The 57,671-nt window shown below is 35.6% G+C and carries 59 protein-coding genes (1 of these 59 only partly in view); 41 read left to right on the top strand and 18 right to left on the bottom strand.

Going from position 1 to position 57,671, the window contains the following annotated elements:
• Positions 1 to 312 carry the 3' portion of a TetR/AcrR family transcriptional regulator gene (locus ACQKNC_RS08815; protein ID WP_427424482.1) on the top strand. 270 nt of this gene lie to the left of the window's left edge, so the window shows 312 of its 582 coding nt (coding positions 271–582); its start codon lies off the left edge, out of view; its stop codon occupies positions 310 to 312.
• A 338-nt stretch (positions 313 to 650) separates the two neighbouring features.
• Here ACQKNC_RS08815 and ACQKNC_RS08810 read toward each other — a convergent pair whose 3' ends face one another.
• Positions 651 to 1,832 (bottom strand): pyridoxal-phosphate-dependent aminotransferase family protein, encoded by a 1,182-nt coding sequence (locus tag ACQKNC_RS08810; RefSeq protein WP_427424481.1) that lies wholly within the window; start codon positions 1,830 to 1,832, stop codon positions 651 to 653.
• A gap of 305 nt (positions 1,833 to 2,137) precedes the next feature.
• Between ACQKNC_RS08810 and ACQKNC_RS08805 the strand changes: the two genes are divergently transcribed.
• Complete coding sequence (locus tag ACQKNC_RS08805; RefSeq protein WP_427424671.1) at positions 2,138 to 2,263, top strand: hypothetical protein; 126 nt, start codon at positions 2,138 to 2,140, stop codon at positions 2,261 to 2,263.
• 59 nt (positions 2,264 to 2,322) lie between these two features.
• Here the strand turns inward: ACQKNC_RS08805 and ACQKNC_RS08800 are convergent, their stop codons facing one another.
• Positions 2,323 to 2,811: a hypothetical protein gene (locus ACQKNC_RS08800; protein WP_427424480.1), complete on the bottom strand. Its 489-nt coding sequence runs from the start codon at positions 2,809 to 2,811 to the stop codon at positions 2,323 to 2,325.
• Between the two features lie 931 nt (positions 2,812 to 3,742).
• Between ACQKNC_RS08800 and ACQKNC_RS08795 the strand changes: the two genes are divergently transcribed.
• The 4 genes from ACQKNC_RS08795 to ACQKNC_RS08780 all read left to right on the top strand — a co-directional run bounded on the left by ACQKNC_RS08795 (position 3,743) and on the right by ACQKNC_RS08780 (position 8,008).
• Positions 3,743 to 5,359, top strand: coding sequence for an amidohydrolase (locus ACQKNC_RS08795; protein WP_427424479.1), 1,617 nt, complete (start codon positions 3,743 to 3,745; stop codon positions 5,357 to 5,359).
• Between the two features lie 19 nt (positions 5,360 to 5,378).
• Positions 5,379 to 6,230: a nitrilase-related carbon-nitrogen hydrolase gene (locus ACQKNC_RS08790; RefSeq protein WP_427424478.1), complete on the top strand. Its 852-nt coding sequence runs from the start codon at positions 5,379 to 5,381 to the stop codon at positions 6,228 to 6,230.
• Positions 6,231 to 6,329: 99 nt separating this feature from the next.
• Positions 6,330 to 6,527: a DUF3311 domain-containing protein gene (locus ACQKNC_RS08785; protein WP_427424477.1), complete on the top strand. Its 198-nt coding sequence runs from the start codon at positions 6,330 to 6,332 to the stop codon at positions 6,525 to 6,527.
• The gene (locus tag ACQKNC_RS08780; RefSeq protein ID WP_427424476.1) at positions 6,527 to 8,008 is read left to right on the top strand and encodes a sodium:solute symporter family protein; all 1,482 of its coding nucleotides are present in this window, start codon (positions 6,527 to 6,529) and stop codon (positions 8,006 to 8,008) included. The genes ACQKNC_RS08785 and ACQKNC_RS08780 overlap by 1 nt, the downstream gene beginning before the upstream one ends.
• A gap of 138 nt (positions 8,009 to 8,146) precedes the next feature.
• Here ACQKNC_RS08780 and ACQKNC_RS08775 read toward each other — a convergent pair whose 3' ends face one another.
• Complete coding sequence (locus tag ACQKNC_RS08775) at positions 8,147 to 8,632, bottom strand: hypothetical protein (protein WP_427424475.1); 486 nt, start codon at positions 8,630 to 8,632, stop codon at positions 8,147 to 8,149.
• Positions 8,633 to 9,181: 549 nt separating this feature from the next.
• Between ACQKNC_RS08775 and ACQKNC_RS08770 the strand changes: the two genes are divergently transcribed.
• From ACQKNC_RS08770 to ACQKNC_RS08735, 8 genes are all read left to right on the top strand, one after another.
• Entirely contained in the window at positions 9,182 to 9,505 is a 324-nt protein-coding gene (locus ACQKNC_RS08770) for a nucleoside triphosphate pyrophosphohydrolase (RefSeq protein WP_427424474.1), read from the top strand.
• An 11-nt stretch (positions 9,506 to 9,516) separates the two neighbouring features.
• Positions 9,517 to 10,518: an HNH endonuclease gene (locus ACQKNC_RS08765; RefSeq protein ID WP_427424473.1), complete on the top strand. Its 1,002-nt coding sequence runs from the start codon at positions 9,517 to 9,519 to the stop codon at positions 10,516 to 10,518.
• A 157-nt stretch (positions 10,519 to 10,675) separates the two neighbouring features.
• Positions 10,676 to 10,903 (top strand): YdbC family protein, encoded by a 228-nt coding sequence (locus ACQKNC_RS08760; protein ID WP_427424472.1) that lies wholly within the window; start codon positions 10,676 to 10,678, stop codon positions 10,901 to 10,903.
• A 523-nt stretch (positions 10,904 to 11,426) separates the two neighbouring features.
• On the top strand, positions 11,427 to 11,789 hold the full coding sequence (locus ACQKNC_RS08755; RefSeq protein ID WP_427424471.1) for a hypothetical protein: 363 nt from the start codon (positions 11,427 to 11,429) through the stop codon (positions 11,787 to 11,789).
• Positions 11,782 to 11,946, top strand: a complete 165-nt coding sequence (locus tag ACQKNC_RS08750; protein WP_427424470.1) for a hypothetical protein — start codon at positions 11,782 to 11,784, stop codon at positions 11,944 to 11,946. The genes ACQKNC_RS08755 and ACQKNC_RS08750 overlap by 8 nt, the downstream gene beginning before the upstream one ends.
• 186 nt (positions 11,947 to 12,132) lie before the next feature.
• Entirely contained in the window at positions 12,133 to 12,594 is a 462-nt protein-coding gene (locus ACQKNC_RS08745) for an NUDIX hydrolase (protein WP_427424469.1), read from the top strand.
• 165 nt (positions 12,595 to 12,759) lie between these two features.
• Positions 12,760 to 13,614: a phosphotransferase gene (locus ACQKNC_RS08740; RefSeq protein ID WP_386831002.1), complete on the top strand. Its 855-nt coding sequence runs from the start codon at positions 12,760 to 12,762 to the stop codon at positions 13,612 to 13,614.
• Between the two features lie 322 nt (positions 13,615 to 13,936).
• Positions 13,937 to 14,044 (top strand): putative holin-like toxin, encoded by a 108-nt coding sequence (locus ACQKNC_RS08735; protein ID WP_427424468.1) that lies wholly within the window; start codon positions 13,937 to 13,939, stop codon positions 14,042 to 14,044.
• Between the two features lie 175 nt (positions 14,045 to 14,219).
• On the opposite strand, the gene ACQKNC_RS08730 is transcribed toward ACQKNC_RS08735, so the two are convergent.
• Together ACQKNC_RS08730 and ACQKNC_RS08725 are read right to left on the bottom strand one after the other, a co-directional pair.
• On the bottom strand, positions 14,220 to 14,846 hold the full coding sequence (locus ACQKNC_RS08730) for a nitroreductase family protein (RefSeq protein WP_427424467.1): 627 nt from the start codon (positions 14,844 to 14,846) through the stop codon (positions 14,220 to 14,222).
• Positions 14,847 to 14,973: 127 nt separating this feature from the next.
• The gene (locus tag ACQKNC_RS08725; RefSeq protein WP_427424466.1) at positions 14,974 to 16,218 is read right to left on the bottom strand and encodes a ferredoxin reductase family protein; all 1,245 of its coding nucleotides are present in this window, start codon (positions 16,216 to 16,218) and stop codon (positions 14,974 to 14,976) included.
• Positions 16,219 to 16,476: 258 nt separating this feature from the next.
• Between ACQKNC_RS08725 and ACQKNC_RS08720 the strand changes: the two genes are divergently transcribed.
• From ACQKNC_RS08720 to ACQKNC_RS08695, 6 genes are all read left to right on the top strand, one after another.
• Positions 16,477 to 16,965, top strand: coding sequence for a metal-dependent hydrolase (locus ACQKNC_RS08720; protein ID WP_427424465.1), 489 nt, complete (start codon positions 16,477 to 16,479; stop codon positions 16,963 to 16,965).
• A 378-nt stretch (positions 16,966 to 17,343) separates the two neighbouring features.
• Positions 17,344 to 18,741, top strand: a complete 1,398-nt coding sequence (locus ACQKNC_RS08715; RefSeq protein WP_427424464.1) for an APC family permease — start codon at positions 17,344 to 17,346, stop codon at positions 18,739 to 18,741.
• Between the two features lie 297 nt (positions 18,742 to 19,038).
• A complete protein-coding gene (locus tag ACQKNC_RS08710) occupies positions 19,039 to 20,511 on the top strand; it encodes an aldehyde dehydrogenase family protein (protein ID WP_427424670.1) in 1,473 nt (490 codons plus the stop codon).
• Between the two features lie 60 nt (positions 20,512 to 20,571).
• On the top strand, positions 20,572 to 21,750 hold the full coding sequence (locus tag ACQKNC_RS08705) for an iron-containing alcohol dehydrogenase (RefSeq protein ID WP_427424463.1): 1,179 nt from the start codon (positions 20,572 to 20,574) through the stop codon (positions 21,748 to 21,750).
• A 70-nt stretch (positions 21,751 to 21,820) separates the two neighbouring features.
• Positions 21,821 to 22,831: an agmatinase gene (gene speB, locus ACQKNC_RS08700; protein ID WP_427424462.1), complete on the top strand. Its 1,011-nt coding sequence runs from the start codon at positions 21,821 to 21,823 to the stop codon at positions 22,829 to 22,831.
• 359 nt (positions 22,832 to 23,190) lie between these two features.
• Positions 23,191 to 24,021, top strand: coding sequence for a MerR family transcriptional regulator (locus tag ACQKNC_RS08695; protein WP_427424461.1), 831 nt, complete (start codon positions 23,191 to 23,193; stop codon positions 24,019 to 24,021).
• A gap of 210 nt (positions 24,022 to 24,231) precedes the next feature.
• Here ACQKNC_RS08695 and ACQKNC_RS08690 read toward each other — a convergent pair whose 3' ends face one another.
• Positions 24,232 to 25,053, bottom strand: a complete 822-nt coding sequence (locus ACQKNC_RS08690) for a squalene/phytoene synthase family protein (protein WP_427424460.1) — start codon at positions 25,051 to 25,053, stop codon at positions 24,232 to 24,234.
• Between the two features lie 653 nt (positions 25,054 to 25,706).
• Between ACQKNC_RS08690 and coaW the strand changes: the two genes are divergently transcribed.
• The 4 genes from coaW (at position 25,707) to ACQKNC_RS08670 (ending at position 27,507) form a co-directional block, all read left to right on the top strand.
• On the top strand, positions 25,707 to 26,543 hold the full coding sequence (coaW, locus tag ACQKNC_RS08685) for a type II pantothenate kinase (protein WP_427424459.1): 837 nt from the start codon (positions 25,707 to 25,709) through the stop codon (positions 26,541 to 26,543).
• Between the two features lie 135 nt (positions 26,544 to 26,678).
• The gene (locus tag ACQKNC_RS08680; protein ID WP_427424458.1) at positions 26,679 to 26,915 is read left to right on the top strand and encodes a hypothetical protein; all 237 of its coding nucleotides are present in this window, start codon (positions 26,679 to 26,681) and stop codon (positions 26,913 to 26,915) included.
• 23 nt (positions 26,916 to 26,938) lie between these two features.
• Complete coding sequence (locus ACQKNC_RS08675; RefSeq protein ID WP_376071703.1) at positions 26,939 to 27,082, top strand: hypothetical protein; 144 nt, start codon at positions 26,939 to 26,941, stop codon at positions 27,080 to 27,082.
• Positions 27,083 to 27,183: 101 nt separating this feature from the next.
• Positions 27,184 to 27,507 (top strand): DUF3889 domain-containing protein, encoded by a 324-nt coding sequence (locus ACQKNC_RS08670; RefSeq protein ID WP_427424457.1) that lies wholly within the window; start codon positions 27,184 to 27,186, stop codon positions 27,505 to 27,507.
• A gap of 37 nt (positions 27,508 to 27,544) precedes the next feature.
• Here the strand turns inward: ACQKNC_RS08670 and ACQKNC_RS08665 are convergent, their stop codons facing one another.
• The gene (locus ACQKNC_RS08665; protein ID WP_427424456.1) at positions 27,545 to 27,991 is read right to left on the bottom strand and encodes a DJ-1/PfpI family protein; all 447 of its coding nucleotides are present in this window, start codon (positions 27,989 to 27,991) and stop codon (positions 27,545 to 27,547) included.
• Between the two features lie 89 nt (positions 27,992 to 28,080).
• Between ACQKNC_RS08665 and ACQKNC_RS08660 the strand changes: the two genes are divergently transcribed.
• A complete protein-coding gene (locus ACQKNC_RS08660) occupies positions 28,081 to 28,479 on the top strand; it encodes a MarR family winged helix-turn-helix transcriptional regulator (RefSeq protein WP_427424455.1) in 399 nt (132 codons plus the stop codon).
• A 5-nt stretch (positions 28,480 to 28,484) separates the two neighbouring features.
• Positions 28,485 to 29,675, top strand: coding sequence for an MFS transporter (locus ACQKNC_RS08655; RefSeq protein WP_427424454.1), 1,191 nt, complete (start codon positions 28,485 to 28,487; stop codon positions 29,673 to 29,675).
• A gap of 44 nt (positions 29,676 to 29,719) precedes the next feature.
• Here ACQKNC_RS08655 and ACQKNC_RS08650 read toward each other — a convergent pair whose 3' ends face one another.
• Complete coding sequence (locus ACQKNC_RS08650) at positions 29,720 to 30,334, bottom strand: NlpC/P60 family protein (protein WP_427424453.1); 615 nt, start codon at positions 30,332 to 30,334, stop codon at positions 29,720 to 29,722.
• Positions 30,335 to 30,735: 401 nt separating this feature from the next.
• Positions 30,736 to 31,128 (bottom strand): ribonuclease HI family protein, encoded by a 393-nt coding sequence (locus ACQKNC_RS08645; protein ID WP_427424452.1) that lies wholly within the window; start codon positions 31,126 to 31,128, stop codon positions 30,736 to 30,738.
• 433 nt (positions 31,129 to 31,561) lie between these two features.
• Here ACQKNC_RS08645 and ACQKNC_RS08640 point away from each other — a divergent pair, with 433 nt between their 5' ends.
• The gene (locus ACQKNC_RS08640) at positions 31,562 to 31,753 is read left to right on the top strand and encodes a zinc-finger domain-containing protein (protein ID WP_053482386.1); all 192 of its coding nucleotides are present in this window, start codon (positions 31,562 to 31,564) and stop codon (positions 31,751 to 31,753) included.
• 304 nt (positions 31,754 to 32,057) lie between these two features.
• Here ACQKNC_RS08640 and ACQKNC_RS08635 read toward each other — a convergent pair whose 3' ends face one another.
• The gene (locus tag ACQKNC_RS08635; protein WP_427424451.1) at positions 32,058 to 33,041 is read right to left on the bottom strand and encodes an SEC-C domain-containing protein; all 984 of its coding nucleotides are present in this window, start codon (positions 33,039 to 33,041) and stop codon (positions 32,058 to 32,060) included.
• Between the two features lie 227 nt (positions 33,042 to 33,268).
• Complete coding sequence (gene pepF, locus ACQKNC_RS08630; protein ID WP_427424450.1) at positions 33,269 to 35,083, bottom strand: oligoendopeptidase F; 1,815 nt, start codon at positions 35,081 to 35,083, stop codon at positions 33,269 to 33,271.
• 479 nt (positions 35,084 to 35,562) lie between these two features.
• Between pepF and ACQKNC_RS08625 the strand changes: the two genes are divergently transcribed.
• On the top strand, positions 35,563 to 36,252 hold the full coding sequence (locus ACQKNC_RS08625; protein WP_427424449.1) for a hypothetical protein: 690 nt from the start codon (positions 35,563 to 35,565) through the stop codon (positions 36,250 to 36,252).
• A gap of 233 nt (positions 36,253 to 36,485) precedes the next feature.
• On the top strand, positions 36,486 to 36,926 hold the full coding sequence (locus tag ACQKNC_RS08620; RefSeq protein ID WP_427424448.1) for a Dps family protein: 441 nt from the start codon (positions 36,486 to 36,488) through the stop codon (positions 36,924 to 36,926).
• A gap of 349 nt (positions 36,927 to 37,275) precedes the next feature.
• Here ACQKNC_RS08620 and ACQKNC_RS08615 read toward each other — a convergent pair whose 3' ends face one another.
• Positions 37,276 to 37,722: a GNAT family N-acetyltransferase gene (locus tag ACQKNC_RS08615; protein ID WP_427424447.1), complete on the bottom strand. Its 447-nt coding sequence runs from the start codon at positions 37,720 to 37,722 to the stop codon at positions 37,276 to 37,278.
• A gap of 356 nt (positions 37,723 to 38,078) precedes the next feature.
• Here ACQKNC_RS08615 and ACQKNC_RS08610 point away from each other — a divergent pair, with 356 nt between their 5' ends.
• A complete protein-coding gene (locus ACQKNC_RS08610) occupies positions 38,079 to 38,195 on the top strand; it encodes a DUF3955 domain-containing protein (RefSeq protein ID WP_427424446.1) in 117 nt (38 codons plus the stop codon).
• A gap of 302 nt (positions 38,196 to 38,497) precedes the next feature.
• Entirely contained in the window at positions 38,498 to 38,845 is a 348-nt protein-coding gene (locus tag ACQKNC_RS08605; protein WP_427424445.1) for a general stress protein, read from the top strand.
• 102 nt (positions 38,846 to 38,947) lie between these two features.
• On the opposite strand, the gene ACQKNC_RS08600 is transcribed toward ACQKNC_RS08605, so the two are convergent.
• Positions 38,948 to 39,841 carry a DMT family transporter gene (locus ACQKNC_RS08600; protein WP_427424444.1) on the bottom strand — a complete coding sequence of 298 codons (894 nt, stop codon included), beginning with the start codon at positions 39,839 to 39,841 and terminating at the stop codon, positions 38,948 to 38,950.
• A 134-nt stretch (positions 39,842 to 39,975) separates the two neighbouring features.
• Here ACQKNC_RS08600 and ACQKNC_RS08595 point away from each other — a divergent pair, with 134 nt between their 5' ends.
• The 3 genes from ACQKNC_RS08595 to ACQKNC_RS08585 all read left to right on the top strand — a co-directional run bounded on the left by ACQKNC_RS08595 (position 39,976) and on the right by ACQKNC_RS08585 (position 42,235).
• Positions 39,976 to 40,851 (top strand): LysR family transcriptional regulator, encoded by an 876-nt coding sequence (locus ACQKNC_RS08595; protein WP_427424443.1) that lies wholly within the window; start codon positions 39,976 to 39,978, stop codon positions 40,849 to 40,851.
• 111 nt (positions 40,852 to 40,962) lie between these two features.
• Positions 40,963 to 41,637, top strand: a complete 675-nt coding sequence (locus ACQKNC_RS08590; protein WP_427424442.1) for a phosphopantothenoylcysteine decarboxylase — start codon at positions 40,963 to 40,965, stop codon at positions 41,635 to 41,637.
• A gap of 379 nt (positions 41,638 to 42,016) precedes the next feature.
• The gene (locus ACQKNC_RS08585) at positions 42,017 to 42,235 is read left to right on the top strand and encodes a YezD family protein (protein ID WP_427424441.1); all 219 of its coding nucleotides are present in this window, start codon (positions 42,017 to 42,019) and stop codon (positions 42,233 to 42,235) included.
• A gap of 188 nt (positions 42,236 to 42,423) precedes the next feature.
• On the opposite strand, the gene ACQKNC_RS08580 is transcribed toward ACQKNC_RS08585, so the two are convergent.
• Positions 42,424 to 42,912 (bottom strand): flavin reductase family protein, encoded by a 489-nt coding sequence (locus ACQKNC_RS08580; RefSeq protein ID WP_427424440.1) that lies wholly within the window; start codon positions 42,910 to 42,912, stop codon positions 42,424 to 42,426.
• Between the two features lie 189 nt (positions 42,913 to 43,101).
• On the opposite strand from ACQKNC_RS08580, the gene ACQKNC_RS08575 reads away from it, so the two are divergent.
• Positions 43,102 to 43,887 carry a VOC family protein gene (locus tag ACQKNC_RS08575; protein ID WP_427424439.1) on the top strand — a complete coding sequence of 262 codons (786 nt, stop codon included), beginning with the start codon at positions 43,102 to 43,104 and terminating at the stop codon, positions 43,885 to 43,887.
• Positions 43,888 to 43,974: 87 nt separating this feature from the next.
• On the opposite strand, the gene ACQKNC_RS08570 is transcribed toward ACQKNC_RS08575, so the two are convergent.
• Entirely contained in the window at positions 43,975 to 44,175 is a 201-nt protein-coding gene (locus tag ACQKNC_RS08570) for a cold-shock protein (RefSeq protein WP_402994869.1), read from the bottom strand.
• 338 nt (positions 44,176 to 44,513) lie between these two features.
• Here ACQKNC_RS08570 and ACQKNC_RS08565 point away from each other — a divergent pair, with 338 nt between their 5' ends.
• A complete protein-coding gene (locus tag ACQKNC_RS08565; protein ID WP_427424438.1) occupies positions 44,514 to 46,193 on the top strand; it encodes a formate--tetrahydrofolate ligase in 1,680 nt (559 codons plus the stop codon).
• Between the two features lie 164 nt (positions 46,194 to 46,357).
• Here ACQKNC_RS08565 and ACQKNC_RS08560 read toward each other — a convergent pair whose 3' ends face one another.
• Complete coding sequence (locus tag ACQKNC_RS08560) at positions 46,358 to 46,579, bottom strand: hypothetical protein (RefSeq protein WP_427424437.1); 222 nt, start codon at positions 46,577 to 46,579, stop codon at positions 46,358 to 46,360.
• A 1,067-nt stretch (positions 46,580 to 47,646) separates the two neighbouring features.
• On the opposite strand from ACQKNC_RS08560, the gene ACQKNC_RS08555 reads away from it, so the two are divergent.
• On the top strand, positions 47,647 to 48,261 hold the full coding sequence (locus tag ACQKNC_RS08555) for an HD domain-containing protein (protein ID WP_427424436.1): 615 nt from the start codon (positions 47,647 to 47,649) through the stop codon (positions 48,259 to 48,261).
• A gap of 350 nt (positions 48,262 to 48,611) precedes the next feature.
• Here ACQKNC_RS08555 and ACQKNC_RS08550 read toward each other — a convergent pair whose 3' ends face one another.
• A complete protein-coding gene (locus ACQKNC_RS08550; protein WP_427424435.1) occupies positions 48,612 to 50,027 on the bottom strand; it encodes a pyridoxal phosphate-dependent decarboxylase family protein in 1,416 nt (471 codons plus the stop codon).
• A gap of 105 nt (positions 50,028 to 50,132) precedes the next feature.
• Between ACQKNC_RS08550 and ACQKNC_RS08545 the strand changes: the two genes are divergently transcribed.
• The 4 genes from ACQKNC_RS08545 (at position 50,133) to ACQKNC_RS08530 (ending at position 56,771) form a co-directional block, all read left to right on the top strand.
• Positions 50,133 to 51,578, top strand: a complete 1,446-nt coding sequence (locus tag ACQKNC_RS08545) for a PLP-dependent aminotransferase family protein (RefSeq protein WP_427424434.1) — start codon at positions 50,133 to 50,135, stop codon at positions 51,576 to 51,578.
• A 352-nt stretch (positions 51,579 to 51,930) separates the two neighbouring features.
• Positions 51,931 to 53,352: an anion permease gene (locus ACQKNC_RS08540; protein WP_427424433.1), complete on the top strand. Its 1,422-nt coding sequence runs from the start codon at positions 51,931 to 51,933 to the stop codon at positions 53,350 to 53,352.
• A gap of 395 nt (positions 53,353 to 53,747) precedes the next feature.
• Positions 53,748 to 55,634 (top strand): ABC-F family ATP-binding cassette domain-containing protein, encoded by a 1,887-nt coding sequence (locus tag ACQKNC_RS08535; RefSeq protein WP_427424432.1) that lies wholly within the window; start codon positions 53,748 to 53,750, stop codon positions 55,632 to 55,634.
• A 12-nt stretch (positions 55,635 to 55,646) separates the two neighbouring features.
• Positions 55,647 to 56,771, top strand: coding sequence for a conserved virulence factor C family protein (locus tag ACQKNC_RS08530; protein WP_427424431.1), 1,125 nt, complete (start codon positions 55,647 to 55,649; stop codon positions 56,769 to 56,771).
• A 158-nt stretch (positions 56,772 to 56,929) separates the two neighbouring features.
• Here the strand turns inward: ACQKNC_RS08530 and ACQKNC_RS08525 are convergent, their stop codons facing one another.
• Positions 56,930 to 57,367 carry a VOC family protein gene (locus ACQKNC_RS08525; protein ID WP_427424430.1) on the bottom strand — a complete coding sequence of 146 codons (438 nt, stop codon included), beginning with the start codon at positions 57,365 to 57,367 and terminating at the stop codon, positions 56,930 to 56,932.
• Between the last annotated feature and the right edge of the window lie 304 nt (positions 57,368 to 57,671).

Here is a 57,671-nt window from a genome sequence, read left to right as displayed (position 1 = left end):
GTGATTGCTGCTGAATATACGAAAGATCTTAGTAACGGCTGTTTTTGCATCAATACAATGGTTGAACTAGCTCCTCATGATGAGAGATTTGAAATCTTAACGAGAGAACATCAACTTTATTTAGCCGTCATTTTTCAGGAGACAATTGAACGAGGAATCCAATCGGGTGAGTTAGAGGAAGAAACGGATGCAAAGTCTTTAGCACAGGCTCTAATTGTGGCGTTAATTGGATTAACGGTCATGATGAAATCTCAACCACAAAAATCATTTATTGACAATGCAATCGCAACAACTCTCACACTTCTCAAATAATTTTTGTAAACTGTTAACATCTTTCGAAAAAAGTGAAATCGACGACGCGATTTCACTTTTTTCACTTCTTCTCGAGACTATTTATGTCCCAGCCGAAATATAAAAAGCCATAACGAAAAGTTTTTTTTCGGATCCATTGAAACTAAAGGGAATGAATTTATGAAATTAACCCAAATAAAAAAACAAACCTCCAAATCCATACACAGATTTGAAGGTTTAAAGCTTTATCTCACTTACAAGTGGTAAGAATAAAAACTACCAGCTAGATGGGAGATTAACTGCTTGTATAAGTCCCATTGGTGAAGACTAATCTTTAGATTTGCAGAAGACCTCACTGATTAAAGTCTCACTTTTTCGTGGCATTGTTTTCGCTGAGCGGTTAAAAATACTTCCTGTGCTGCTCGTACACCTGCACCTGGCTCAAAGTCATATTCAAAGTCTTGAAGTGCTGCTTCCATTAAAGAAACGGCCTGTAAAATATCACTTGGGAAGCAATAGCCCATATGGCCGAATCTAAAAATTTTGCCCTGCAAATCCCCAAGTCCTCCAGCGAAATCTAAATGATATTGCTGCTTTAAATGTGACAAGAAGTCACCGAGTGCAATCCCCTTTGGAGCCATAATCGCTGTAATAGTCGGAGAAGCATGCTCTTCATTAGTGAGAAGTTCAATATTGAGGGCATTCATTGCATTGCGCACCATGTTTTTCATTAGTTCATGGCGGGCAATTGTTTTTTCAAAGCCTCCTTCTTCCTCTATAAGTTTACATACTTCGTGAAGTCCATATATAAGTGTGACAGTAGGTGTGTTTGGAGTCATCCCTTTTTCTGCCCAATTACGATAGCTTAATAAGTTTAAATAGTAGGACGGTGTATTATTTTCTTCAATAACTTTCCAAGCTCTATCACTAACGCTGACTAGAGAAAGTCCAGGAGGTAGCATCATCGCTTTTTGAGATCCAGTAACAAGAATATCGATTCCCCAGGCATCCATTTCCGCAGGAGATCCACCGATGCAACTTACACCATCGACAATACATAATGCATCCGTTTCCTCACGAACAACTTGTGCTAATTCAGCAATTGGGTTTAAGATACCAGTCGAAGTTTCATTGTATGTTATAAAAACAGCTTTAATATCTTTTAGCGGCTGCAAGAATTCTCGTAGCTCTTTTGCTGTGCAAGCTTGTCCCCAATCTTTTTCAAGCTTATGTACATGAAAACCGTATTTCTCACAAATCGAAACGAAATAGTCTCCGAACGCTCCAACCGTTATTACAACAACATTTTCACCAGCAGAAACAGTATTAACCGCCGCAGCCTCTAAAGCAGCAGTACCGCCTGATGGAAGGAGTAAAATATCCTGTTTTGTCCCGAAAACAGGTTTTACTAATTCAATAGTTTCACGGTAAAGCTCCACAAATTCATTGCTTCGATGACTAATAATATCGCGATTCATCGCAAGCTGAACCTTTTTCGGAATAGGCGTTGGCCCTGGATGTCTTAAAATATTTTCATACACAATCATCAAACCCCTTTGTTTTAAAAAATAGAAATTCTAAATTTTCTAACTATAATATAGCATATTTTTTCTGTTATCTAACTTCTTTTTCAAAACATGATAAGTCAAGTATTGTAAGAGAGTAGAAAATACAACGAATTGTTCCCAATTTTTCAACTTCTTTCAGCAAGTGTCTTTTGATAAAAGGGGTATCAGAAAAATTATTTTGACCCGCTTATTATAGAGACGATAGAAAGCCTACAAATGAATAAATAGCAAAAGATTTTATAAAGACGGGAACAGTGATTGCGGAACTCTTACCTTTAATGGACGAGCTTCCAAGTGTCTACTTTTTAGAATGTAGAATAAGATTTTTAGTTTATAGTGGGGTACTTGCATTAAAGGGTATTCCTAAGTCCATGGGACATTATAGTGTAAAATTACGTGATTAAGTTGAAAACCTCTTTACCCTTTTAAAGGTGTAAAGAGGTTTTCCATTTTGCATATGTAATTATGCAACAAAAGGTTTATTCATTTTCATTAAGCCGTAGATGAAATAGAATAGTCCGAATGTAATGAACGATAAAATAATATAAAGTACAGCTCTTCCAGGCTCACCAGACCAACGATAAAAGAGGCGATATGTGAAGTACATAACATAAAAACAAAGACCTAAGGAAGCGAGTATACCTATAAATGGAATGATGAATGAAACAAGTAATAATCCAGCATAAATTAAAACATTCTTTTTCGCTTCGGCATGAACTGTTACGTCATCATCCCCCTTTGCTGTTAATAAGAAAAGGCTATAAACGTTAATAATAGGAATCCAAGAAACATAGGCAAGATCACCAAAGCCATTTGCTTTAGATGCCTGATAATAAATAAGTGAACTAATAACATAGCCTGCAATACCCATCACAAGAAAAATCAACATAATGATAAGGAAAAAACCAGCGAAGAATGCATCGGTATCATTAAAATAATAAGAATCGTACATTGGAAAACCTCCTTTTTAAAAAAATACTTCATTATAATAACAGTACTAAAGTGTTAAATCTATAGTGGTAAATACATGGAATGTTAGATAATCGTACATATATACTATTTTTATGGAATATTTGTATTATTTTAATGATGTTTTTTTGATATAAGATTGATCGAATTGTAAAAATGAATTTGGTACTATTGGGAATCTAGTGGTGAAGAATCATTTTATACAAATTTTTCTGTTTTAGATTCTACTAATATTTAATAGAGTATGACAAAGTACATCATATGCTGTATTAATTGCTTCTTTCCCTGAAAATCGCATAGAAATATGAAGGAAAGATATAGCAATTAGTTATCCTTTAATTTTTCTTTTAGGGTATTACTTCTACTCAATTACATATTATTGATCTTATAATTTAAGTGGTGAATAAATTGAAATTAAGGAATTATTAGAGACTTTCCATTTTTTCTTTCTTCGATGGATTTAAATAATGAACAAAAGAAATTGTAATGGCTTTAAATTTAATTACAAACGGAAGAGATGAATTAGTTTATAAATTATTTGAAGTATTTATTTTGTACATCCTATGATATCTAACATTACGAAATACGTTTGCGATGGTTTTATTTAATCTTAATTTTGCTAAATCTGACTGGGACGTTTGATTATTGTTTATTGATATACAAATAGAAAAAATTGAGGGGTAGTAAGGCACAGCATAAATTTGTTTTTTTCAAAAGTAATATTAGCATGCACATAATAAAGGCTTTTTTGGATTTTTATAGTTACGTAGAAATAACCCTTTTAACCTTTTGTCTAATAATAAGTGAAAATAATTACCTTTTGTAAGAATATAAGACAATCTATTTTTGGTAAAATAAACGACAAATATATTCATTTTTTAGAATATTTAAATTTTGTGACGAGGAGGATTTAGATGCAAGCGAACATTGTTTTTTTAAATGGTGAAGTAATTACTGTAGATGGACAAGATTCTATCCGTGAGGCTCTAGCGATTTCTGATAACAAAATATTAGCAGTTGGTTCGAATGAGGAGATTAAAGAATTAATTTGTGATTCTACACAAGTAATTGACTTGGAAGGAAAGTCAATTCTACCTGGAATTATTGATGCTCACTTACATCTGGTCATGTATGGTACTTTTCAACTTAGTATCAGCTGTAAAGAGCCCGGGTTGGACTCCATAGATGCAATTTTGACTACTTTAAAAGACAAAGCTGCTACTACACCAAAGGGTCAGTGGATTCGTGCTTGGGGTTTCAATGAACAAACTGTTAAAGAAAAACGATATCCTACTCTTGAAGAATTGGACAACATTACGATAGACCACCCGATTGCCATTACCCGTACTTGCGGTCACATCGGAATTGTAAATTCAGTTGCTTTACGTTTATCAGATATTAACGAAACAACACCTGATCCTCAAGGAGGTTTAATTGAAAGAGATGCAAAAGGTCAACTAACTGGACGATTAATCGAAAATGCTTTTATGCAGTTTAATGAGATAGCAACTTTTTCAAATGAAGAAGTTTATCAAGCAATTCAAATCGCGCAGCAACATTTCTTAAAAGTTGGCATTACAAGCGTTCATGAAGCTGGAACGTTTTCAAAAGAAAATTACGGAATGTTACAATTAGCCTCCCAAAAAGGAGACTTGAAAATTCGTGTCTATGCGATGATTGCTAGTATAAGTGACTGTAAGCAGTTCACATTAAATATGTTGGAGTCTGGGGTGATAACTGGAACTGGAAATGAATTTTTTAAAGTGGGTCCTGCTAAATTGTTTACAGATGGTAGTAGTACTGGTCCGACTATTGCAACCCGAGAAGGTTATACAAGCAACCCCGACGATCATGGAATCTTATACTACACCGAGGATGAAATTTATGAAGTACTTGGTAAAGCACATGAATTAGGCTATCAAATTACTGTACATGCACAAGGTGATCAAGCAATTGAAATGTATTTGAATGTTGTAGAACGCGCTTTACAAGAAAATCCACGTGAAAATCATCGACATCGCATTGAACACGCTGGAATTTCAAGCCCCGATTTACAGCAACGAATGAAAGAGTTAAAGATGATTCCAATACCTAATCCACCATTTCCGTATGAATTTGGTGAAAGTTATTTAACGAACTACGGTGAACGTACAGACTTTATGTACCCTGCACGAGACTTTATTGATCAAGGAATTATTGCTGCTGCGGGGTCAGACTCACCAGTTACAACCTACAATCCGTTTATGGGAATTCACGAAGCGGTCAATCGACTCACTGCCAATGGAACTTCCTTTGGTGAAAAACAAAAAATAGATGTTCTTGAAGCCATTCGTCTTTATACCTATAACGGTGCATATGCAAGTTTTGACGAGGATATAAAGGGTAGTTTAGAACCTGGTAAATTAGCAGATATGATTGTACTTGATCGAAGTATTTTGAAAACCCTTCCACAAGATTTAAAAGATATTCAAGTCGAATTAACAATACTAGATGGGGATATTCTTTTCGAACGCTCTAAAACGAAAATATAGTGATGAGGCTGGGGATCTTATGACAATAAAAATTTCAAGCTGTCAATTTGAGTTGCAAAAAGTTGATAATTTCTCTACCTTTAAGGACCGAATTTTACATGCATTCAATGATGTGCCACTAACAAGTGATTATGTGCTCTTACCAGAGTTATTTACTTTGTCTTTACTAACAACTTATAACAATTACAATCAATTCACAGAAAAAGATAATGAGAAACTAGGTTTCTTTTTAGATGACTACCTTAAATTTTTTAATAATCTTTCACAGAAAAGAAAACAGATAATTATTGCGGGTTCTACAATTGAACCCGCTAATAAAGGAAATTACAATACGACTTATATCTTTGATGGGAATGGCAATGTATTTAAACATCGGAAGACACATATTTTCCCTGCTGAATCTGCTTGGAACACTATAGAGGGAGATGAATTAGAAGTTTTCAAAATTGGACCAGTAACATTCGGTATCGCCATATGCTATGAAATAGAGATTCCAGAAATTGCACATATTTATAGTCAAAAAGGTGCCGATATTATCTTTTGCCCTTCCTATACGTTCTCTGAATATGGTTTCTGGAGAGTTCGCCATTGTGCTCATGCACGAAGTGTTGAAAACCAACTCTATGTCGTTCATTGTCCTACAATTGGCGAAATCCAAGGGCCCATTCTAAATGGATTTGGGACCACTGCTATTATAGGTCCCGTAGACTTACCTTGGACAGAAAATGGCGTAATTGCAGAAACTACTAGTAAATCAAGTACTGTTATTACTGCTGAACTATCCCTTGAAGATCTTTACGAAAATCGTAAAAATGGGGCTGCTACAACTTATAAAGATCGTATCCGTAGAAAAGACATTTATACATTATGAAACCGTGTTTTGAACTTTAATTTTCCAGGCTTATTCTCGTTAAACTGAGGGTTACACTACTTTTTCGTACGATAAAGAGGGAATTCAAAGGAGGCTTATATGAAAAACGTTAAACTGTTATTGGTGATACCTTTTATTGGAATGTGCTTATGTTTGCCTTTTGCAAATAAAATAGAGCCTTATATTGTTGGTTTACCGTTTCTCCTGTTCTGGATTATCTTATGGATGATTTTATCGTCATTAGTGTTAGCGATTGTGTATAAATTGGATCCTGATAACCAAGGAGGCGATGAATAATGAATATAGCTTTACTGATTATTTTTGCATTTGCATTGATTGCTCTTTTCCTTGGTATCCGAGCAACACACGGAAAAAAAATGAATGTCGATGAATTTGCTGTTGGTAATAAAGGTTTTGGTACATTATTCATTTTCCTACTAATTGCGGGAGAAGTTTATACTACTTTCACATTCCTTGGTGGTAGTGGTTGGGCTTATTCGAATGGAGCCGCTGCTTTTTATGTACCTGCATATATTTGTTTAGCATATGTTTTATCTTATTGGATTGCACCGAAAATTTGGAATTATGCTAAAGATCACCACATTATTTCTCAACCAGAATATTTTGCTTCCCACTATAAAAGTCCGATATTAGGATTTGTTGTATCGTTTTTGGGTGCTATCGCATTGATTCCATATATAGTTATACAATTAAAAGGGTTAGGTATTATTGTTTCGGAGGCTTCCTATGGAGGAATTAGCCCAATTATGGCTAGTACTATTGGTGCCATAATTATTACAATTTATGTTACCATTTCAGGTATCCATGGCTCTGCTTGGACAGCCGTATTAAAGGATATTATGATACTAGGAGTCATTGTATTTTTAGGAATATATATTCCGTACCATTATTTTGGAGGCGTACAACCTCTATTTGAAGCTGTAGAGAAAATAAAACCGGAAAGCTTAACTCTTGCAAGTTCTGGCTTAAGTATTTCTTGGTTTGTTTCAACCATTATATTAAATGCATTCGGATTCTATTTATTACCAAACTCCTTTTCAGTAATATTATCATCTAAGAGTGCAAAAGCATTGAAGAAAAATGCCATTACCTTACCTTTATACACTCTATTACTCTTATTTGCATTTTTCATTGGTTTTGCAGCCATTATAGAGATTCCAGGATTAAAAGGGGCTGAAGGAGATTTATCATTACTCCGATTAACGATTCAAACATTTGATCCTTGGATAGTAGGTGTTGTCGGTGCTGCTGGGTTATTAACAGCTTTAGTACCCGCATCTGTTATGTTAATGTCTGCTTCCATTGGATTAATGACTGGATTTTACAAGCTTGTGAAACCAAAGGCAACAGATCGCCAACAGTTATTTGCTTCAAAAATATTTGTGTTTGCTATAATAATGGTTGCATTTATCTTCACGATTACTGGAGGGGATGCACTAGCAATCTTAAACATTATGTCATATAGTTTAATAACACAACTTGTTCCTGCACTCCTATTTAGTTTCTATAAAAATCGCATTCTTAACAAATTCGGTGCAATGATAGGAATTTTAACCGGTGTAGGGATCGTACTGTATGCTGCTGTAACATCACATAAACTAATTGACTTTTTCCCGAACATTCCACACGTAATTAATGACATCAGCACAGGAATGATCGCTGTTATTATTAACTTTGTAGTAGCTATTGTAGTAAGCCTTGCAACTAATCATTTAGTTGCGAAAGAGAAGGACGCTATTGATACACTTGTAGCATAAAGATGACTTGATAATATAGCTTATTAAATAAAATTAAATTTTTATCTAAGATGGTATTTCATTAGCTTTTTATATGTGTTTCAAAAACCTCTTTAACCTTTAAAAGGTGTAAAGAGGTTTTTTGTACTTGCATATGTACTATGCAACGAAAGGTTTATTCATTTTCATTAAGCCGTAAATATAATAGAATAGTCCGAATGTAATGAACGATAAAATGATATAAAGTACAGCTTTCCCAGTTTCACCAGTCCAACGATAGAAGAGGCGATATGTGAAATACAAAGTAAAGCCAATAAGACCTAATGAAGCAATAATACCTAGAAACGGAATAAATGAAACAAGTATTAATCCAACGTAAATAAGAACATTCTTTTTCGCTGCTCCACGAACAGTTGCGTTATCTTCACCCTTTGCCGTTAATAAGAAAAAGCTATAAACGTTTACAATTGGAATCCAAGAAATATATGCTAAATCGCTAAAACCATTTATTTTAGATGCTTTATAATAAATAAGTGAACTAATAACATAGCTTGCAATACTCATCACAAGGCAAATTAACATAATAATGAGAAATAAACCACCAAATGCCGGATCGAAATCATCGAAATAATAAGAATCGTACATAAGAAAACCTCCTTTCTAAAAAAATACTTTTTTATAGTAACAATACTAAAGTCATAAATCTACAGTTAAAAATATCCGGTATTTAATGTTAGTGATATATTTATACTATTTTGATAGATATATATTGCTGAGATGATAAGTTTTTGACGGAGGTTGATTGAATCGTAAATTCAAATAATATTGGAAAGAATTCAATCCCGCAAAAATTAGAGTAATCTTTAGTAACGGAAATCAAGCATACATTATGGTGATGAGCTATATCAATGTAAATAATTACAAAAATATCCACTGTGATATTGGTATAATAGTTTTTAGGAATTACTTTTGTTTATATTAAGTAAAAAAATTAAGAGAAAAGAGAGTATACGTTGGCTTTATATCCAAACACAAAAGCAAACTGCAAAACAGCTTTTCTCACAAGATGATCTTCAAGCAATATAAATAAGCTTGTGCCTCAAATGCAAGTATCCGATGAAATCAAAAAAACGACATATACAAACTATTCAGCAGAAATACGGAAAATAATCGTATGTAAAGGGGACAGTAGGCATGCCAGTATACAATAAATTAGTACGTGATCTGATTCCACAAATAATTGAAGCAGAGGGTAAGACATGTAGCATAAGAGTATTAGAACAAGGAGAACATTTAGAAGAAATAAAAGTGAAAATGCAAGAAGAGGCATTAGAATTTCTGGAGGCAGCCTCACCAAAAGAGGCTATTGAGGAACTTACGGATATTTTAGAATTAGTAAATACTGCTTTACAAATGTACGATGTATCCTATGAACAATTGGAACAAATACGTACTCAAAAGAAGAAGCAACGCGGAGGGTTTTCGAAAGGTATATATTTAATTGAAGTGAAGGAGTAGGGGGAAACAGGATGTCTCATGATTTAAAGGTCGGCGAAATACGTGAACAATATGTTACCGAACATCAGATATGGCAACATCTGAATAATTTTTACTATCGTTCATCGGTCTCAACTTCTTATAAGTATGTTTTTTTTAAAGCATTGCTTGAAAATTTATACAATGTAGAAGGAAAGTTAGTACTCAGTTATGATCAAATATTTTATTCTTTCACAAATATATATTGGAATTTGGTAATCCATCATAAGTTAGCGCAGTCCCCAAATAAAAATAAACCAGCTCGTGCCCAAACTATTTTGCAGAAACATGCTACTGAAAATGCTATCCCTACAGAATGGCAATTCGATCAGCTTCTAGAATCTTTGCAACTAAAAATCGTCAATGAGGTGAAACGTGACTGTAAACAGAATGTGATCGGCTCATTTTACGGAGATACAGCAGGGGTATTTTATGAATTTGACATCAAACATGCACATTTTCGTTTCAACAGTCCTGTCTATCAATTCATGAAAAAATACCAGCGAATTTTAATAAATCTAACAAATTATCATTTAGTCAAATATCTCGAAAAAGTGAATGAAGTCACAAGTACAGTGGCTTTGCTCTCAAAAATTGAAGTAATTTCAAAACGCAGTTCTTTAGAGACATTTTACAAAGTTCTTACACAATTTGAACAAAATCGATGCTTCTATTGTAACTGTGATTTATCAACTAATCGCCGAAAAACACACGTCGACCACTTCATTCCGTGGAGCTTTGTTCAAAGTGATAACTTATGGAATTTAGTGCTGGCTTGTAATGATTGTAACTTACATAAAAGTGACAAAATCACAACTCGATTTTTTTTAGAGTCCATGCTCGAAAGAAACCATGATTTAGTGTCAATTGTAAGAGAACCAACTTATTTTAATACATATGAAAATAATAAACTTGTGGATTTATATGATTACTCAATAATGAACGGATATACGACATTGTGGGAGCCGAGGAAGGTGCATAAGTTGAAGAATTAATTTGATTTCATTACGGAAGACATAGAAGAACTCTGACTAAAACTAAATGTCTACTATTCGAGATCACGGTTTCTTTTTCTCATGCGTTGTCATGTTTGATAATCCTATTATTTCAAGATATAGTTCTAATTACAGATACAATTAAGGAGGAATGCATATGGCAGAAATTAAATACGAAATTATAGAAACACTTGCGGTATTATCGGAAGGTAGTAAAGGCTGGAAAAAAGAATTGAATTTAATTAGCTGGAATGATCGTGAACCGAAATACGATATTAGAGATTGGTCAGAGGACCATACAAAGATGGGGAAGGGTGTAACGTTGTCACTGTCTGAATTTAAGCTTTTGAAAGAGTCGTTAGCTAAATTGTCAGACTTAGATTAATGTACAGAGGACCTCTATAGTTTTATATGAAGCCTATTACGTAAGTTGCTATATTTCGAATGCTCTTAAGAGATAGATGTAGAGAATAGCATTTCAACTAACCGACGATACTGGTGGTAAAAACATAAGTAGTAATCTTCTGAGGATTTTCCAATAGAATATATTGCGTAAAATTGTTAGACTAGCTGTAGCAACAATTCATAAAGCAGGTGGCGGCTGAACTCCCTTTTGAAAGGGGGTGAGGCAGATGTTATCTTAAGTGAAAAGTGTTTAACACGTATGAGGATCATAGAGACATAATCTAGTAGTAAGAAAATGGTGAATGAGAGTAGGATTTATATCTACCTTCACCATTTTTATTTTGGAAAAATTTGATGTTTTCCAGAGATACACAATACTTAATAGTTTATTAAATATTCTAATATTTTTTAGTGAAATACGATACATTATTTATACATAAAATGTTAATATAAAAGCATTATTACATAATATGTATATATTGTGTGTTGGTGGTGATATAGAATTGGAACTACATATATTAGAAGGTGAAAATGGTAAATTCCCTCTACTGTTAGATGATGAAATGAAAATTGTTAATCCAGTATATGAATATATGAAAAAACTAAAATCAGACAACAAAGCAGATAACACATTAATAGCGAATGGTAGGGATTTGAAAATTTATTGGGATTTTCTTACCCATAATTTTTATATTTATGATGAAATAACTCCAAGACATATTCAGCAATTTAGAGAATTCCTTTTCAAAGAAAACCCATATGACAGTACACCTGTCGGGCATGAGGATATCCGAGTTGCGATTATTAAAAGTGGATTACCTTCAAAAGCATCAAGTACATGGTTGGGAGTTGAAATGGTTGGATAGCAAAAAACAACAACTCCGAAAACCTACACCTATCAATGTAGTTTGTGTTAAAGACTTTCGTCAACTTGAGAGATATACTTCTGAATTAAGAAAAGAAGCAGATGCAATATGGTCTGAAGGAAAACAAACTTTTGTTTTTGATGTTAGTGTTGAATAAAAAGAGAGTGACCTACAACTAAATTAATTAGTTTTACTAACATAGGTTTTACATGAAGATCATTGAGCTGCACAGACGGCTCTTTTTTCTGCTAACGGAGCAGTTTAGCTCAATAAGAAGGAAAAAACAAACTGTAAGTTGAAATATAGAATTTATTGAAAACCAGTCACAGAGGAGAGGTAATAAATGGAATACTATAAATATTTACGACAGTATGTAGGACATAGACCTATTATTTTACCTGGCTCTGTTGTCATCATTTTAAATGAACAAAATGATGTACTACTGCAAAAAAGGCATGATGGTTATTGGGGTTTACCAGGTGGTTTAATGGATTTAGGAGAAAGTTTTGAAGAGGTAGCAAAAAGAGAGGTTTTTGAAGAAACGGGATTAGTAGTTGAAAACTTAAAATTACTAAATGTCTTCTCTGGTTCTGAATATTACTTCAAAGTTCCAAATGGTGATGAATTATATTCGGTTACAGCAGTTTATTATACCAAAGATATAAGTGGAGAAATGAAGATTGATTATAGCGAGTCAGAAAAAATGCAATATTTCTCAATTAATAATTTACCAAATGAATTATCTGATGAATATAGAGGGTTTATTGAGCAATACATAGATTGTGAAAAAATGTACTTAAAGTAACGAGGTGCTTTACTTGAAGAACATTGAGCTGCTTTAGACAGCTCTTTTGTCTTATTGTACTAACGGAGCAGGATAGTTTAATATGATATGTTAAACTTAATGATTCAGATGGGCTATTTTTACCTATATAGTAATATATGGATAAGAACGATTGGGAGTGTTAATTTGATAGAACAAATTTTAAAAAAGTATTTGAAAGATAAATATGGTGATTTTACACCTGTTCGTTTAACTGGGGGATATACTAATGCAACATTTTTATTAAATGGAACGAATCTTCCTTTAGTTGTTAAAGTGGCAAATTCTTTCAACAAGGATATTAAAAATGAGGTCAATTGTTTAAAAATCACTCAAAAAACAGGTGTAGTTCCGAAAATTTATGATTTTATTGAAACAGATAATGTTCAGTTAGTTGTAATGGAGTACCGAAAAGGTAAAAATGGACAATCTATTTTAGACAACAATGAGTTAGAACGAACCAAAGATTTGTATAAAAGTTTAGGGGAGTCTCTTTCTAAAAGTACCCACTCCATAAAATATAATTTTGTCTCAAAAGGAATAAAGGAATGTAATTTACAAGACCTAAACTTAAACTTAGATTTTGTCCCTGAAAACCTCAAACAAATTTCACAAGGGGTATTAATAAAAATCAACGATACAAAGGAAGAATGGGTATTAACACATGGGGATTATGGAATGCACAATGTTTTATATACAGACAATAATAGCCTTACCGTCTTAGATTGGGAATGGTCTGAATGGGCAAATCCATTAACAGATATTGGTTGGGTATGCTGGTTTACTAAACTTCATTATCCTAAACATGCTCCTTTATTGAACTCCTTGTTTATTGAAGCGTATAAAATAAATACTCCTATTGAATTATCTCCTGAAAAACTAAAAGCATATTGTGTATATAAAGTTTGGAATGTATTAAATAAAGTCAAAAATGCACAACAAGATGTAAAGCAGGAATGGATTAGACGTTTAAAGTGGACAATTGAATCAGATATTTTTTAATTCCGATTTATTCGACTAACGGGTGCCTTAGTTGAACAAGGAGCAAAAAAAACAATTGATTTAGTTGAAGAAAAGCTATCTCTTTGAGGATAGCTTTTTCTTATTACTAACAAGAGTTAGTTCAAATCTTCTCTCTTCAAGAATGGGATACGATAATAAAAAAATCATCCTCCATGGTTAATAAAAGAGGATGGCTTTTAAGGCTGAATCGGCAGTAGAGTTTTTTCAATTACGTATTAGATGTTTAAAAGTATATAATAAAAAATGCAGTTGATTTTATAGGGTTTATTACTTGTTATATACACTTTACTTAAGATAAGCCATGACAGTATTTGAAGCATTTAGTTTGATTGTACAGTGTAGCCTTTTGCTAATTGCAGTACTTACTCTGATACTTAGTATTATTGTCTCTCAAAATAAAAAGAAATAGCCACCTCGCCGGCTAAGTAAGGTAACTATTTCTACAACTTTAACTTGGTCAGCCGCTATGTTGCGGCATGATTGTTGCTTTGACTGGATGTTGACGCATCCAGTCTTTTTTATTCTATATTTAGTGTATCATATTTATTCTAAAACGAACATTTTGTACAGTCTTTGTCTCTATATTAAATGAATTTTGCAATGTTATTTAGCGCTAAACGAGACGAACCGTAAGCTGGAGATGCTGCTTTTCCGATGGCGATTAAGACAATTGGCACTAGATTTTCTGTTAATTCAAAGCGCTTTGCAAAAGCTTCTTTATTGAAGCCACCCATTGTAACTGTATCATAGCCCATATCTTTCGCTAAAAGCATGATTTGCATAGAAACTAAGCCTGCATCAAATGTAGCTATATTTTTTAGAACTTCTTTAGGAAGGTTTGAATAAATCTTTAATGAATTTTCAATCATCATATTTTTTGTTGCTTCATCCATATAGCCAAGCTCGAAGTTTTTTGTATAGACTTCCTCTACATTATTGTACATTTCTGTATCGCCTAATACCGCAATGATGGCAGACGCAGTTTCAACTTGCTCCTGGTTATTAGCAATTAAACGTAGTTCTTTTTTTACTGCCTCATCTTGTATTACTAAAAAGCGCCAAGGTTGTAAATTGCTTGATGATGGAGCGGTTGTTGCCTCTATAAGTAATTCCTCCAATTCAGCTTGAGGAATTTTATAATTTGCCTCATATTTACGAACAGATTTACGTTCTAGCATAACTTTATTTAAATAACTTTTTGTTGTAGTCATCGTTAAAAAAACTCCTTTATATATGATGAGATTACTATACGATATAGTTTTTAAAATTCCAAGTAAATTGCTCGAATTAGAGAGTTTTGATTTGCCTATTGTTAATGATTGTATTAAAGCTTCATTATTACTTAAATTTAAATGCTTCGAAGTCAATACTTATATTTTGATTGCGGGATTTCAATTGCTTGGCAAAATGTTTTAGCATTTTTTCAGGGCCACACATGAAAATACCTGTATTCGCGGGCACTGAAAAATTTTCAAATGAAAGCCTGTCCATCTGAGTAGTATCAATAAAGTTCACTCTGAATTGTTGATTAATTTTTGCGTACTCCTGTAAAAATTCTTTATAGATAGCATTGTCTTGACCATGATAAGTGTAAAATAACTCAATATCACGATTGACGGGCTGTGATTGCAAATAAGATAAAAATGGAGTAATGCCTATGCCACCTGCTATCCAAACTTGTTGTTGTGTCCCATTTTCAAAGTTTAAATGACCATATGGACCATCAAGTGTGATTGCTGTATTCAGTTGGACTGAATCATATACTTTTTTTGTGAAATCACCAAGCGCTTTAATAGTGATAAATACTTTTTTTCCATCGCCACCTGAAATTGAGAAGGGATGAGGCGCCTTTTCTAATCCATCTTGAAAAATCTTTATAAAAATAAATTGTCCATATTGATATGGTATTTTTTTATCAAGTGTTAGCTCTAGTTCAATAACATTGGATCCCAATTTTTTGATACCGGTAATGTTACCGTTATATTTAAAGAACATATCCTGATACATCGTCAACATATATAATGCAGACATAAATCCAATAGTCGCAGTTATTGCTGTAAAAATTCCTAAAGGTGTAGGCTGTAATAAATCATATCTACTTGAAAAATAGGCATGATAAATTCCAAATGCATAAGGGATAAGCAATAACCGATGAAAGATTCGCCAGTGCTCATATTTTAGGAATTTAGCCAAAAGCGCAATCAAAATTAGTGCTATGAAACCATATTGGCCAAGTGATCCCAGTTCTTTTGCAAATTCGCTGAATGACGTTTTTTGTACTTTATCCAAGTGGGGGACCAGATCTTGTAATTGCCCATGCAAAATCACCAATAATAGTGAAAATATAGCTAAATATTTATGGTAAAAATAAACATTTTCTAGTCCGTGAAACCAACGCTCAAAAATTTTCATTCTTGTTGCTAATAAAAAGACAAGAAAGAAGCCTGTAATGGCCATGCCTCCAATGATATGGCTTAGTCTGTTAACTGCTTGGATAGGTTCTATAGGTGTAGCAAAATACCACAATAAAGCACTACTACTCATTATTAGTATGATAAATAAAATTCCTTTGATAGATTTCATAAATAACCTCCATTACACATTTTTATCTCTAATCATCCTACATATACAATAAGAACCTGAAATGTTTCTGATATTTTTGTTTTTATATAAGAGTTATTAACTTATAACAGTTATCTCCAACCGATAGACATTAAAAAGTGAATTGTCTTTGATAGTAAAAAAGGGACTGTGTGTTCGGAATATATGTTCCCTTTTCGGGTGGGTTGTGTTAAATTAAGAAGGATAAAAATATAGAGACATTTAGGAGTGGAAGTAATTATGCAAGGGAATACACATATTATTGGGGGCATCACTGCAAGCCTTGCCTTTGCACAAATTTCTAATGATAATCCGCTTGTTTTAGTAGGGGCAGGCGTTATCGGTGCATTACTTCCAGATATTTGCCATGGTGGTAGCAAAATCGGGAGGAAGTTTCCCATCATTTCAAAAACTGTTAATTCGCTGTTTGGACATCGTTCCTTTACACATAGTTTGCTTTTTTTATTTTTGGTTGGGATGCTACTACATACATTTATACCTTACGAATCCATTACACTAGGTATTTTATTAGGGATGGCAAGCCACGTTGTTCTTGATATGGGGACGAAGAAGGGTGTTAAGCTCTTTTTCCCAGTATCTATTGCGGTGCGTCTACCACTTACTACAAAAACAGGTAGTAAAGTTGAAAAGGTAGTGTTTATGTTGTTAACAATGCTTTCAGTCTTTTTTAGCTATGAAATTATTGTTAAGTTTATTGATACAATATAAGTAAAGAAACCCACTAAGAGAGTGAGATGCTCCCCATTAGGTAGGCAGATAAAAAAATCTGTTTATCTAAGGGGAGTATTTTTTTTCAATTATTAATTCTTTTGTGTAGCGAGAGTGAAGCTTAAAAGAGAGCATTTATGAGGATTTTTTTGGAGAGTTTTTTGCTGTCAACAGTGATGCTTATAAAAGCAACCTTCGTCGTATATGTTGCTTTATCTCGAAAGAGTTCTTACTTACAGTGTCCAAATTAATGCATTTTACGATATTCCTATGGATGTTTTTTCATTACAGAAAATCTTAATCTAGCTATTGACCTTTGTGTAACAAAAACCTTTATATTCAATATTAATAAAAAAGAATCTTCAGAAGATTCTAATTATGTCAACGGATGGGGGAGTTATTATAGAACGACAAACATTAATGCGAACACTGACTTTGTCTCAAGTTGTATTTTTAGGGATTGCATGGAATAACCCAATGGTATTCTTCAATACTTATGGAATCGCAACCGTCACTTCCCAAGGTGTCATCATGGGGGCTTATATCATTGCATTTCTCGCAATCATGTTTACTGCATTTAGTTATGGAAAGATGGCAAAAGCATTTCCAATTGCCGGTTCTGCTTATACATTCACACAAAAATCAATTAATCCACAACTTGGGTTTCTTATCGGTTGGACAATCATGTTGGATTATATGTTAACACCAATGGTCACTTGTTTAATGTCTACTGTTTTTTTACATGCCATGTTCCCTGGAGTCCCACACGCTCTATGGATCATTCTCTTAACTGCAACTATTGTAATACCTAGTATCTTGGGTGTTAAGTTCACTGCATCCACTGGTAAGATTTTTGTGATTGCACAAGTCGTATTTGTTTTCATCTTCTGGATTTTGACCATCAAAAGTTTATTGGCAGGTGAAGGGGCAGGTACACTTTTCTCTATTCAACCTTTGTTCAATACAGACATTGATTTGCCTGTAATTTTGGCAGGAGCGTCCATTCTTTGTTTCAGTTTTCTTGGCTTCGACTCCCTTACTACGTTGTCTGAAGAAACAATTAATCCTGAAAAAACAATACCAAGAGCGATTATCGTCATGTTGCTGATAATGGGTGTCCTCTATATCGGATCATCCTATTTGGCACAATTGGTTCATCCTGGCTTTGCATTTGAAAATCCAGATTCTGCAGCAATGGAAGTTGTCTATTTGGTCGGCGGGAATTTGTTCAAATCTTTATTTGTGACAGCAGTAATTTTAGGGAATTTCTCTTCCGGTGTTGCTGCGACTACAAGCGCATCCCGTGTACTGTATGCAATGGGACGAGATTCCGTACTGCCTAAAAAAGTGTTTGGCCATATTCATTCCCGTTATAAAACACCGTCAACAGGAATTATTGTAATCGGTTTCATTTCATTACTCGGTATCGTGCTGACACTCGATCAAGTCATTAAGTTTATTAACTTTGGAGCACTTATTGCCTTCGCGTCAGTTAACTTGTCTGTCATTGCTCATTATTTTATTCGGAATCGTAAGCGGTCTACTTTCACCGAATACATGCGTTATCTGGTTATGCCACTAATTGGAGCAGGATTTACGCTTTGGCTATGGTCTCACTTAGAGTTGGATGCATTGATTCTTGGAGGCGTCTGGATGGCAATTGGCATTGGGTATTTAATTTATATGACAAAGTTTTTCAGACAGGGATTGCCTGAATTCAGTTTCGATAAGGAGATTATTCCTGAAAATGTTCTTATAGAAGACATAAAAATGTAAAGGCTTACATGGAATGATTCTCGTGTTATTTTGCAGGTAGGATCTGCAATTGAAAGGGGTGAGGTAATTCACGGAAAGGCTGAATTTCGAAAATGAGAACAGCTTTTTTGGAAAAAAGAAAGATAGTAAACTTTGAAAATGGTATGACGAAACGATTATTTTGGGGAATGCAGTTCTTTGACAGTTAATCGGAATAGAGACGTCATGCAATTCCTCCCACTTATAGGTGAGGCTAAATATGAATTTAATAAAATATGGATAATAAATTAGGGGGTTTTTAGAATGCTAAACTTGAAAATGTTAGATTTGAAAATGTTTATTAATGGTAAATGGTCGGATTCTGTGAACATGGAAAAACGTAATATTATCAATCCAGCGAATAACGAAGTGATTGCAGAGGCTCCGAGAGCAAGTGTAGAAGAAACGCGAAATGCCATTGATGCAGCGCGAAATGCATTTGATTCAGGAATATGGTCAAACTTATCGGCTTCCGAAAGAGCCTCCTATTTATTTAAAATTGCAGATAAACTTGAGGAAAAAGCATCAGAGTTGAGTGAACTTGAAATGTTGAATACAGGAAAGCCCCTTAAAGAAGCAGAGTTCGATATTGGGGATGCTGTGAATTGCTTCCGTTATTATGGTGGCCTTGTCACAAAACCAAACGGTCAAACATATCCAGTTGCCGATCCAGTACAAGCGCTTGTTGTCCGTGAGCCTGTAGGTGTATGTGGTCTGATTGCGCCTTGGAATTTCCCATTATTGACAGGAGCTTGGAAAATTGCGCCTGCTCTTGCAGCAGGAAATACGATTGTGTTCAAGCCAGCAGAGTTGACGCCAATTACCACTTTCAAGCTCTTCGAAATTCTTGAAGAAGTAGGGATTCCAGCGGGTGTTGCGAATTTGGTGACTGGAGGAGGTTCAACTGTCGGAAATGAATTGGCTGAAAGTGAAAAAGTCGATATGGTTTCCTTTACTGGCAGTACAACGGTAGGCAGATCAATCATGAAAGCAGCAGCAGGAAATATTAAGAAAGTTGCACTCGAATTAGGTGGTAAATCGCCGAATATCGTCTTCGCTGACGCAGATTTCGAAACAGCAGTCGATTATGCGCTTTATGGAATATTTGTGAATGCGGGCCAAGTATGTAATTCAGGTTCACGTTTACTTCTTGAAGAAAGCATTCATGACAAGTTCGTTGAAAGCTTGATTAGTAAAGCGAAAAAAATTCGTGTAGGTCGTGGTGATGATCCGTCGACTCAAATGGGTGCCCTTGTCGGTGAAGATCATATGAACTCAGTGCTAGATTATATTCAAATCGGCATCGATGAAGGAGCAAAATTAGTTTGTGGCGGTAAACGGATTACAAGTGGTGGGCTTGAGCATGGCTGTTTTGTTGAGCCGACAATCTTTGTAGATACAACGCCTGACATGAGAATTGTTCAAGAAGAAATATTCGGCCCTGTGCTAGTTGTCCAAAAGTTCAAAGATGAAGCGGAGGCGATCGAGCTCGCAAATGATACGCCGTACGGTCTTGCAGCTGGAGTGTTCTCTCAAGATGGGGCTAAAGCTTTACGCGTTATTAAAAAAATTAGAGCAGGTATTACTTCAATTAATGCATACAATCTTGCTTACAACGAAGCTCCATGGGGAGGATATAAGCAAAGTGGACTCGGTCGTGGGTTAGGCACGTTCGGTTTGGATGAATTTTCGGAAGTGAAGCAAATAAATATCAATTTAGAAGTTAGTCCAACGAATTGGTTTGAAAATTAACATCTCGTGAAAGAAGTTCGCTGACATAAGGTCATGAAAAAAGGGAAGGGGAAATGATTAATGATTTGGGATTTCAATTTTAATTTACCGACTTCTATTGAGTTTGGTAACGGGACAGTAAACAATGTAGGGAAAAGAGCGAAAGAGTTGGGCGGCAATAAAGTACTAATCATTACGGATAAAGGGCTGGCACAAACGGGGATTTTAAAAAGGGTAACAGATTCATTGGAACAAGAAGGGGTTTCTTTCCTTGTTTATGATGAAATTACTCCGAATCCGAAAGATGTAGACTGCGTAAAAGCCTACGAAAAATTCAAAGACGAAAATATCGACTTGTTATTGGGCCTTGGTGGTGGAAGTTCAATGGACACTGCTAAAGCAATTGGGGTACTTTTCACACATGAAGGGGAGCTTAAAGATCGCTATGGTTTCAATCTGCTGGAGCGCGATATTACACCTCTTATTTGTATCCCTACCACATCGGGTACAGGTAGTGAGGTGACGACGGGATCTGTCATCACAGATACAATCACTAAACAAAAAGAAGCAATCCTTGATATAAAATTAGCGCCGAAACTAGCAATAGTAGATCCTGAATTGACCCTAACTTTGCCTAAATCAATTACGGCTGCTACTGGAATGGATGCATTGACGCATGCAATCGAAGCTTATACGAGCAATATTGCTGAACCGATTTCTGATGCACTTAGTCTCTATGCGATTGAAATTATTGCTAAGTATCTTCCACTCGCTGTAGAAAACGGCAACAATTTAGAAGCAAGACAAAATATGCTTGTAGGAAGTTTGATTGCAGGTATGGCATTTACGCACGCTGACCTGGGTGCGGTGCATGCAATGGCAGAACCGCTTGGAGGGCTATATGACACACCACATGGAGTGGCAAATTCCATCTTCCTTCCACATGTATTTGAATATAATATTCCTTCCAATCCGGAAAAACATGCGACGGTTGCTGTGAAGCTTGGCGCGAAAGCGGAAGGGAAGACAGTAGAGGAAATTGCTCAAGAAGGTGTTGTATTGCTACATGAACTCGCAAATAAAATTGGCATTCCGAAATTCCGAGATTTAGATAATATTGACCCTGAAGATTTCGAATTCCTTGCTGAAGGGGCATTCAAACATTTATGTACAATTACAAATTCTCGTAAATTATCGAAAGATGACTATTTGAAATTGTTTCAAATTACTTATGAGATGAAAATGCAACATTCATCTTAATCATCTCACGATACACTGGAGGGCTCCTGTGTACATAACGTGAGAATCAAGAATAGTAGGGGGAAATAATATGGTTAGTCGCGATGAGAAACAATTTTTGAATTTACCATTTACAGGGATATGTACGTTTGGAAAATATCCGATTTGTTCAGATTTGGACCAGCTGGATGCCGATGTAGCGGTTATTGGGGTTCCGAATGACATGGGTACCCAATGGAAATCAGGTGCCAGAATGGGACCACGGGGAATCAGGGAAGGTTCAACACTTTACAGTTTTGGATTAGATGGTGCGTATGACATCGAAAATGATATTACGTATCTCGGGCCAGATTGGAAAGTAGTGGATTGCGGCGATGTCGATATGGTACATGGAGACCTAATGCAATGTCACGAAAATACAGAAGAAGCGATTCGTAAAATTGTGTCAAAAGGAGCAATGCCAGTAGTGCTAGGAGGAGATCATTCTATCACAGCTGCAGTTGGAAAAGGTCTGAACGAATTAGGTCCTTTTCATGTCATTCAAATTGATGCTCATTTGGATTGGGCGGATCATCGTTCGGGAATGCGATATGGCCATGGGAACTGCATCCGCCGTTTATCGGAGCTAGATCATGTACAGCAAATATTCCAATTAGGTATTCGAGGAATTAGCAGTAGTAAAAAAGAGGATGTTGATGCTGCAAGAGATTATGGTAGCGTCATCCTATCTCCACGCCAAATGAGAAAAATGGGAATTGAAGAAGTACTGGAACAAATCCCAGCAGGAGAAAGATATTATGTGACGATTGATATTGATGGATTGGATCCATCAATCGCACCGGGGACTGGTACACCTTCCCCAGGCGGCCTTCTTTACGATGAAGTAAACGAATTATTGGAAGGTATCGCTAAACGGGGAGATGTGATTGGATTCGACTTAGTCGAAGTTGCGCCTCCTTGTGATCCTACCGGTATAACGCAGCAAGTAGCGGCTCGCATCATGCTGGATTTACTCAGCTATGTCTTAAAAGAGAAAGAGACTAGAGGACTAGCAAAAAAGGAAAATAGTACACAAAACACGATGGTTGCTGAACTGAAGTAAAGTATACCTGTTTAACCGTTTGGAAGCGCTTCTGAGTATAGAAAGAACTATCATGAAAACTTGAAAGCTGTACTTGGGCTTTTATTTAATAGCGGAGATGGGGATCGGAATTGCACTTGACAAATAGTCGGAAAAGATTGCATATTTTGAATTAGGGACTCGCTGAAAATTCAATCCACCTGTAAAAGGGTTCTAATAGATTTTTGAAGAAATTGAAGTAGGCAGGAAAATAATTGAGGATACAGCTTATCACTTGTTTTTTGAAGTTTGTTGCATGTATGCCAACTTTAGATTTGGTGAGTTTTAAATTCCTACTATAAAATTTTAGCAGTCCTTAAATTTTGTAGGAGGTATGCTGATTGAAAGAAAAACTGACTATCGGTGAAATGGCAAAGCTGCGAGGGTTAACTTCGGAGACATTACGCCACTATGACCGGATCGACTTGTTCAAGCCACAATTTATCGATCCTCATTCAGGATATCGATACTATTCCATTTTCCAATATGAAATTCTAGGTACCATAAAAGAACTAAGGCAACTTAGGATGACTACAGATGAAATAAAGGAATATCTTAATGAACGTAATTTCAGTAAATCATTGGATATTATGAGAACCAAACATGAAGAACTCGTTTCAAGTCTGAAAGAATTGAACGAGATGGAAGAAAATATCAGGGAAAAGATCGCCTACTTGGAACAGGTGGAAAAAGAAAATGAACTTCAGAAAGTCATATTCCGTGAAATGAAAAGTAGGCGATTACTTACCCTGCATGAGAAAATTAATGATAACTTTGAACTCTGTTATGGTGTGTTGAATTTAGAGAATATGCTTACAGATAAGACACCTATTCTAGCTACCAATAGACTGGGCATTATTATCGAAGAGACGAATCTTAAATTGGGACGTTTTGAAGAACCTTCTACAATTTTTATTGTCGCAAAGAATAAGGAAGTTATTCCAAATACATATCAATTGACGATTCCAGGGGGATTATTTGCGTGTATCCGTTACAATGGAGAATTACTGTCGAGTCGTAGTGAAAGTTTAAGAAAACTACTTCATTATGTTAACAAAAATAACTATCAGATTACTGGTGATGCATTACAAATTATGCATCTCGATATTACGATTACGGATAAACCGAATGAAATCACTTTTGAAATCCAAGTTCCCGTCAGAAAACTGTAATTCATGAATACAGATAACCAAAAATACGCTTGTGATAAACTCCATTTTGAATAAGCTTTATTCAAATAGTTTTTTCATTTGATACGGGGATATAAATTATGGATATAGTGAGAGCTGCCTAAAAAGTAACCCCTGTACGAGAAAATTCTCATGCAGGGGTTTTATTGGTTGTGTATCTTAATGGGTTATTTGAGAAATGTAAAGCACCAATCAGTCAGCCTGTACCTCTTCGACCGTTTGCTCAACTTCTGCTCGTGTCATTTTTTCACGACCATTTTGCATCGCCATCAATGTTTTGTGGGCTAATGCAAGTGGTAATCGACAGAATAATAATACCGTTCGTTTATTAATATCTTTCATATAAAGATCAGCTTTCGCAAGATTTTCCTCCGCATAAGCAAATAAATCCTCGCGTGTCCAGCCATCAGGAACGAAACTTACTCCGCGCTCATCCATATCCTCATGTTGATTACGTAAAATATTAACTGCTTGGAGACCTCGACCATAGCCAATTGCTAAATCGCGATCTGTTTGAATGTCTGCACCCCACGCCCAAAGCTCAGACAGCATTGTCCCAACAAGCCCTGCTACGTAGTATGTATAATCATCTAAATCCTCTCGTGTATGCACCTGCCAGTTTGCCTTTGCCCATTTTGCCATCCCAAATGCCATTTCACTCGTTGAATCTTGGACAATTTTACGTGAACCTTCAGGACAAAATGTTAGCCAATCTGCTAAACGAAGAGATACTTCAGGTAGCTGATCTGCATATGGAGCTAGTAATGCTTCATAAGATTTGGCATTAAATGTATCCTTTAATAATTCGCTTGTAGCAGTTAGTAAATCGAATTTTATATCATTAGAAAGCCCTTCGTGGTCTTCAATTTCATCTATAGCACGCATTGCTAAATATGCAGCTGCCACTGACAATTTTAAATCATTTTTTAAAAAAGTAATAGGTATATAAAAAGTACGACTAGTTTCCTTTAAAACTTGCATCGCTTCTTTATAAAGTTTTTTTTGATCTTTCACTTGTATTCCTCCGTTCAAATGGTAACACATCTATAGTATATCGTATCGTAAAAGTGAAGAAAGATAAAACAGATTGTTCAATTTATAATCAACTATTTTTGAATGGGAAAGATTAAAAATAAAAAGAGGGTAGATAACAATGTTGCAATTATTAAAAGTTGTGCGTCAAGAAGATCGCAGCAATGGCAAAATGATTAGTGATTGATGAAGGATATTCAGTCCTTAATTGCAAGAATTGTTATTGTAGTGAAAATGTAACAATGGGTTTTCACTTCTTTCGTTTTTTAGTAGAATAATGTTAAAGTTATAAAAATGCGACGGAAATCGCGTGAATAATAGAAAGAATTTGATATTATTCGAGTTTTTTTCATGAAAGTTTGCTAAGTTATTGCACAATTATTTCAACAGCGTTAAAGTTTAGGAAGGACAAAATGCAACTTCACTTTTAGAGTAATTGAAGCTGTTGATTTGCTTTCGATACTGAAATACAATACATCGGATTTTGGAACAATAACTCCTTGCAAAATCCGTGATATCGTGGAGGCATGAACGTTATTCAACTGGCTTCTAAACGCCTCTTGAATAAAAGCAAAATCTAGTATATATCTCACCATCTGAAATTGAGATTGTACGTAAATTCAAAGGAGAATGGTATGCCAAAGGCTATAGGTATTGATGCAGGCGGAACATTGACAAAGGTTGCTTATCTAGATGAACATAATGAGCTTGTTTTAACAACTTTCCCGTCAAATGATTTGCTAGCTGTGAAGAATTGGATAATTAACCATCCAGATATTGAGGATATTGGTGTTACGGGAGGGCGTACCGAACAATTACTTGATGTCATTAAAACAATGAAATCGATTCATTATATAGTAGAGTTTGAAGCCACATTGAAGGGCGTTCGATATTTGTTGCAGAAAGAGGGCTACCTCTTCAAACGAAGTATGATTACTAATATTGGTACTGGTACTTCAATTCATTATATGGAAGATAATACACATATTCGTGTTGGTGGGACAGGGGTTGGCGGAGGAACATTGATTGGATTGTCAGCGCTTACAACTGGAATCACGGATTATAATGAAATAAGAGGATTAGCCTCTAAAGGTAATCGAGAAGAAATTGATTTACTTGTAAAGGATATTTACCAAGGGATGGACACACCTATTGATGGGCATTTGACAGCTAGTAATTTTGGTAAAGTTGGTATTACAGAGTCAGTCAAACATCCAACAGAAGATATTATTGCAACTGTACAAGGGCTTGTTGGTGAAGTTATTACTACACTTAGTATTCAATATGCTGAAGAGAAAAATGCGCAGCATATCGTTTATATCGGTTCAACTTTAAGTAATAATGATCATCTTGCACGTGTTATTGCCAATTATACACGTACGAAAAAGCATACACCTGTCTTTATAAATGACCACGGTTTTTCAGGTGCAGTCGGTGCTTTGTTAAATATAACTGAATATACGATTGTCTAAATACAATGTACATTACTAATTAATATTAGTGATGTACATTTTTTTATACTGCAAAAGTTTTAGTAATGTCTGTAGTAATCCCCAAAGCATAAAACCTTCTATCCTGAGCACATTACATGTAGGAGGTGAATATCCGTGGGCAATAGAAACACCAATGGAAACAACAAAAATAACAATAAAACAATGAATGTTAGAACGCATAATCCTTTTGATACCTATAAAAAAATAGACCTCGATAAATCAAATAGTAATAACAATAACCCGAATGACAATCTAAATGAAGAATTCGCAGCGGAATTTGATGCGAAAGCCAAAAATAAAGATAATAAAACGAATCATAAGAAACATCAACAATCCAACAAAAACAAATAACCAAAATATTGGAGGTCTAAATAATGGCAAAGAAAGGGAAAACAAGCTTTAAAAAGAAAAAGAAGGAAGATACACATAAAAGAAATGATCATGAAGAATACTCTGCAGAATTTAATCAAGTAATTCATAACAATCCTCAACAACCAAAACAATCCAGTAAAAAATAACGAAAAGCTGCTCCTTAAGAAGATTGAGAAATACTTAAGGAGCTCTTATTTTTTGCTGTTTTGGCGACTTTATGCCAAAAGAATATGAAAGGTTGATACACTTGAGAAAATTTTGTGTAATACTAGGAATTTTTCTTGTATTGTTTGCTGTACGCAACTCAACAATTGCTTATGCTCAACAAGAAATACCAGCTCATGCGCAATGGGGAAAAGTAGTGATAAAAGAGGCACAGGCAAAATATCCTCAAGCTAAAATCCTCGATTATTTGCATGAGGGGAGCGAGGTTAATGGAGATTCCACTATCGAGAAATTTAAGCTTTGGCTAAAACAAAGTGATAAGGAATTCGGCGTACATGTAAGAATCAAATATGTAACGAATACGAATAAAGTGGTAAAGATTGAATTTCAAGAAGCCGCTTCATAAAATTAGAGGATGCCTAAATTCAGGCATCCTCCTTCCATTAGCTTTCTAGTTTCTGAATAAATTCGCGCATTAATCCAGGTAAATCTGGCCATGCATGACCACTAATTAAATTACCGTCTGTATGAAGATTAGCATCGATATACGCTGCTCCTGCTACTTGAACTTCGGGTTTGCAGGCAATATAGGCCGTTAGTACACGTCCTTTCAGTACCTCTAGAATGGTCGCGAAAATTTGAGCTACGTGACATACAGCCGCGATTGGTTTATTTGAATGCCAGGAGAATCGCTGATAAAGTGAAGAAATCGCTGATAACGCCAGGAGAATCGCTGATAAAAGTGAAAAAATCGCTGATAACGCCAGGAGAATCGCTGATAAAAGTGAAGAAATCGCTGATAAAGCCAGGAGAATCGCTGATAACCGCATGAAGATTGCTGATTGAAAAAATGCCTGACGACTTTGAATGATCGCGACTAAATGCTTCATCAAAACTTCAAACTTTACATCGAAAAAAATGAAGCGTATAGTATTTATTTAGCTAGGTAAATAAATAATAAATTCAGGAGGTCGCTAACATGAATCCTTTATTTCATGCTTTATTCCAAAAAAGTCGCTATTTAACGAATTGTTTAAATGAAGTACTGAAACAGCACAATTTATATAGCTCTCAATGGACTATTTTATATTGCTTACATAATCATGGGCCAATGACATTAACGCAAATCTGGAAGTATTTAAACGTTGAGGCACCGAGTATAACAAGAGCAATTACCCGACTCGAGACATTAGGTTGGGTGCTTAGAATTGATGGTGAAGATAAACGGGAAAAAATCGTTACCTTATCACCATATGCAGAGAAACATTTGCCTGCTATTACTAAAACCATTTTAGCTTTTGAGGAAGAAATGGTGGGGGCATTAACTGTCGAGGAACAGCAGCAATTTATGATTTTATTGGAAAAAATGAAAGGTTGATTGACATGCAGCAAGAGGGGAATACAAAAATATGGACGAAGCGATTTATTAGTCTCTTTTTAACAAATATTTCGGTATTTTTTGTTTTCTATGGGTTGGTGACGACTTTACCACTTTATGCGATTGGTGAGCTACACCAAACTGACAAGGAAGCGGGATTGTTACTGTCAGGATTTTTATTATCGGCCATTATCGTTCGTCCCTTTTCAGGTAAACTATTAGAAGTTTATGGGAAGAAAAAGCTTTTAGTTATTTCAATTATCGGCTATTTTTTATGTACAGTTTTATATTTATTCATTCATCCTTTTGGACTTTTACTAGGATTACGTTTTATTCAAGGGATATTCTTTAGTATTATTACAACGGCAGCTGGCTCTTTAGCAGCGGATATTGTACCAGCCAATCGTAAAGGTGCAGGTCTAGGCTATTTCACAATGTCTACTAACTTAGCAGTAGTTATTGGGCCATTTATCGGTTTACTGCTTATTCAATATAGTAGCTTCAATGTACTATTTATTGTTATGAGTATTTGTATATTAGCAGGAGGCATCCTAGCTGTAACGATGAATACTGATGATTTACCCAAGCCTGAACATCAAGGTAAATTGACGTTTAAATTTGATGATTTATTTGAACGTCGTGCACTTCCGGTAGCAGCTATTGCTAGTTTAGTAGCTTTTTCATATGCGAGTGTTCTATCGTTTTTATCGGTGTACGCACAGCAAAAAGGTTTAATGGCTGTTGCGAGTCTATTTTATGCAGTTTTTGCAGCAGCAATGCTTATTACACGTCCATATACAGGTAAACTTTATGATACAAAAGGACCGCAATTTGTTATTTTACCTGGTATTATATTCTTTGCAATCGGTCTTGTTATGCTCGCATTTGTCTCAGGGCCAGCATTATTTTTATTTGCAGCCATCTTTATTGGATTTGGCTACGGAGCAGTAACTACAAGCTTACAAGCATTAGCTGTACAGTCTACGTCACATACACGAAGTGGTTATGCAACAGCAACGTATTTTACGATGTTTGACATTGGCATTGCGCTTGGCTCTTATATTTTAGGAATGGTGGCAGTGCAAGCGGGCTATGCTTCTGTTTATCTAACTGGAGCAGGCTTATTAGTTATTGTCTTTATCATTTATTTAGTACGATTAGCAAAAATAAAATCAAAAAAAGTAGCACATGTATAAGGGTAAAGTAAAAAAACAGTTGGGACATCCCAACTGTTTTTTCACTATAAACGACCATATCCAGCAAAATACTTTTTCCAATAAGTGCTATTGATGTTAGCGATACTAACACCAACATCACTTGCGCTAATCATTTGATTATTTCCAAGATAAATGCCCACATGTGAGATACCGGCTATATATGTATTAGCGAAAAATACTAAATCGCCTACTTGAGGTGAACTTACTTTTTTAGCTGTATTGTAAAAACCTGCTGCTGACTTACGACCTGTCGAAATACCAGCATTATTAAAAACGTAAGTAACATAGCCTGAGCAATCAAAACCTGTACTCGGTTTGTTTCCACCAAATGTGTATTTTACGCCTAATTGTTGTTTAGCAACTTGTACTATGTTAACTGTAGGTTTAGGTTTAGATGTAGATGGTGTATTGAGGTTTAACTTTTGTCCAACGCGAATTGTTGAAGAAGATAAGTTATTCCATTGCATCAATGTTTGATAAGAAACACCGTACTGATTGGCAATTTTCCATAAAGAATCGCCAGATTTTACTGTGTAAGTTGCCGCTGATGCTGTGTCAATTGTTGAAAAAAGTACAGATGAACTTAAAGCCAAGGTAGCTAATTTTAATCCCCATCTATACTTTTTATTCTTTTTCATAATATGTATCCTCCTAAAAAATTTAAAACTTAATATATAAATGATATTAACATTGAAATATTACAATAGTATGTCAATAAAATAACATTAAGGATACAAATTGTTCTGATAACAAATGGGGAATAGCTTGCTTTATTGCTCATCATTAAAAGTAGGGGATGACATTTGTTAAATGTATGCCATGTATAAAAGTTGATTGGCTGGGGATTGGCTACTCCTTTGGGGCAGTCTTTAGGGTATTGAGCATATAGTATAGCATTCATTGATTATTATCTGTTTATGTAAGAAAACGGAGATGATAAAAATAAAATAATGGGGGATATTAAGTATCTGAATAAATTGTAGTCGGATGAAGGTAGGAGACCGACTCTTGGTTGAAGGCAAGGGACGGTCCCTGTAGTTTATTTTTTTTCTTTTTGAATTGCTTTACGGGCAAGTGCATCTGCAGCTTTATTTTGCGTATCTGGAATCCATTTGATGAAAAATAAATCGAAGCTGCTTGCAAGTGTTAGTGCTTGCTCAAGATAAGGTTTAAATTCCTCATTTTTCACATATTCTTTTTCCATAGATGCTACAACAATTTTTGAATCAGAGCGGACTGAGACAAGGTTAGAATCAAGCTTCAGTGCTTCTTCAAGTCCGCGTACTAAGGCAGTAAACTCGGCAATGTGGTTATTGGCTTGCCCTATATACTCACTGATTTGTATATGATGGCCTTCTCCTTTAATAAATATTCCAATACCACTAGGGCCAGGATTTCCTGCACTAGCAGCATCAATGTATACTTCTAACATAAAATCCCTACTTTTTGACTTAAATTTTACTTTAATTGTACATCAATAATGTTTTTTCACAACATCTTAGTTAATGAGATCAATTATGCCTCGGCATAAATGCGTCCAGAATCGGTTTTGGGCCAACTTGATGTTGGTCACTCAGTCGTGTGTTGTTGTTGCTGTCGCTTCGCTTTCGCACAGATAAAACCATGTTGCTGTCGCTTCGCTTTCGCACAGATAAAACCATGTTGCTGTCGCTTCGCTTTCGCACAGATAAATTGCCACAGGACGTAGACGTGGCGTTCTTAGACTGAGTTCCTCATTTCAGCGGGTGTTTGGACACTTGCTGAAAGAAGTTAAATATGGATAAACAAAATAGTTGCTTGTTAAAAATGTTCACTTCATAATAGTAAGAAGCGAAATTTGGACGTGAAAGGAGCGAGAGTTCAAATTGGATAAAGTGACGGTTATGAAAGATATTGATGAACTACATGATACGTATTGTGCTGATTGCTTAGTGATAAAGCAATTACGAAAAGAGCGTGGTAAACCTGGAGCTCACCGTTTCTGTATTGAAGCTTGCTCTGTAGGGGAGAGACTACAATTTCTCGGTGAAGAGCTCTTGAAGGTGTATAGTAAATGATGTTTTTACGTATTTCAGAAATGTCTTATGGCCATGCAATCATAGGTACTAAACGGACTATGTTTAAATAAAGTAAAGCTTAATGATAAAAGTTTCATTTTTACTCAATAAATAATCATATTTACTAAATTTGATGCATAAATAACAATATGTTCGGAAAAAATAGTATTGGTTGGTTACCATAGAAAAAGCTACTTTGTTGTTTGGCTCATTGCCTTAACAAATGTAGCTTTTTTCTATTTATATTAAAATGCGCCGTACGCTCTAAAATCTGAGAGTGTATGGCGCATTTCTATTTTAAGCATTATTTAGTAGCAACATAGTTACTTAAGTCTTGATAATATTTTGTGAGAGAAGAAGCTGAAATATCGAACGTCGCTGCAATTTCTTTTACTGTCATTGATAGTGGCTCGAATAGTTCTTTTTCTTGACCATATCGAATTGCACCGGCAGCAATGGCAGACTCTTTACGCGCAGAGGGTTGTCCTTCAATTAAATAGTCCTCTAAAAGCTCTAACATAGGAGCTGTATCACGATCATTTTGCTCAAGGAAATCTTTAACTTGTGTGATTACATTGCTCTCAAAGTTCGTGAATTCTTCGCCTTTATAACCGTTTGATACAAGTAGCTCCCAGAAGGATAAATGCTCTTCTTTTAAGAATGCACCAACCTTTTTCTCAGAGGCCTCAAAATTTTTCTTAAATTGCTCAAATACCTTTGCATGATCTTCAGGGAAGAAGATAAGTGTTGAAACAGCTAAATAATGCTCTGATTTTTTTGTACCATCTGGTAAGATGAATGCAAAGACATGCATACCTTCAGGGATTGGTTTGTCATTTTCACGACGAATATAAATTTCTTCATTTGTTAACACATGTGTAGCCTTGAAATATTTTTCTTCTACAACTGACACGGAACCAATAAATAGATGTGGTTGTGACCAGCCTTCTAACACTTTTAAAGTAGAAGGTCGTACCGCTTTTTTCTTTGTTTTCTTTAAGTAACCTTTCCAAATAGATGGATCTTGATGGAAGAAGAAGTCGTCTAACGCGATCGCCTCAATCAGCTCTCTTTGTAGTACGCTCTCTAATTTAGGTTGCCATGTACCTACATGCTCTATATAGGCACGAACATCTTTGCGTTCTGGATATTCTAGGTAAAATGTTTGTAGTACACGCTCTAATTCTTCGATTGCTACAGCTTCTACTGTAACCTGCTGTTTACCTTCACAACATTTTTTATATTTTTTGCCGCTACCGCATGGGCATGGATCATTACGTTTTACCATAATTAGATACACTTCCTTTGAAAATTGTTAGTCGAATTTTGCTAAATAAATTGCATACATTTAATAATAACGGTACATTTGTATGAAGAAAAATGATTGTCTATTTAGAAATATCAAAAAATGTAGAGGGACGCCCTGATTCTAGTATATGCACGTATTTTCCTGCTTAGAACTAAAAAAGAAAACCATCTACGCGTTAGAAATTGCATAGACGGTTCTCGCTTTGTTTAGCTTTTGATAGCTTCCATTTCTGTCGTTAAACGTTCAAGCTCATCAATAAGGTGACCAATGTAAGCTATCGTATCTCGAAGCGGCTGGTCGGTTGTAACATCGACACCCGCCATTTGAGCTAGCTCTACAGGTGATTTCGTACCTCCTGCTTGAAGGACTGTTAACCATTCATCAACAGCTGTACTGCCTTCTTTTAATATACGCTGAGATACTTGTGTAGAGATCGTTAAGCCTGCACTATAAGTGTATGGATATAGGCCCATATAATAGTGTGGTTGACGCATCCAAGTAAGCTCGGCTCCCTCAGTAATATCGACAGTGTCACCCCAGAAATCTTCTAATACGGAGCGTTTTAATTGATTTAAAACGGTAGCATTCACAGCTTCTCCAGCGTCGATTAATTCATATACTTTTCGTTGATAAGCTGCCTCTAGTAAGTGTGTGACGAAGTTATGATAATACGTTTTGGACACAATATTTGAAATTACCCAACGTTTGAAGCGAAGATCATCGTTATGGGTTAATAAATAATTGGCTAGCAGCATTTCATTCATTGTCGATGGCGCCTCGATGAAGTATAACGAAGGACGACTGTTAAAATATGATTGATGGGCATGCGCATTCGCAAAATGACCTGCGTGGCCTAGCTCATGAATTAAAGTGAATACCTCATTCATACGTTCATTCCAAGACATTAAAATATATGGATGACTACCATATGGACTTGAACAGAATGCCCCTGTCGATTTTCCTTTGTTTGGTGCATAATCAATCCAGCGTTCGTTAAACGCCTTTTCGATCATCTCTTTGTAATCTTCACCCATAACATCTAATGCTTTTTCAACATATTCTTTTGCTTCAGCCATTGTTAATTTCGGATCATAGTCTGGATCAAGTGCGATCTTTAAATCAGCAAATGTCATTTTTTCAATGCCATTTGCTTGTTGAATAAGCTTTGCGTAACGGCGCATATGTGGTGCAAGCTCTTTCGTAATCAGATCAATTTGACGATTATAAAGCGTACGATCAACATCTTGATCAAATAATAAATAGTCAATGACAGAATCAAAACCTCGTAAATCAGCCATTGTTTTTTCCTGTTGAATATGTGTGTTATAAATTTTTGCAGTTGTGTGCTGATAATCGCGTAATTTATTCGAAAATGCTTGGAATGCAGCATGACGTACTTTTGTATCAGCGTCAAACTCCCAGTCATTTTCGTATAATACAAAACTAAGTGGATGTTTTTCGCCATTGGCTTCAAACTCTCCAAAATGCATATCTACAAGCTTTGTCGTATTATACGTTTCATATGGTGCATCAAAAGTAGAGCTAAATGCAGCTAGTGCTTTTTCTACCTCTGGATGTAGCTGGTGAGGCTTTTGTTTTAATAATTCCTCTAAATAGACTTTATAATTAGGGTTTAATTTAGCAGCTTCCTCTAAAATAGACTCATCTAATGCTAGTAATTCACTGCGTACGAAAGAAAATGTACTACTTATTTTTCCGATTGCCGTACCATATTTTGAAGCACGCATTTGGGCTTCATTATCTGTATGATCAGCTTGATTATTTAAGCTTGCATAAGTACCGATTGGAACTATGCTTTCATATAGTGCTTCATAAGCTGTTAAAACATCAATTACCTTTTGGGCATCCGTAATTGTACCTTGATACGTACGTTCAAAATTTTTTGCATCCTCCACAAGCTGCGCTAAAACAGGCTCAAAATCCGCGTCATTTTCAAGTAAATCTGTTAAATCCCATGTATGTTCCACTGGTACATCTTTCCGTAATGGCAATACATCCATTAATTAACACCCCTTTTTGTGTAAGTGACTCCATTATAACGAAACTATTTCGGAAAGTGAAATAATTATAGAGAATAGTTTTAATGTTCGCAAAAATGTAATAATGCTGTAGAAACTTATGTTCGTGTTAGCTATAATGGATTTAAAGTAAAAGGGGAGATGTATTTAAAATGCAGCTAGTTTGGGAGAAACCAAATGTGTATAAGCTTAGTCAAGTGAATCAAGATAATCTCTAGAAGAAGTTAATTGCGGATTTGTTTGAAGATTTTTTGTTGTTCTTTTTGCCAGACTTACATGCAGAAGTTAAAGCCTTCGGCGGATGTGACGGAATTATGCCGAGGCATAATTGATAGTAAGTTGAGTTTTTACAGCAAGAGCTTTTCAAAGAAATTCTTGAGCATCGTCAAGGGCGCAAAGTAGCAGATCAAATTGCGAAGGTTCATCTAAAAAGTGGTAAAGAGCAGTGGATACTTGTTCATATGGAAATACAAGCTGTAGATGAGATACATTTTGCAAAGCGTATATTTGAGTATTTCTATCGTATCAGTGATCGCTATGGTAAGAAGATTGTGGCAATTGCTATCTTTACAAATAAGAGTACAAAAAGCACGAATCAGTATCATGAAAAATATTTTGGTACAGAAATAACGTACACTTTTAACAAGTATGTCGTGTCAGATTTTGATGAAGAAGAATTAAAAAAATCACCGAAGCTGTTTAGTAAAGCTTTACTTGCATCAATTTATTTAAATCAAACAAAAAACGAAATGAGCCATCGTAGTGCTTACAAAAGAGCTTTGTTAAAAGAAGTGTGGCCATTAAATAATGATAAAAGAACAGAAGTAAGTGCTTTGCTTTATTTTATTGATTACCTATTGAAACTACCAAGAGCCATGTCTGAGCAACTTATAAGAGATGTAAGAGAAGAAATTAGAGGGGAGGAAGAGATTTTGCATCTATATAAAGAAGATCTACCGCCGACACTTGCTGCAGTTTTGGAATTAGAAAGGCAAGAAGGATTTGAACAAGGAATCGAACTAGGCATTGAACAAACCATTAAACAAATAATCAGTGGATTGATTGAAACTGGTGCTGATGATGAGTGGATTGCTGAAGTTTCAAAGCTTCCAGTGACAAAGATAAAGGAAATTCGTAAGGAACTAAAATAGTCTAATTGTATAAAAAGATAAAACTGACAATCCCTTATTAGGTTTGTTGTTACGTCCAATTGATGGAATCCATCTGTTTTTTAGGACTGGCTTTGTAGTGGAAAATGTTTTGGTTGTGTATCTCCAGATGATCTTAAAATTTGTTTGAGTTAAAAAGAAATATGTGTGTATAGTCAGTACACTTTGCAACGCATACTAGTGGCTAGAACAACTGGCACATTGGAGGAGAAATAATGACACAAAACTTAAACAAACAATTGAATAAACTTGTCGCTACATGGTCTGTACTTTATACGAAATTGCACAATTATCATTGGTATGTTACGGGAAATGCCTTTTTTACACTACATGCAAAATTTGAAGAATTATATAATGAAACAACGTTAAATCTAGATGAAATTGCAGAGCGCATTCTTTCCAAAGATGGAAAACCAGTTGCTACGTTAAGAGAACATCTTGAGTTATCCTGTGTAGAGGAAGCGACAGGGAATGAGACAACAGAGGAAATGGTGGCTACAACCATTGCAGATTTCCAAAAACTTATGAAAGCTTTAAATTCAACAATGGAGCTTGCTGCGGAAGAAGGGGACGATCGAACAGAGGATATACTAAATGCTATGTATCAGTCCCTTGAAAAGCATACATGGATGATGAAAGCCTTCCTTGGACATTAATAACCACGACTAAATGATAGACGATGGGAACTCTTTTTTATGTACTTCCATTGTCTATTTTTTGATGTTTCAAAAGGTGTCTCAAAGTCATTAAAGTCTATGGGTACTTTTAGGAAAGTAGTTCCCAAAAAAGTACCCCAATATATCAAAGTAAAACTTTAGATAGTATCTGAACTGCTTCTTTTTCTTTGTCTTTCATAGAGTGCGTATAATATTCTATTACTGTATTTGGTGTATCGCCAATCATTTTTGTTATATTAGGAGTAGGGACACCTTGATTACATAAAATGATTGCATAGGAAATGTCGAAAACCATGCGTTTTGGTCTTTTTAATAAAATTAATGCATTTTAAAACACTTTAACTTTCATTAGTGGAAGGTGACGGTCAGGGAACACCGTAGATGGAGTAGAGCCAATGTTCTTTGCTCCCATTTTTAAATAAAAACCTTCTGCATTAGGTTCACTATCAAGAGTAAATTCGATTATTCCTAACTCCTTTGCTTTATTTAATAAATGGTCCCATATCATTCTCCCTAATCCTTTACCGATATAATCAGGATCTATGAATAATGCATCTAATTTCCGTTCGTTAATTGTAAAGCTATAAAATGCTACTATCTTGTTATCACTCTCCATTAGATAAACTGGATTTTCTTCTATGTACTCTTTAGTTACAGTCAAATCATCTATACATTGTTTTAGAAAATCTTCTGTATATCCCCAGTAGGCTTTTGACTTATAGGCTAGATCGCTTAAGATGTTACAATCTTTAATTTTTGCTCTTCTAATTAACATTATAATTCCCCCGATAAATAACTTTTTGTTTACCACTTTGCTTGGTATATATAATTTAAATTCCATAATTTACTTATACCATAAATCTTAAAGTTGAAAAAAATATAACAGATTACTTTTTAACTTTGTTTTCACCTTACTTCCAACATGCTTGTTATTTTTCATTTTGCAAATGTTGTATTTGCTTAATTTTAAAGCCTAAGTACTCAAATAAACTTTGAGCCTGAGCCTTTTTTAAATTTTAAACAAATATTGATGATTTATAGTAAAGTAATAAAAATTTATTGTTTTACGATAAAAATTACTGACTACAGATATTGCATCGGTTATTCTAACATTAGAAATTTGAGAAAGCGGTGAATCCTTTCTTCTTAATTCCAATTGGATTTTTATTATTCTTCTTAGGTATTGTGTTACTAGCTGGCGTAGCTTTGGTTTCAATGCTTAAGAAAATACAAGTCTCAAACTTATAAGATTAATTTTTTTATAAAGCCTACCAACTATCTATACAAAATAACCAGGCACTCATATTAAAAGGTGAGTACCTGGTTATTTTAAATTTCTATTAAATTTACTACTTGTCAAAAAAACGAACGTTCGTTCCGATATGATGCAAACAAATTTTTTACATTCAATATTTCTTTTGTTTTCAGCATATACTCTTATCTTAAAGATATAAAATATTACTGTTCGTTAAAAGAAAGGGTAAAAGGTTTTTTTCTTGGATAGGATGGGTAGATATCTAGTAAGCCATATAAATTAGGAGGAATTGAGCATGACGAATGAACAAAACCCACAAATTGAAGTGGCCCATACAAGGGAAGAAATGCTTCATATTTTAGAAAGTATGCGATTAGAGGAATGTCAAATAGAGGATATTTACGTTATTGCAAAGGATCCAAATAAATTTGAGGGTATAAAATGGGATGCAAATGTTAAAACACATGAGGTAGGTAATTGGGTTGATCAAATTAAGTCTTGGTTTACTGGTGAATCGGCTGTAAAAGAAGGAATAAAGCGATTTGATCTTACAGAGGGTCAAACAGCTTATTATGCTCATCTCGTTGAACAGGGTGTCATCGTATTATTTGCTGAGCATTCAACTGGACATATGACGGCATAATAGATGATTGCATTCATCGTGATCCAAGTGTAACAGAGAGAGTTTAAATAATAATAACAGAGTGAGTGCACATGCATCACTCTGTTTATTTGTTTGTAAGGATTAATGTATAGCTTTCTCATGTTTTTTAATAAAGCGTAATACATGAAGATGTTCTAATTGAGCAACAAGGTTACCAATTAGAATAAAGCTACCGCCTATTAATAATTTTATCGTTATTTCTTCCCCGATAAACATCATGGCAAACATGGCTGCAAAAATTGGCTCTAAGGAAAATATTAGTCCTGTATGTGTAGCAGAAGTAAACTGTTGTGCAACAGTTTGACCTACGAAGCAAAATGCACTACAAATGACACCGAGTCCTAAAATAGCAATCCATGAAGCCGTAGTATTTGGAAGCGTTGGTGTTTCAAAAATAAATGTCAATACGAGTGCATAAAGACCAGCAAAACCGAGCTGGTAAATGCCATAGGAAATTGATTCAACGTTTCGTGTAAATGTACTGTTTAACAGTAAGTAAATCGAATAACATAGTGCAGCGATGGCTACTAAAATATCCCCTTTTTGAAAGGTAAATGAGCCATGAGCGGTTAAAACTGTAATCCCAATCATTGTGCAAACAATCGCAAAGCTAACAGCTCTTGAAGGCAATTTCTTTTCGATAAAACTGCTGAAAATAGGTACTAAGACAACTGTTAGACTTAAAATAAATCCAGCATTTGATACCGAAGTTGTTTCAAGTCCAAATAAGCTTAGAACGAACACAATGAATAACAGCAAACCTTGAATAGCTGCATATTTTAATGTTTTAGCATTGACCTTAATCATTCGTTTATAAAAGATAATACCTGCTGCGAAAAATGCGATGATACAACGCAATGCCACCACATTATAAACAGCCAATGATTCAAGCCCCATTACCATAAAGGTATAAGATAGTCCCCAAAACATTGTCACAATAACCATTAATAAATTTGCTTTTCCTTGGATACTCATTATGCTCACCTACAATCTGTGTACTAAAACAGTTATCATACTAAAATTTACTATATATCTTGTGTTGTGATTAGTAAAACGAATGTTTATAATGGTTAGTATTAAAAAAATTCATGTATATAGAGGACAAGACAATGAGTTTAGTCAAATATGAGATTTTGAATAAAGTGGCTGAGGTAGCTAGTTTTACAAAAGCAGCAGATGCATTAGGATTAACCCAATCTGCTGTAAGTCATGCTGTTTCAAGCTTAGAAAAGGAGTTCGGCTTTGCACTCATTCACAGAAGTCGTGCGGGTGTCACGTTAACGAGTGAAGGAGATACAATGTTAAGGGCAATGAGGCATGTCCTCGATGCACAGGAATTGTTACAGCAAGAAGCAGCACATATACTTGGTGTTACTCGTGGGAAAGTGCGAATTGGTGTAATTTCAAGTATTTCCTCAAACTGGATGCCGGAAATTGTGCGTATTATGGACAATCAATTTCCTGGTATACAAGTTGAATTGCGTGAGGGAGATTATTATGAAATTGAACAATGGCTATTGAGTGGAGAGGTTGATGCAGGATTTTTAAATGGTCAAAAGTCTAAGCAATTTCAGTTTACCGAACTACAGCAGGATCCATTGCTGTGTATTGTCTCCGATAAAAGTCCGCTTTATGATAAAGCAGAAATTGATATTGTTGAACTAGAAGACATGCCATTTATCATGACTTCATATAAAGGGACGAATGATGTGAATGTACTGTTAGAGCAATATCACGTGAAGCCAAATATTCGCTTTGAACTATCGGAAGAGGTAGGGATCATTTCGATGATTTCTCATCAGCTTGGAATTAGTATTTTACCGAAATTAGTGATAAATAATTTGCCGCCTACGTTAAAAGCCATACCTTTAAAACAAGGTGGCTATCGCACAATTGGAATAGCTATGAAACACCAGGCATCACCAGTGACAAAGAAATTTGCGGAGATATTAAGTTCTTGGTTAAAAGAGCAAAATAGGGAGTAATTTCTATCTAACTCTTAGAAGAGAACAACATCTCTATAAAAACAACATTGAAGCATAACATAGCATTACGTTAAAATAGTATTTGTATATTTTCTAGAAAAAGGTGAGTGTATGGGAACATTACGAGGTAAGACCGTACTCATTACAAGTGGGGGAACACTTGAAAAATGGGATCGTGTGCGTGGGCATACGAATTTATCGAAAGGCTTGATGGGCTGTTATTTAGCTGAGGCGGCACTAGCTGCTGGGGCGAGCGTATTGTATATGCATGGTTATTTCGCACAGCTTCCGACGAACAAAGATAAAATGCGTACCATTCGATTTGAAGGCATTGAAGATTTAGGCGAGAAAGTTCGACATGCTGTTCAGGAAGAACAGGTGGATATCGTTATTATGGCAGCTGCAGGTTCTGATTGGCTCATTGACAAAGTATATGACCAATCTGGGAATTTGATGGGAGAAACAGGTAAAATGCCATCTGATGAGCCACCTATCATTCATTTTAAAAAGGCACCTAAAGTATTAGGTCAAATCAAAAAGTGGCAACCGAAAGTTACTCTAGTGGGCTTTAAACTCGAGGCAACAGATGATGAGGAATTTTTACTGTCCCGCGCACGTCTACGTATGGAATCGGCCAACGCTCAATTTATGGTAGCTAATAGCTCACAGTCCTTATATGGTGGAGATGAGCCACACTGGATTGTACCAGCTAATGGCGAACCGATAAAGATTATGGGCAAGCAAAATACAGCGCAAGCATTAATGGATTTTTTAGAAAATGATTAAAACAAAAACTGTGCAGTTCATTCAAGGTTAAATTGATATCTGCACAGTTTTTGTTTTGTTGTACCATAAACCAATACCTTAAAATCTTTTTCATTCCTCAAAACGACCCTCTAAATGTGAAATATTCCACTCATAATAATTTCTTCAAAATATCGTATCAAGTATAGATCTTCATTGATTGTATATCCTTTTATTTTTATTACATAGTATTCTAATATGTTTTATAATGTTTATATTGACAATAGGTTTTCTGAATTATAGAATTATTTCCAAGAAACGTAATACTCTTATCGAAAAAGATGGAGTGCTTGACTAAAAAAGCTTCGACAACAAATAGAGTAGGTCAATCCAACAGAGCTACTCGAAAGAGAAGGGGGCTATGATTGATGTTCGAACAGGCCTCTTTTGTACAAAAAATATGTTAAAAGAAGGGGTGTATCGGATGACTCAACAAGCAAAGGTAGATAATAGAAAACTAGAAGCAATTGCAAAGGCAATTCAAAATTTGGAATTTGGAGAAGTACACATTACGATTCAAGATGGTGTCATTGTTCAAATCAACAGACTTGAAAAGCAAAGATTTCCACAGAAAAAATAAACGGTCTGATGATAAGTGAGCAGATGTTTGAAGGCTTCAAATCAACAGAAATTCATTCCTTTGCCTTATTTTTCTATTAACCAAACTTAGTAAACTTAGTATTACGAAAAAGGGCGGAAAATACGTCAAAAAAACAGGATGATTGCCACGAATCATCCTGTTTTTGCATATATTCTGCTTGCAATAGTCTAGTCATAAAAACTTTTTGGAATTTCACCAATATGTCTGCGATGATACAGTAAGGGTTCCTTCTGTGCATCATCAATTTCTAGGACTTGCCCGATAAATATCGTATGATCTCCAGCATCGATTTGTTGAAAAATTTTACATTGTAAAATGGCTGCAGTATCATGCAAAACCGGTAGACCTAAAGTAGAAGTTGACCATTTAGCCTGGGCGAAACGATCTGGAATTTTGCTTGAAAATAACGTACATAAATGCTCCTGATTGCTAGCTAAAATATTAACAGCAAACTTTTGTGCTGTTGAAAAAAATGGGTGCAGCTGTGATTTTTTATCGAGCGACCATAATATAAGCAGTGGATCTATGGAAACGGACGCAAAGGAATTGACAGTTAAGCCAATAGGCTCATTTTCGTCATTACAAGCAGTAACAACCGTAACGCCGGTTGGATAATTACCTAATGCTAGTTTAAAAGCAGCTACTTTGTCTGTCATTCTAATCACCTCTTCATTTATTTAAGGAAATGAAAGCATCGGCATCGAAATCATTTTGTTGCCAAGCATTAAAAAAAGATATCATAAAATATAGTAACTTCTTAATAATTATAATATTCTTAATTTTATTTTAAACCAACAAAACTAACAGGTAAAGTATATAATAGAGGAAAAAAAGGGGGTTCAGTAATGACTTTATATTTTGATCATCTAGTTCATCAAGTTCAATCACCAGAGAATGCAAAGGTTTTCTTAAACAAACGTAATATCCATACAGTTAACGGTGGTCAACATACAATGTGGGGCACATACAATACGTTAAGCTATTTTGGATTAAACTATATTGAGCAAATAGCAATCTATGATCGTGATTTATTTGAAAATGCAGCGAAATTACCTTATTCCCTACATTATACGTTTAAGCGTGCTAACGAGCGCTATGGTTTTTCAAGAATTGCGTTACGTACAAAAAATATTGAGGAAGAGGGTCAACGTTTGCGTGCACTTGGCTTTGAAGTATATGGACCTGATGTTTGCAGTCGTACAAGACCAGATGGCTCTGTAGTAGGATGGAAGCTATTGCATTTTGGAAAGCCAGAGCAGGCAATTGATTTCCCATTTTTAATCGAGTGGTCTGATACAGATGAGGAACGTGTTGCACAATTAAAAGCAAATGGAGCCATTGAGACGAAACAATCAATATCGATGGAATCTGTACAATTCTATGTAAAAGATGTGCAAGCTACAGTGAAATTATGGAGGGAAGTATTACAACTTCCGGAGCCTGAACAACAAGAACAGTATATTTCCTTACACTTACCAAATATTCGCCTAGATTTTTATGAAGAAGTCGCTGCAACTACTATGACGCTAGGCCATTTAAATGAAGGACCGTTTGGGGTTACACTTAAGGATACTGACAGAACGAAGGAAACTCTAGTATTTCCCGGAGCTTTTTATTGGATCAATTGCTGAAGTTATATTTAGAATATTAAGTAGCGCTAAACAATTAAGAGCATTTGAAAAAAAGGAGCCGTTCATACATCGAACAGCTCCTTTAGTTTATACTTTTACAACATTTGACGCCTGTGGTCCTCGATTGCCTTCCACCACATCAAATGATACCTTTTGACCTTCTTCAAGTGTACGGAAGCCTTCCTCTTGGATGCCCGTAAAATGTACAAATACATCTTCTCCATCATCACATTCAATAAAGCCATATCCTTTTTCATTATTGAACCACTTTACGATTCCCTGTTGCATAAGCATTCGCCTCCAATGCGCTTGAATATAGAACTAAAAATCAATTAAGTTGTGACATAATTAAGAAAATGTGAAAAAATGCATTTTCATTAAGAACATACATGAATTGAGCAAAGTTGTCAATTGATTGTTGAAATGCTTGTATAACTAACATGATTTCTTTCACAATAAAGTCTATAATGGAATTAACTTCTTTCAGCAAATTTTCTGCTGAAAGAAGTTAAGGCCTCCGGCGGATGTCACAGAATCGGAAAGATATTCTTTGTGCTAGCACAAAGCCGATTCCGGACGCAATTATGCCGAGGCATAATTGATCGACAAAGAAAGTAGGATGCCAAATGACAACGACAAATCAACCATTAACAGATTTAGAAATTGCTAATCAAGCGGTTATGAAGCCTATTACAGAAATAGCGAAAGCTGCAGGTATTCCAGAGGATGCACTTGAGCAATATGGTCGCTACAAAGCAAAAATTGATCCATTAAAAATAACAGCACATGGTGAGGACGCAAAGGTTGTATTAGTTACAGCCATTAGTCCAACTCCAGCAGGTGAAGGGAAATCAACTGTTACGGTTGGACTTGCAGATGCACTTCATCAATTGAAGAAAAATGTTGCTGTTGCTTTACGTGAGCCATCACTCGGCCCTGTAATGGGTGTTAAAGGTGGCGCAACAGGTGGTGGATATGCACAGGTTGTACCGATGGAGGATATTAACTTACATTTCACAGGTGACCTTCACGCGATTACGACTGCGAATAATGCATTATCAGCCTTTATCGATAATCATATCCATCAAGGAAATGCATTAAATATTGACCCTCGCCGTATTATCTGGAAGCGTGTTATGGATTTAAATGATCGCGCCCTTCGTAAAGTTGTTGTGGGCCTCGGTGGTCCTGTTCAAGGGATGCCACGTGAGGATGGCTTTGATATTACTGTTGCATCAGAAATTATGGCAGTTTTCTGTTTAGCTACAAGTATTGAAGATTTACGTGAACGATTAGCAAGTATCGTAATCGGATATACATTTAATCGTGAGCCCGTATTCGTGCGTGATCTTCAAGTGGAAGGGGCATTAACATTATTATTAAAAGATGCCTTCAAACCAAACTTAGTGCAAACACTTGAGGGAACACCTGCCATTATTCACGGTGGGCCATTTGCCAACATCGCACACGGCTGTAACTCGATTATGGCGACACAAACAGCACGTAAGCTAGCCGATATCGTTGTGACAGAAGCGGGCTTCGGTTCTGATTTAGGTGCAGAAAAATTCATGAACATTAAAGCACGTAAAGCAGGTTTTAAACCAAGTGCCGTTGTCATTGTGGCTACTATTCGAGCATTAAAAATGCATGGTGGCGTAGCAAAAACAGAATTAGTTGGCGAAAATGTAGAGGCACTTTTACAAGGAATTGAAAACCTAGAGAAGCATGTAGAGACTATTCGAACATTTGGTGTAGAGCCGATTATCGCACTTAATCGCTTTATTACAGATACAGAGGCAGAACTTGCTACTGTATTAAATTGGTGTCAAGAAAAGCATGTACGCATTGCTCGTACGAATGTCTGGGAGGAAGGCGGAAAAGGTGGTCTAGCCTTAGCTGAACAAGTGCTAGCTGTTCTTGACAAAGAAAACAATTTCTCACCTTTATATGATGTAACAGAATCTATTGAGGAAAAAGTGCGTACGATTGTGCAAAAAGTTTATGGTGGGAAAGATGTGCAATTTACCGACCAAGCGAAAAAACAAATTGCTCAAATCGAAAAATTTGGCTGGGATTCTCTGCCGATTTGTATGGCGAAAACACAATACTCCTTATCCGACCAACCAAGTCTTTTAGGACGTCCTGAAGGCTTTACAATTACCATTCGAGAAGTCATTCCTAAGCTGGGTGCAGGCTTCCTAGTTTGCTTAACTGGGGATATTATGACAATGCCAGGTTTACCAAAAGCACCTGCCGCTTTGCGTATGAATGTTGATAATGAAGGACATGCGGTAGGGTTGTTCTAGATTGAAAGAAATACAAAAGAATATGTAAATGTAAAAGTTGCTCCTTTAAGTTATAAAGGGCAGCTTTTTAACTTCTTTGTGAGGATGTCCAGAAATTAAGTCTCGTGCGGATGTCACTGAATTATTTCAAAGCATAATTGTTTTTGTGAAAAAGGGGGAGAAAATTAATAGCCCCCATATTCAATAAGGAGAAAACTAGCTAACCATAAAAAAATTGCAATTCGAATGATTATATTCATTATTTTTTCAAAAAAAGAAAGTTTTCTTTCACGCTTTAATTTTTTTATAAGTCTCACAGAAAAAATTGAACATAAGAGAAGGAATGCTATAGAAATTTGATATATGTTTTCTAACAGGTCTACATTTTCTAACAAGCTTTTCAACATAATCATCCTCTCTTACTAGAATGTATGAGTTGTCTGGTTTTAGTATGCAGATACTATCTACAATAAGTATGATCGGAGCTTTTATTGATTCTTCTGCGGGTTCGTATTACAAACTTTTTGTTCCTATATGAGTTAACATATACCGCTACCGACTATTACCATTAATATATGTAATTTCACAGTGTTTCCTCAATGTGCATATTATCTCCCGTGTTCAAAACAATTTTTTCCCTTAGGAATGTCTTAGAAGGGAAGTAGGGAATAACAAGTAGCATGGAAAAGGGAGATAAGGATATATATGTCTTTAAAATGTCAATAGAAAAAATAAAAGCTGCCATCATCTACATAAATAAGATGGGCAGCTTTTACTTTTTCTTCAGCGGGTTGGTATTACATAACATAACTATCGTTCCTACTTCCTTCATAACTTAATACTTCATATACGGCTTAAATGAAATTCGGAAAAATTGTTGCCTAAAAAAGAATTATCTATTTTTGTTAGCAAGACTCAGATGATTTGACTTTTCGCAAATGTTGGCAAGAAATTGGTATGCTATTTGCCATTAATGGGAGGAGTTACGTTCACACATATTCAAGATCATGAATAGAAGAAGGTAACATCAATTAATGATAATAAAATCACACACTTGGCGACATAAGCTCAAAGCCTTCAAAACAGTCTAATTGTTTGTTCACTTGTTTCATCATGTACATTCACTATGCGGGTTAAAACAAAGAATTTCTAAGGGAAAGTGTTCACTTTTATTTGTTTTCTTAGATGATTGGTTTTCACTATACGCACGTCATCTTTCAACACATTATTCAATTGTAAGCCCGCTGAAGTTGTTAAATCTGTCTGTCAAAACATAGTTCTTGTACACCACTGAAATAGTGAGCCTACAGAACAAAGTTAGCTGTTCTGTACATTCATCTTACAATATTCTGAAAAATTAGTCAATTGATAACGACTTTTCAAGTTAATTTTTTAATAAGCCTAGAGGTTACTTAATTACCAACTCTTCTATGCTATACAGTATAATGAAGTATGAAGGGACTGAACAAAGAATATGAACAATTTAATGAACAAAGTACGGGGAATTTATGAGCAATTTGATGCTAGTCATGATTTTCAACACATTGAACGTGTTTATCAAAATGCGTTAACGATATTACATTCAGAGCCGGAAGCGGATGCAGAAGTCGTGAAAATTGCTGTGCTTTTGCATGATGTAAGTGATAAAAAGTATACCGATAGCAAAGAGCAAGAAAATAAGCTAATTGCCGAGCTACCTTTAAGTGAAGAAAAAAAGCAACATATCCGAGATTGCATTGCACAAGTATCGTATAATGGTGGCAATGAGCTAGAAGCAACTTCTATTGAAGCAAAAATAGTACGAGATGCGGATCGCTTAGATGCGATTGGAGCAATCGGTATTGCACGCACATTTGCCTATGGTGGGGCTAAGGGTCGAAAGCTTTATGACAAGGAAGAGGATGCACGTAAGGATATGACAGAGGAGGAGTATCGCAGTAAAAATACATCCTCAGTTACACATTTTTATGAGAAGCTATTATTGCTGAAGGATTTAATGATTACAGAGAAGGGCAAGCAAATGGCTAATGAACGTCATCAATTTATGGTAAAGTTTTTAGAGCAATTACAAAATGAAATAGGTGAGTAACTACTCATGCTACTAAAAATAAACCGTTGTCTATTTCAATAGACAACGGTTTTTTAGGGCTGAAAAATGTTGATTCATTTACTATGGAAGGAGAATAAATAAAAAACATGTACGTTTTTTTTACTTCAATTTTTTCGGCTGCCGCTCGAGAAGGATATGAGTCTGCAATGGTACCATAACTTAAAACCCTACCGCTACTTTATTACTGACCTTTAAGGTATTAGTATTTTGATAACAAAACATACTGTGAAATCTTCAAATCCATCCCTTCCTATAGAAAAAATGTTCTCCAGCTTTCAACTTACTCTCTAACGTTGTTATTAATTGAAGAAAATCATAATCGGAAACCTCTATACGTCTTCTATAAGCTGGGATTCGAAATCTTGAACAGTTGATAATAACGCTTCCCATATAATAGCTATATCTTTTTCTTCTGTACGCCAATTGCTAAAGGCAGCACGGATTGCAGGAACTCCATTATAAATAGTTGGTGTCATGAAGACATTTCCTTGCTGATTTAAATCAGAAAGAAAATGATTGTTCATTTCAGTCGTTATGGATTCTTTATTTAAAGAAAAGCATACGACATTTAATCTTACTGGAGAAAGAAGCTTAAAGTATTGACTATCGTCTATTTTTTGTCCAAGCTGTTTAGCTAGCTTTACATTTTCCTCAATAAGATGTTGGTACCCCTTTTTGCCATATGCTTTTAACGTAAACCATACAGGTAGGGCACGGAATCGTCGAGAGTTTTCGGGTGTCAGATCAAAAAAATCTGGATTTTCAATCGAGCCTCCTAAATAGGCAGCATTATTTTGAAACACTGCCACCTGCAGCTGTTGATGACGAGTAAATTGCATAGCAGAGTCGTAGGGCACATTTAGCCATTTATGTGCATCAATCGTAATTGAGTCAGCATAGTTCATTCCATCTATTAATTCTCTATATAGTGGAGAACAAGCTGCAAAACCGCCAAATGCAGCATCGACATGTAACCAGAAGTTATATTGAGTTTTTAATTTTCCGATGGCAACTAAATCATCAAAGTCTACAGTATTAACCGTTCCAGCATTCACTACGATAATACATGGTTCATTTTTATGGAGTTCAAGATATTCCTGTAATTTAGTTATATCAATAGCTTCACGATTTTCCTGACAGGGAATTTGATGAATAGATTTCCTACCTATACCTAGCATGGCAGTTGCTTTGAAAATACTTGAATGTGGTGTACCACTCACTATTTTAATCTGGGGAATATCGTATAAACCATCAATAGAAGTGCTTTTTCCATAGTGTTGTGAAATCCATTCTCTTGCTTGAGCAAGACCTACGAAATTAGCCATTGTGGCCCCACTTACGAAGGTACCACTATAGTCATTACTTAACAAAAATAATTCTTTTAACATGTCAATCGTTTCTAATTCAATGTATCCAGCGATTGAATCTTTCGAGTTGGATAGGTTTTGATCATAAACACTAACTAACCAATCCCCTATGATGGATGCAGGAGTAGCACCGCCCGTTACAAATCCTAAATATCTTGAACCAGCACTGCCACTTAAGCTTTTCGCATAATTTTGAGTGAAAAAATCAAGAGTTGCCCTTGAACCACTTCCTATTTCGGGAAGTTCATTTTTAGGTAGATTGTAGGAATGAGTAGATACAGCCCTATCTTCAAGGTCATTAAAAAAATTTGTAGCATGATGTACGACTTCATTTAAAATACTGTCAAAAATTTCTTGATCATGTTTCATTATGTTCATACTTGACCAATCTCCTTGTCTTATCATTTTGCTTGCCTTACGCTTTTTACAATAGATAGTGATATATATAACAGTCAATCAACGAGTATAACAGTGGGAGGACCTATGAAAATAAAGCTAAATCGTCAATCAGATCAATCGTTAATTCATCAGATATCGGACAATTTATCGGAAAAGATACGAGCAGGCTTGTTAGAGGAAGGTAGTCAATTGCCGTCAATTTGGAACTTTTCAAAAGAAAATCAAGTTAGTCTTGTTACTGTAAGTAAAGCTTATGCATTGTTAGAGAAAAACGGCTATATTCAATTGAAGCATGGGAAGGGCGCTTTTGTTAGAGAGAAGAAACAGAGAACTGGTACTCAAAGTAAGACCGATTATAATTGGCAACTAGCTATCCCAGATTATATTCATCGCTCTCAATACATGTTAAATTTGGGAACCGAAAATTCGATTAAATTATCTAGTGCTACAATTCATCCAGGACTATTACCGTCAACATACCTATCGAAAGAAATTTTTCAAGTTTTACAGGAAGATCCGCAAATTGTAGCACGCTATGGCCCTGTCCAAGGAGACCACGCAGTTCGAGAGGCAATTCGGAACCATGTACAACAATATTGTCAAATCCAAACGAGTCCTCAAGAGATCATCATTACAAATGGTGTTCAGCAAGGAATTGATTTAGTTGCGAGAACATTTATTGGGCCAGGAGACATTGTTATTACGGAAGCGCCCACGTATACAGCGGCAATTGATGTTTTTAGAAATCGGGGAGCACATATTATTCCTATTCCTATGGATGAAGAAGGTATGCAGACCGATATTTTAGCTTCATTATGTTTAACAAAAAAACCAAAGCTTGTTTATACAAATCCTACATTTCATAATCCAACAGGTACTGTTTTAAGCGAAGCTAGAAGAAACGAGTTATTAGAACTCGCTCAACACAATAGCTTCCTTATTATTGAGGATGATTCATGGAATGAAATTTATTTTGATGATAATCCACCACCAACAACTATCAAATCATTAGATATGAATGGTCATGTTATCTATTTAAAAGGTTTTAGTAAAGCTTTAGCGCCTAGTTGTAGAATTGGTGCAATTATATCGAATGGGACAGTTCATCAACGGCTATTATCGGCAAAATCTAGTGCTGATTTAGGGAGCCCACTTTTAACACAAAAGGCGCTTATTCCTTTTTTAAGTTCGAATAGAATGAACACACATTTAGAAAAGTTACGTATTGCTCTTGAAGTAAGAAGAGATCAAACGATTAAGTTGTTGGAAAAGTATGCGCCTGAAGGGGTTACTTGGGTAATGCCTAAAGGAGGTTTAAATATTTGGGTGTCTTTGCCTAACGATAGAAATACAGATGAAGTACTTTTCAAAGCACAGCAATCCAACATTTCTTTTTTACCAAGCTCTGCATGTTATCCGGGAGAACCTCAATATAATCATATGAGAATTAGTTATTCCTTTCCAGATCATCAAGAGCTTGAACAAGGAGTAATTGAACTTTGTAAGATTATTACATTGTATTTGCAGTAAAGAAAGTGAGGGGATTTCACTTTTTTACTGTTTGAATGTAGGAGGATCGATTATTGATTCTCACATATAAGCTAATTTAAACGATAGGTGTATTTTTTCAATGGATTTGCACATGCTTATTTTAAATAAAAGTATCTTATTACCAATAAAATTAACAAAAAGGGAAATATTTCAGAATCGAGGTCATTTTTTTCTTAGAAATGAGTGAAAATCCTTTTCATCCATTACATAAAGCATATATAATAACTTATGTTTTTTTGACAATGGGGATCTTGATTTAGCTTTATATTAGATTGTGGGAGAATTTCCTTTCAAAAAACATTGGGGTAACCGTCAAAGGAGTATTTACATCATGAAAGAAGCAAAAAGCGCAGTCAAGTGGATTCCTTTCTTCATTACCCTTGCTGTTGGAGTGGCTATCTGGTTTTGTCCAGCACCCTCAGGAGTAGATGAAAAAGCATGGCATCTGTTCGCTATTTTTGTTGCGACAATTATAGGATTTATAACGAAACCGTTGCCAATGGGAGCTGTATCCATTATTGCTATGGCTATGATTGCCATTACTAATACATTAACCATTGAAGAGACATTAAGCGGTTTTGGCAATTCAACGATTTGGCTAATTGTTATTGCCTTCTTTATTTCTCGTGGATTTATTAAAACGGGACTAGGGGAACGAATTGCTTATGTATTTGTTCGTCTTTTTGGGAAAAAAACGTTGAGTTTATCTTATTCTTTACTTGCGAGTGACCTAATATTAGCGCCGGCTATTCCTAGTAATACAGCTCGTGCGGGTGGGGTTATATTCCCGATCATCCAGTCATTATCTCATACTTTTGGCTCTAAACCAGAAGACGGGACAGAGCGTAAGATGGGAGCTTTTCTTTTGAAGGTAGGCTTTCAAGGGAATTTAATAACGTCTGCTATGTTTATGACTGCCATGGCAGCGAATCCTTTAATTGTAAAGCTAGCAAGTGATACAGCTGGCGTATCTATTACCTGGTTCGGTTGGGCAATGGCAATGATTGTCCCAGGATTAACAGCTTTAATCGTTGTTCCTTATGTTATTTATAAAATCTATCCGCCTGAAATTAAGGAAACACCTGAGGCAGCAGCTATCGCTAAAAAGAAACTGGATGAATTTGGTCCACTGAAAAGTTCTGAGAAACGAATGATCGTAGTATTTGTTGTTGTGTTGTCGTTATGGATTGGTGGAGACTACTTAGGCATTAGTGCCACTACAGCAGCTCTTATAGGTCTTTCATTGCTGTTATTGTTAAATGTGTTAACATGGGCAGATATTAAAAAGGAAGAAGGAGCATGGGATACACTAGTTTGGTTTGCAACACTATTTATGATGGCATCTTTTATGAACAAACTAGGGCTGATTCCATGGTTTAGTAATGAAGTTGGTGGACTTGTATCTGGGTATAGTTGGATATGGGCTGTTTTAATATTAGCATTAGTTTATTTCTATTCTCATTATTTCTTTGCGAGCTCCACTGCTCATATTAGTGCGATGTACGCAGCATTTTTATCTGTAATGTTGCAAGCAGGAGCACCAGCAATGCTAGCAGCTATATTATTAGCAGCATTTAGTAATTTATTTGGCGCCACTACTCATTATGGATCTGGTCCAGCACCGGTATTCTTTGGTGCAGGTTATATTGATCAAAAAAAATGGTGGACAGTTGGATTTGTTGTTTCCGTTGTTACCATCCTGATTTTTGTTGTAGTAGGAGGACTATGGTGGAAGCTTCTTGGTTATTGGTGAAATAAATAGCTTCTGTGAGGCTGGGACATAACTAAATGATTCCTTCAAAAAGCCGAATAATCTCTAAATTAACAAAACACGATAAATAGAAAAACCGAACTATTCCGAAACACTTCATGAGCGTTTCATTGGATAGTTCGGTATTTTTGTTGGCTGAAACACTTTTGTCTCTGCCTCTTTTTTTGAGATTTTTTAGAAGTTCTTTACATACCCTCGCTCTTCTTCATTTTGCTGATAAATGGGGGAGGCATTTTTTAGATAGCTAAGAAGAGTTTGTTGTCCTTTGTTTACCTGTCATTTGGTGTTATGATAAAAATGGATATCAATAATAAACTACATATTAAAAGTAGTATGGACACTAAACAACACCTAAATGAAAGAGATGGACAAGTGTAATGAGTCATTTAATAGTACAAAATTTAACGAAAACAGTGGGCGATAAAACGCTCTTTCAAAATATTGAATTTACGATTTATGAAGGGGAGCGAGCTGGACTAATTGGTATTAATGGTACTGGTAAATCCACATTGCTTTCTATTTTAGCTGGTGAAATCGAAGCGGACTCAATGAATGTTGACCGTCCAAATAAATATCGCACTGCTTATTTACCTCAAGAGCCTACTTTTAAAAGCGGAGAAACTGTGTTACAAGCAGTGTTTGCAGGGGATTCACCTATTTTAAAACTTAACCGTGAATATGAGGAAACGGTTGCTGCCCTTGCATTAAATCCGACTTCAGAAAGTTTACAAAAGACGCTATTTAGCTTGCAACATCGTATGGATGAGGAGCAGGCATGGGATGTCAATGCCCTTGCTAAGACCGCGCTTACGAAGCTTGGCATTGAAATGTTTGATAAAGAAGTATTAACACTGTCAGGCGGTCAGCAAAAGCGCGTTGCTTTAGCTAAAGTATTAATAGAGCCGGCAGATCTTTATTTATTGGACGAGCCTACCAACCATTTGGATGTACAGTCAACTGAGTGGCTACAGGAAATGGTGTTACGATTAAAGGGAGCAGTAATATTTATTACCCATGATCGTTATTTCTTAGATGAGCTATCTACTCATATTTACGAGCTAGCTGACCAAACATTATACCGACATACTGGGAATTATGGGGATTATTTAGAATCACGTGCTATTCGTGAGGAAATGAAAGCAGCTTCTGCACAAAAAGACCGCAACCGTTATCGCTCAGAATTAAAATGGATTCGTCGTGGAGCAAAAGCTCGTTCTACGAAGCAAAAGGCACGTATCCAGCGTTTCGAACAATTAGAGGATAACTTGGAGCGTAAATCTGAGGATGTTTCTCTTGAAATTGGCCTAGCAACAACTCGTCTTGGTCGGAAGGTTTTAGAGGCTGAAAATATTTCAAAGTCTTTTGGTCATCAAAAAATCCTTGACCACTTTTCATTTTTACTACAGCAGGGCGATCGTATTGGCATTATCGGAGCTAATGGTGTAGGAAAATCAACATTATTAAACATGCTAGCAGGTGAGCTTACACCAGATGCTGGTGAAATTCTTGTTGGTTCGACAGTGAAGTTAGCGCATTTCAAACAAACTCTACCAAAAATGAATGAAAATGAACGCATGATTGAATATATCCGAGAAGCTTCAAATGATATAACGGACGCAGAAGGTGTACGCTATTCGGCTGCTCAAATGCTGGAGCGTTTCTTATTCCCGCTTCATGCACACGGTACACCTATCGGTAAATTATCGGGTGGCGAACGTAAACGTCTACATTTATTAAGATTATTAATGGAGCAACCAAACGTACTGTTACTAGATGAGCCTACGAATGATTTGGATATTGAAACATTAGGTGTGCTAGAGGATTTCATTGAGCATTTCCCTGGAGTCGTAATAACTATATCTCACGATCGCTTTTTCTTAGATCGAATCGCGAAAAAACTGTGGATTTTAGATGGTCTTGGGCATGTTGATGAGACGCTTGATATTTACAGTGAATATTTACAAAAGCGTGAACAGGAAGCAGCTGTAAAGATAGAGGCGCCAAAAGTTGAAAAACCTAAGACCGAAAAGCCTAAATCGGACAAGAAAAAATTATCCTTTAAAGAGCAAAAAGAATGGGAAACGATTGCTGAGGAAATAGAAAAGACGGAAACAGCGATTATGGAGACAGAAGAAGGTATCGCCAACGCTGGTGCTAACTTTACAAAGCTACAGGAATTAACGGCGAAGCTGGATGAGCTGAATGCACAATATGAACACCTTATTGAAAGATGGTCTTATTTAGATGAAATCGTAAACGGATAAGGAGCGATAGACATGAAGATTATTACAATTGAACCGACACCAAGTCCTAATTCCATGAAGATTGTCGTTGATACAGAGTTACCTTTTGGCAAAAGCTATAATTTTACAAAGGATAATAAAGATGAAGCAACTGGTGAAGTAGCAGCGATATTAGCAATTGAAGGTATTAAGGGCGTTTATCATGTAGCAGATTTCTTTGCTGTTGAGCGTAACGCAAAGTACGCGTGGGAAGGTATTTTAGCAAGCATTCGTCAAGTGTTAGGTGAGGACGTATACGACGTAAACAAAGCACAAGTTACCAATGAATTTTATGGTGAAGTGTACGTTCATGTGCAGTTTTATAAACAAGTGCCACTCCAAGTAAAGGTATTTGATAACCAACGTGAGCACCGTATAAGCTGTGGTGAGCGCTTTGTCGAAGCTTTCAATAAAATTATCGAGACAGCAATTGACGAAAATTATATTTTCCAACGTAAGTGGATTGACTATGGCGTACGTTATGGAGAACTTGAAGAAATTGCTGAAGCAGTAAAAGAAGAAATCGTTGTGACATATTCTGAGGAACGTTTAGCAGAGATTGTCGCAATGATTAATGATTCTGAGAAAACGATTGAGAAGTCAGCTAAGCTAAAAATTACTGTTGAACAATTTAAGCAACCTGAATGGGAAAAACGTTTTCAATTGCTTGACCAAATGGCAGATCCAGAGCCAGATGATTTACCGCTTTTAGATTTGGCGTTACAAGATGAACAAATGTCTATCCGTCGACTGGCAACCGTTTATTTAGGAATGATTGAAGAGGTGGCGGTTGTTCCATATTTGGAAAAGGCATTACAGGACAAAAGTGCAGCGGTACGTCGAACTGCAGGAGATTGTATGAGTGATCTCGGCTTCGTGGAATTTGAAGACGCGATGCAGCACGCATTACAGGATAAAAACAAACTTGTTCGTTGGCGTGCAGCTATGTACTTATATGAAGTAGGTACTGAGAAATCATTAGTGGCATTAAAGGCTGCTGAAGAGGATAAAGAGTTTGAAGTGAAGCTACAAGTAAAAATGGCAATTGCCCGCATCGAACAGGGTGAGGAAGCAAAAGGTTCTGTTTGGAAGCAAATGACAGAATCTCGCCAGCAATAATTTGAAACTTTAATCAGTGACCCGGTAATGGGGTAAAAGAAATAAACCAGCTCTCTGCTTTGAATGTAGTTCAACAGAGACGCTGGTTTTTCTTTTATTGTTGCTTTTGATAAAAAGTAAAATTCTCTGCTAATATTCCAATAAAAATATTAACTTACTTATTTGATTTCCTCAGCCAACTCCAAAATAATTCCCTCTGGACCACGAACGTAGCATAATTTATAACTTTCTTCATATTGCTGTATCTCACTAAAGATTTCCGTACCCTTCTTTTTCAATTTGGTAACAACAGCTTCAATATCTTCAACAGTAAATGCAATATGTCGGATACCCAGTGTATTTGCAAAGGGTTGCTGAATATCTTTTTCATCTGACGGTGTAAAAAATTTGATTAGCTCTATCCATGTTTGACCGTCTGGCGTTCCCAATCCTACACATGCTACTTTAGCGTCATTAAGCCCAACTGCATATCCCATCAACTCTCCTTCCATTTCCCATTCCCCTTTCACCTCTAGTCCAAAATCGAGAAAAAACTCTTTAGTGGCAGAGAGATCATTTACGATTACACCCACATGATCTATTCTTTGGATCTTCAAATTTCATACCTCCATGTTTCTGTTATTTTGCAATATGCTGTATTCAAATTCTAGTATTAACAAAGGAACGATTAATATAATAATAACAGTGAAGTAAAGAATTATTTAACTAATTTTGTATTAAATTATTTTTAAATTCCCTCCCATTTCCCTAAAACGGTGTCAATTAGGGATAATTATTCATATTACTTTCCACCTATTTTTTATCAGATCGGAAATCAACCCCACATTATGGTAATTATGCAATCTTTTTTTATCGAAAAACAACATAAGATAGATATTTTTGTTATTTTCTAGCTTTTCA

Origin of the sequence: Lysinibacillus sp. NPDC094177, from assembly GCF_050279145.1 — a bacterium.
In the GTDB taxonomy this organism is placed as follows: Bacteria; Bacillota; Bacilli; order Bacillales_A; family Planococcaceae; genus Lysinibacillus.
The sequence above is the reverse complement of the archived record's forward strand: the minus strand, read 5'-3'. Positions and strand labels throughout refer to the sequence as shown.

Coding starts and splice junctions, on each gene's coding strand:
- ACQKNC_RS08805 (WP_427424671.1), top strand. CDS start 2,138: ATGGACGAGCTTCCAAGTGTCTACTTTTTAGAATGTAGAATAAGATTT.
- ACQKNC_RS08800 (WP_427424480.1), bottom strand. CDS start 2,811: ATGTACGATTCTTATTATTTTAATGATACCGATGCATTCTTCGCTGGT.
- ACQKNC_RS08795 (WP_427424479.1), top strand. CDS start 3,743: ATGCAAGCGAACATTGTTTTTTTAAATGGTGAAGTAATTACTGTAGAT.
- ACQKNC_RS08790 (WP_427424478.1), top strand. CDS start 5,379: ATGACAATAAAAATTTCAAGCTGTCAATTTGAGTTGCAAAAAGTTGAT.
- ACQKNC_RS08785 (WP_427424477.1), top strand. CDS start 6,330: ATGAAAAACGTTAAACTGTTATTGGTGATACCTTTTATTGGAATGTGC.
- ACQKNC_RS08780 (WP_427424476.1), top strand. CDS start 6,527: ATGAATATAGCTTTACTGATTATTTTTGCATTTGCATTGATTGCTCTT.
- ACQKNC_RS08775 (WP_427424475.1), bottom strand. CDS start 8,632: ATGTACGATTCTTATTATTTCGATGATTTCGATCCGGCATTTGGTGGT.
- ACQKNC_RS08770 (WP_427424474.1), top strand. CDS start 9,182: ATGCCAGTATACAATAAATTAGTACGTGATCTGATTCCACAAATAATT.
- ACQKNC_RS08765 (WP_427424473.1), top strand. CDS start 9,517: ATGTCTCATGATTTAAAGGTCGGCGAAATACGTGAACAATATGTTACC.
- ACQKNC_RS08760 (WP_427424472.1), top strand. CDS start 10,676: ATGGCAGAAATTAAATACGAAATTATAGAAACACTTGCGGTATTATCG.
- ACQKNC_RS08745 (WP_427424469.1), top strand. CDS start 12,133: ATGGAATACTATAAATATTTACGACAGTATGTAGGACATAGACCTATT.
- ACQKNC_RS08735 (WP_427424468.1), top strand. CDS start 13,937: ATGACAGTATTTGAAGCATTTAGTTTGATTGTACAGTGTAGCCTTTTG.
- ACQKNC_RS08730 (WP_427424467.1), bottom strand. CDS start 14,846: ATGACTACAACAAAAAGTTATTTAAATAAAGTTATGCTAGAACGTAAA.
- ACQKNC_RS08725 (WP_427424466.1), bottom strand. CDS start 16,218: ATGAAATCTATCAAAGGAATTTTATTTATCATACTAATAATGAGTAGT.
- ACQKNC_RS08720 (WP_427424465.1), top strand. CDS start 16,477: ATGCAAGGGAATACACATATTATTGGGGGCATCACTGCAAGCCTTGCC.
- ACQKNC_RS08715 (WP_427424464.1), top strand. CDS start 17,344: ATGTCAACGGATGGGGGAGTTATTATAGAACGACAAACATTAATGCGA.
- ACQKNC_RS08710 (WP_427424670.1), top strand. CDS start 19,039: ATGTTAGATTTGAAAATGTTTATTAATGGTAAATGGTCGGATTCTGTG.
- ACQKNC_RS08705 (WP_427424463.1), top strand. CDS start 20,572: ATGATTTGGGATTTCAATTTTAATTTACCGACTTCTATTGAGTTTGGT.
- speB (WP_427424462.1), top strand. CDS start 21,821: ATGGTTAGTCGCGATGAGAAACAATTTTTGAATTTACCATTTACAGGG.
- coaW (WP_427424459.1), top strand. CDS start 25,707: ATGCCAAAGGCTATAGGTATTGATGCAGGCGGAACATTGACAAAGGTT.
- ACQKNC_RS08675 (WP_376071703.1), top strand. CDS start 26,939: ATGGCAAAGAAAGGGAAAACAAGCTTTAAAAAGAAAAAGAAGGAAGAT.
- ACQKNC_RS08665 (WP_427424456.1), bottom strand. CDS start 27,991: ATGAAGCATTTAGTCGCGATCATTCAAAGTCGTCAGGCATTTTTTCAA.
- ACQKNC_RS08660 (WP_427424455.1), top strand. CDS start 28,081: ATGAATCCTTTATTTCATGCTTTATTCCAAAAAAGTCGCTATTTAACG.
- ACQKNC_RS08655 (WP_427424454.1), top strand. CDS start 28,485: ATGCAGCAAGAGGGGAATACAAAAATATGGACGAAGCGATTTATTAGT.
- ACQKNC_RS08650 (WP_427424453.1), bottom strand. CDS start 30,334: ATGAAAAAGAATAAAAAGTATAGATGGGGATTAAAATTAGCTACCTTG.
- ACQKNC_RS08645 (WP_427424452.1), bottom strand. CDS start 31,128: ATGTTAGAAGTATACATTGATGCTGCTAGTGCAGGAAATCCTGGCCCT.
- ACQKNC_RS08635 (WP_427424451.1), bottom strand. CDS start 33,041: ATGGTAAAACGTAATGATCCATGCCCATGCGGTAGCGGCAAAAAATAT.
- pepF (WP_427424450.1), bottom strand. CDS start 35,083: ATGGATGTATTGCCATTACGGAAAGATGTACCAGTGGAACATACATGG.
- ACQKNC_RS08625 (WP_427424449.1), top strand. CDS start 35,563: ATGGAAATACAAGCTGTAGATGAGATACATTTTGCAAAGCGTATATTT.
- ACQKNC_RS08620 (WP_427424448.1), top strand. CDS start 36,486: ATGACACAAAACTTAAACAAACAATTGAATAAACTTGTCGCTACATGG.
- ACQKNC_RS08615 (WP_427424447.1), bottom strand. CDS start 37,722: ATGTTAATTAGAAGAGCAAAAATTAAAGATTGTAACATCTTAAGCGAT.
- ACQKNC_RS08605 (WP_427424445.1), top strand. CDS start 38,498: ATGACGAATGAACAAAACCCACAAATTGAAGTGGCCCATACAAGGGAA.
- ACQKNC_RS08600 (WP_427424444.1), bottom strand. CDS start 39,841: ATGAGTATCCAAGGAAAAGCAAATTTATTAATGGTTATTGTGACAATG.
- ACQKNC_RS08595 (WP_427424443.1), top strand. CDS start 39,976: ATGAGTTTAGTCAAATATGAGATTTTGAATAAAGTGGCTGAGGTAGCT.
- ACQKNC_RS08590 (WP_427424442.1), top strand. CDS start 40,963: ATGGGAACATTACGAGGTAAGACCGTACTCATTACAAGTGGGGGAACA.
- ACQKNC_RS08585 (WP_427424441.1), top strand. CDS start 42,017: ATGATTGATGTTCGAACAGGCCTCTTTTGTACAAAAAATATGTTAAAA.
- ACQKNC_RS08580 (WP_427424440.1), bottom strand. CDS start 42,912: ATGACAGACAAAGTAGCTGCTTTTAAACTAGCATTAGGTAATTATCCA.
- ACQKNC_RS08575 (WP_427424439.1), top strand. CDS start 43,102: ATGACTTTATATTTTGATCATCTAGTTCATCAAGTTCAATCACCAGAG.
- ACQKNC_RS08570 (WP_402994869.1), bottom strand. CDS start 44,175: ATGCAACAGGGAATCGTAAAGTGGTTCAATAATGAAAAAGGATATGGC.
- ACQKNC_RS08565 (WP_427424438.1), top strand. CDS start 44,514: ATGACAACGACAAATCAACCATTAACAGATTTAGAAATTGCTAATCAA.
- ACQKNC_RS08560 (WP_427424437.1), bottom strand. CDS start 46,579: ATGTTGAAAAGCTTGTTAGAAAATGTAGACCTGTTAGAAAACATATAT.
- ACQKNC_RS08555 (WP_427424436.1), top strand. CDS start 47,647: ATGAACAATTTAATGAACAAAGTACGGGGAATTTATGAGCAATTTGAT.
- ACQKNC_RS08550 (WP_427424435.1), bottom strand. CDS start 50,027: ATGAACATAATGAAACATGATCAAGAAATTTTTGACAGTATTTTAAAT.
- ACQKNC_RS08545 (WP_427424434.1), top strand. CDS start 50,133: ATGAAAATAAAGCTAAATCGTCAATCAGATCAATCGTTAATTCATCAG.
- ACQKNC_RS08540 (WP_427424433.1), top strand. CDS start 51,931: ATGAAAGAAGCAAAAAGCGCAGTCAAGTGGATTCCTTTCTTCATTACC.
- ACQKNC_RS08535 (WP_427424432.1), top strand. CDS start 53,748: ATGAGTCATTTAATAGTACAAAATTTAACGAAAACAGTGGGCGATAAA.
- ACQKNC_RS08530 (WP_427424431.1), top strand. CDS start 55,647: ATGAAGATTATTACAATTGAACCGACACCAAGTCCTAATTCCATGAAG.